The organism is Pseudooceanicola spongiae, from assembly GCF_014899185.1.
Taxonomy (GTDB): Bacteria; Pseudomonadota; Alphaproteobacteria; order Rhodobacterales; family Rhodobacteraceae; genus Pseudooceanicola; species Pseudooceanicola spongiae.
In genome coordinates, this window is record NZ_CP045201.1 from 1594111 (window position 1) to 1651781 (window position 57671).

Annotated in this window: 47 protein-coding genes and 4 tRNA genes (2 of these 51 only partly in view); 15 read left to right on the forward strand and 36 right to left on the reverse strand. The window is 63.7% G+C overall.

From position 1 onward, the window contains the following. The 10 genes from ftsZ to F3W81_RS07650 all read right to left on the reverse strand — a co-directional run. Positions 1 to 348, reverse strand: partial view of a cell division protein FtsZ gene (gene ftsZ, locus F3W81_RS07605; RefSeq protein ID WP_193083013.1) — the start only. It extends 1425 nt beyond the left edge of the window; 348 of the gene's 1773 nt are visible here — the first part of the coding sequence; it begins with the start codon at positions 346 to 348; the stop codon falls past the left edge of the window. A 173-nt stretch (positions 349 to 521) separates the two neighbouring features. Further along, complete coding sequence (gene ftsA, locus F3W81_RS07610) at positions 522 to 1829, reverse strand: cell division protein FtsA (RefSeq protein ID WP_193083705.1); 1308 nt, start codon at positions 1827 to 1829, stop codon at positions 522 to 524. Positions 1830 to 1859: 30 nt separating this feature from the next. Continuing rightward, positions 1860 to 2765: a cell division protein FtsQ/DivIB gene (locus F3W81_RS07615; protein ID WP_193083014.1), complete on the reverse strand. Its 906-nt coding sequence runs from the start codon at positions 2763 to 2765 to the stop codon at positions 1860 to 1862. After that, positions 2753 to 3673: a D-alanine--D-alanine ligase gene (locus F3W81_RS07620; protein WP_193083706.1), complete on the reverse strand. Its 921-nt coding sequence runs from the start codon at positions 3671 to 3673 to the stop codon at positions 2753 to 2755. Before F3W81_RS07620 ends, F3W81_RS07615 begins: the two co-directional genes overlap by 13 nt. A 154-nt stretch (positions 3674 to 3827) precedes the next feature. Then, positions 3828 to 4760, reverse strand: a complete 933-nt coding sequence (murB, locus tag F3W81_RS07625; RefSeq protein WP_193083015.1) for a UDP-N-acetylmuramate dehydrogenase — start codon at positions 4758 to 4760, stop codon at positions 3828 to 3830. A gap of 66 nt (positions 4761 to 4826) precedes the next feature. After that, positions 4827 to 5072 (reverse strand): DUF2484 family protein, encoded by a 246-nt coding sequence (locus F3W81_RS07630; RefSeq protein WP_193083707.1) that lies wholly within the window; start codon positions 5070 to 5072, stop codon positions 4827 to 4829. 317 nt (positions 5073 to 5389) lie between these two features. After that, a complete protein-coding gene (gene murC, locus F3W81_RS07635; RefSeq protein ID WP_193083016.1) occupies positions 5390 to 6793 on the reverse strand; it encodes a UDP-N-acetylmuramate--L-alanine ligase in 1404 nt (467 codons plus the stop codon). 1 nt (position 6794) lies between these two features. Then, on the reverse strand, positions 6795 to 7919 hold the full coding sequence (murG, locus tag F3W81_RS07640; RefSeq protein ID WP_193083017.1) for an undecaprenyldiphospho-muramoylpentapeptide beta-N-acetylglucosaminyltransferase: 1125 nt from the start codon (positions 7917 to 7919) through the stop codon (positions 6795 to 6797). A 19-nt stretch (positions 7920 to 7938) separates the two neighbouring features. Beyond that, positions 7939 to 9105 carry a putative lipid II flippase FtsW gene (gene ftsW / locus F3W81_RS07645; RefSeq protein ID WP_193083018.1) on the reverse strand — a complete coding sequence of 389 codons (1167 nt, stop codon included), beginning with the start codon at positions 9103 to 9105 and terminating at the stop codon, positions 7939 to 7941. A gap of 448 nt (positions 9106 to 9553) precedes the next feature. After that, on the reverse strand, positions 9554 to 9850 hold the full coding sequence (locus tag F3W81_RS07650; RefSeq protein ID WP_193083019.1) for a GNAT family N-acetyltransferase: 297 nt from the start codon (positions 9848 to 9850) through the stop codon (positions 9554 to 9556). 102 nt (positions 9851 to 9952) lie between these two features. Here F3W81_RS07650 and F3W81_RS07655 point away from each other — a divergent pair, with 102 nt between their 5' ends. Next, positions 9953 to 11134 (forward strand): BaiN/RdsA family NAD(P)/FAD-dependent oxidoreductase, encoded by a 1182-nt coding sequence (locus F3W81_RS07655; protein WP_193083020.1) that lies wholly within the window; start codon positions 9953 to 9955, stop codon positions 11132 to 11134. Positions 11135 to 11143: 9 nt separating this feature from the next. Here F3W81_RS07655 and murD read toward each other — a convergent pair whose 3' ends face one another. The 9 genes from murD to F3W81_RS07700 all read right to left on the reverse strand — a co-directional run bounded on the left by murD (position 11144) and on the right by F3W81_RS07700 (position 22678). Then, complete coding sequence (gene murD, locus F3W81_RS07660) at positions 11144 to 12556, reverse strand: UDP-N-acetylmuramoyl-L-alanine--D-glutamate ligase (protein ID WP_193083021.1); 1413 nt, start codon at positions 12554 to 12556, stop codon at positions 11144 to 11146. A 247-nt stretch (positions 12557 to 12803) separates the two neighbouring features. Continuing rightward, positions 12804 to 13886 (reverse strand): phospho-N-acetylmuramoyl-pentapeptide-transferase, encoded by a 1083-nt coding sequence (gene mraY, locus F3W81_RS07665; RefSeq protein ID WP_193083022.1) that lies wholly within the window; start codon positions 13884 to 13886, stop codon positions 12804 to 12806. Between the two features lie 26 nt (positions 13887 to 13912). Beyond that, on the reverse strand, positions 13913 to 15340 hold the full coding sequence (locus F3W81_RS07670) for a UDP-N-acetylmuramoyl-tripeptide--D-alanyl-D-alanine ligase (RefSeq protein ID WP_193083023.1): 1428 nt from the start codon (positions 15338 to 15340) through the stop codon (positions 13913 to 13915). After that, the gene (locus F3W81_RS07675) at positions 15337 to 16863 is read right to left on the reverse strand and encodes a UDP-N-acetylmuramoyl-L-alanyl-D-glutamate--2,6-diaminopimelate ligase (protein ID WP_226941905.1); all 1527 of its coding nucleotides are present in this window, start codon (positions 16861 to 16863) and stop codon (positions 15337 to 15339) included. The genes F3W81_RS07670 and F3W81_RS07675 overlap by 4 nt, the downstream gene beginning before the upstream one ends. 10 nt (positions 16864 to 16873) lie before the next feature. Further along, the gene (locus tag F3W81_RS07680; RefSeq protein ID WP_193083024.1) at positions 16874 to 18655 is read right to left on the reverse strand and encodes a peptidoglycan D,D-transpeptidase FtsI family protein; all 1782 of its coding nucleotides are present in this window, start codon (positions 18653 to 18655) and stop codon (positions 16874 to 16876) included. A gap of 6 nt (positions 18656 to 18661) precedes the next feature. Next, a complete protein-coding gene (gene ftsL / locus F3W81_RS21080; protein ID WP_319022302.1) occupies positions 18662 to 19198 on the reverse strand; it encodes a cell division protein FtsL in 537 nt (178 codons plus the stop codon). After that, a complete protein-coding gene (gene rsmH / locus F3W81_RS07690; RefSeq protein ID WP_193083025.1) occupies positions 19195 to 20235 on the reverse strand; it encodes a 16S rRNA (cytosine(1402)-N(4))-methyltransferase RsmH in 1041 nt (346 codons plus the stop codon). The genes ftsL and rsmH overlap by 4 nt, the downstream gene beginning before the upstream one ends. A gap of 3 nt (positions 20236 to 20238) precedes the next feature. Next, positions 20239 to 20772 carry a division/cell wall cluster transcriptional repressor MraZ gene (locus tag F3W81_RS07695; RefSeq protein WP_193083026.1) on the reverse strand — a complete coding sequence of 178 codons (534 nt, stop codon included), beginning with the start codon at positions 20770 to 20772 and terminating at the stop codon, positions 20239 to 20241. An 808-nt stretch (positions 20773 to 21580) separates the two neighbouring features. Beyond that, positions 21581 to 22678 (reverse strand): Mrp/NBP35 family ATP-binding protein, encoded by a 1098-nt coding sequence (locus F3W81_RS07700; protein ID WP_226941906.1) that lies wholly within the window; start codon positions 22676 to 22678, stop codon positions 21581 to 21583. Positions 22679 to 22980: 302 nt separating this feature from the next. Here F3W81_RS07700 and F3W81_RS07705 point away from each other — a divergent pair, with 302 nt between their 5' ends. After that, positions 22981 to 23211 carry a DUF1127 domain-containing protein gene (locus tag F3W81_RS07705; protein ID WP_193083028.1) on the forward strand — a complete coding sequence of 77 codons (231 nt, stop codon included), beginning with the start codon at positions 22981 to 22983 and terminating at the stop codon, positions 23209 to 23211. A gap of 696 nt (positions 23212 to 23907) precedes the next feature. On the opposite strand, the gene F3W81_RS07710 is transcribed toward F3W81_RS07705, so the two are convergent. Continuing rightward, entirely contained in the window at positions 23908 to 26331 is a 2424-nt protein-coding gene (locus F3W81_RS07710) for an ATP-dependent helicase (protein WP_193083029.1), read from the reverse strand. 449 nt (positions 26332 to 26780) lie between these two features. Between F3W81_RS07710 and F3W81_RS07715 the strand changes: the two genes are divergently transcribed. Both F3W81_RS07715 and F3W81_RS07720 read left to right on the forward strand, forming a co-directional pair. Next, complete coding sequence (locus tag F3W81_RS07715; RefSeq protein WP_193083030.1) at positions 26781 to 30224, forward strand: pyruvate carboxylase; 3444 nt, start codon at positions 26781 to 26783, stop codon at positions 30222 to 30224. 152 nt (positions 30225 to 30376) lie between these two features. Next, a complete protein-coding gene (locus F3W81_RS07720; RefSeq protein WP_193083031.1) occupies positions 30377 to 31753 on the forward strand; it encodes an NAD-dependent succinate-semialdehyde dehydrogenase in 1377 nt (458 codons plus the stop codon). 18 nt (positions 31754 to 31771) lie between these two features. Here the strand turns inward: F3W81_RS07720 and F3W81_RS07725 are convergent, their stop codons facing one another. Then, positions 31772 to 32257 (reverse strand): MarR family winged helix-turn-helix transcriptional regulator, encoded by a 486-nt coding sequence (locus tag F3W81_RS07725; RefSeq protein WP_193083032.1) that lies wholly within the window; start codon positions 32255 to 32257, stop codon positions 31772 to 31774. Between the two features lie 118 nt (positions 32258 to 32375). On the opposite strand from F3W81_RS07725, the gene F3W81_RS07730 reads away from it, so the two are divergent. The 3 genes from F3W81_RS07730 (at position 32376) to F3W81_RS07740 (ending at position 33179) form a co-directional block, all read left to right on the forward strand. Next, positions 32376 to 32804, forward strand: coding sequence for an organic hydroperoxide resistance protein (locus F3W81_RS07730; RefSeq protein ID WP_193083033.1), 429 nt, complete (start codon positions 32376 to 32378; stop codon positions 32802 to 32804). Positions 32805 to 32974: 170 nt separating this feature from the next. Next, positions 32975 to 33049, forward strand: a tRNA-Gly gene (locus F3W81_RS07735). A gap of 55 nt (positions 33050 to 33104) precedes the next feature. Beyond that, positions 33105 to 33179: transfer RNA gene (locus tag F3W81_RS07740), tRNA-Gly, on the forward strand. 65 nt (positions 33180 to 33244) lie between these two features. Here F3W81_RS07740 and F3W81_RS07745 read toward each other — a convergent pair. The 8 genes from F3W81_RS07745 to F3W81_RS07780 all read right to left on the reverse strand — a co-directional run bounded on the left by F3W81_RS07745 (position 33245) and on the right by F3W81_RS07780 (position 43861). Next, entirely contained in the window at positions 33245 to 33727 is a 483-nt protein-coding gene (locus tag F3W81_RS07745) for a DUF2127 domain-containing protein (RefSeq protein WP_193083034.1), read from the reverse strand. A gap of 87 nt (positions 33728 to 33814) precedes the next feature. Beyond that, positions 33815 to 34366, reverse strand: coding sequence for a Chromate resistance protein ChrB (locus F3W81_RS07750; RefSeq protein WP_193083035.1), 552 nt, complete (start codon positions 34364 to 34366; stop codon positions 33815 to 33817). 306 nt (positions 34367 to 34672) lie between these two features. Then, the gene (gene rpoD / locus F3W81_RS07755; protein ID WP_193083036.1) at positions 34673 to 36655 is read right to left on the reverse strand and encodes an RNA polymerase sigma factor RpoD; all 1983 of its coding nucleotides are present in this window, start codon (positions 36653 to 36655) and stop codon (positions 34673 to 34675) included. Between the two features lie 146 nt (positions 36656 to 36801). After that, positions 36802 to 38772 (reverse strand): DNA primase, encoded by a 1971-nt coding sequence (gene dnaG, locus F3W81_RS07760; RefSeq protein WP_193083037.1) that lies wholly within the window; start codon positions 38770 to 38772, stop codon positions 36802 to 36804. 84 nt (positions 38773 to 38856) lie between these two features. Further along, a complete protein-coding gene (locus F3W81_RS07765) occupies positions 38857 to 39408 on the reverse strand; it encodes a sarcosine oxidase subunit gamma (protein ID WP_193083038.1) in 552 nt (183 codons plus the stop codon). Next, the gene (locus F3W81_RS07770) at positions 39401 to 42334 is read right to left on the reverse strand and encodes a sarcosine oxidase subunit alpha family protein (RefSeq protein ID WP_193083039.1); all 2934 of its coding nucleotides are present in this window, start codon (positions 42332 to 42334) and stop codon (positions 39401 to 39403) included. Before F3W81_RS07770 ends, F3W81_RS07765 begins: the two co-directional genes overlap by 8 nt. Beyond that, entirely contained in the window at positions 42331 to 42585 is a 255-nt protein-coding gene (locus tag F3W81_RS07775; protein ID WP_193083040.1) for a sarcosine oxidase subunit delta, read from the reverse strand. The genes F3W81_RS07770 and F3W81_RS07775 overlap by 4 nt, the downstream gene beginning before the upstream one ends. A gap of 22 nt (positions 42586 to 42607) precedes the next feature. Further along, positions 42608 to 43861 (reverse strand): sarcosine oxidase subunit beta family protein, encoded by a 1254-nt coding sequence (locus F3W81_RS07780; protein ID WP_193083041.1) that lies wholly within the window; start codon positions 43859 to 43861, stop codon positions 42608 to 42610. A gap of 200 nt (positions 43862 to 44061) precedes the next feature. Here F3W81_RS07780 and F3W81_RS07785 point away from each other — a divergent pair, with 200 nt between their 5' ends. Continuing rightward, positions 44062 to 44553 (forward strand): flavodoxin family protein, encoded by a 492-nt coding sequence (locus F3W81_RS07785; protein ID WP_193083042.1) that lies wholly within the window; start codon positions 44062 to 44064, stop codon positions 44551 to 44553. Positions 44554 to 44559: 6 nt separating this feature from the next. On the opposite strand, the gene F3W81_RS07790 is transcribed toward F3W81_RS07785, so the two are convergent. From F3W81_RS07790 to F3W81_RS07800, 3 genes are all read right to left on the reverse strand, one after another. Further along, a complete protein-coding gene (locus F3W81_RS07790) occupies positions 44560 to 45990 on the reverse strand; it encodes a Glu/Leu/Phe/Val family dehydrogenase (RefSeq protein WP_193083043.1) in 1431 nt (476 codons plus the stop codon). Positions 45991 to 46158: 168 nt separating this feature from the next. Further along, positions 46159 to 46650: a hypothetical protein gene (locus tag F3W81_RS07795; protein WP_193083044.1), complete on the reverse strand. Its 492-nt coding sequence runs from the start codon at positions 46648 to 46650 to the stop codon at positions 46159 to 46161. Positions 46651 to 46758: 108 nt separating this feature from the next. Further along, a complete protein-coding gene (locus tag F3W81_RS07800) occupies positions 46759 to 47346 on the reverse strand; it encodes a TetR/AcrR family transcriptional regulator (RefSeq protein ID WP_193083045.1) in 588 nt (195 codons plus the stop codon). Between the two features lie 106 nt (positions 47347 to 47452). Between F3W81_RS07800 and F3W81_RS07805 the strand changes: the two genes are divergently transcribed. The 5 genes from F3W81_RS07805 (at position 47453) to F3W81_RS07825 (ending at position 51439) form a co-directional block, all read left to right on the forward strand. After that, positions 47453 to 47731 (forward strand): hypothetical protein, encoded by a 279-nt coding sequence (locus tag F3W81_RS07805; RefSeq protein ID WP_193083046.1) that lies wholly within the window; start codon positions 47453 to 47455, stop codon positions 47729 to 47731. A gap of 108 nt (positions 47732 to 47839) precedes the next feature. Further along, entirely contained in the window at positions 47840 to 49126 is a 1287-nt protein-coding gene (locus tag F3W81_RS07810) for a homoserine dehydrogenase (RefSeq protein ID WP_193083047.1), read from the forward strand. 66 nt (positions 49127 to 49192) lie between these two features. Next, positions 49193 to 50938: a single-stranded-DNA-specific exonuclease RecJ gene (gene recJ, locus F3W81_RS07815; protein ID WP_193083048.1), complete on the forward strand. Its 1746-nt coding sequence runs from the start codon at positions 49193 to 49195 to the stop codon at positions 50936 to 50938. 161 nt (positions 50939 to 51099) lie between these two features. After that, positions 51100 to 51174: transfer RNA gene (locus F3W81_RS07820), tRNA-Glu, on the forward strand. A gap of 190 nt (positions 51175 to 51364) precedes the next feature. Next, positions 51365 to 51439: transfer RNA gene (locus tag F3W81_RS07825), tRNA-Glu, on the forward strand. Between the two features lie 89 nt (positions 51440 to 51528). On the opposite strand, the gene F3W81_RS07830 is transcribed toward F3W81_RS07825, so the two are convergent. Continuing rightward, positions 51529 to 51852: an ArsR/SmtB family transcription factor gene (locus F3W81_RS07830; protein WP_193083049.1), complete on the reverse strand. Its 324-nt coding sequence runs from the start codon at positions 51850 to 51852 to the stop codon at positions 51529 to 51531. A 92-nt stretch (positions 51853 to 51944) separates the two neighbouring features. Between F3W81_RS07830 and F3W81_RS07835 the strand changes: the two genes are divergently transcribed. Continuing rightward, a complete protein-coding gene (locus tag F3W81_RS07835; protein WP_193083050.1) occupies positions 51945 to 53141 on the forward strand; it encodes an MFS transporter in 1197 nt (398 codons plus the stop codon). A gap of 13 nt (positions 53142 to 53154) precedes the next feature. On the opposite strand, the gene F3W81_RS07840 is transcribed toward F3W81_RS07835, so the two are convergent. The 3 genes from F3W81_RS07840 to F3W81_RS07850 all read right to left on the reverse strand — a co-directional run bounded on the left by F3W81_RS07840 (position 53155) and on the right by F3W81_RS07850 (position 56075). Then, positions 53155 to 53736 (reverse strand): DUF1190 domain-containing protein, encoded by a 582-nt coding sequence (locus F3W81_RS07840; protein WP_193083051.1) that lies wholly within the window; start codon positions 53734 to 53736, stop codon positions 53155 to 53157. Positions 53737 to 53756: 20 nt separating this feature from the next. Continuing rightward, complete coding sequence (locus F3W81_RS07845) at positions 53757 to 54983, reverse strand: glutathionylspermidine synthase family protein (RefSeq protein WP_193083052.1); 1227 nt, start codon at positions 54981 to 54983, stop codon at positions 53757 to 53759. A gap of 186 nt (positions 54984 to 55169) precedes the next feature. After that, positions 55170 to 56075 carry a glucokinase gene (locus F3W81_RS07850; RefSeq protein ID WP_193083053.1) on the reverse strand — a complete coding sequence of 302 codons (906 nt, stop codon included), beginning with the start codon at positions 56073 to 56075 and terminating at the stop codon, positions 55170 to 55172. A gap of 543 nt (positions 56076 to 56618) precedes the next feature. On the opposite strand from F3W81_RS07850, the gene F3W81_RS07855 reads away from it, so the two are divergent. Next, positions 56619 to 57671 carry the 5' portion of an EAL domain-containing protein gene (locus tag F3W81_RS07855; protein WP_193083054.1) on the forward strand. It continues 540 nt past the right edge of the window, so the window shows 1053 of its 1593 coding nt (coding positions 1-1053); its start codon is at positions 56619 to 56621; its stop codon lies beyond the right edge, outside the window.

The window sequence follows — 57671 nt, forward strand, 5'->3', positions numbered from 1 at the left end:
ACCTGTCCCGGTGCCGCCGCCCATGCCCGCGGTGATGAAGCACATGTGTGCGCCCGCAAGATGGTCCACGATCTGTTCGATGCTTTCCTCAGCAGCGGCAGCGCCGACCGAGGGCTTGGCGCCAGCGCCCAGACCTTCGGTGACTTTCACACCCAGCTGCACGCGGCTTTGCGCCCGGCTTTGCTGAAGCGCTTGCGCGTCCGTGTTCGCCACGACGAAATCGACGCCCTCAAGCTCTTTTTCAATCATGTTGTTCACGGCATTGCCGCCCGCGCCACCGACGCCGAAGACGGTAATACGGGGCTTCAACTCTTCTCCCTGACCGGGAACGCTGAGGTTCAATGTCATCGATTTGTCCGCCTGGTTGAGTCCCGGTTTTCCGGGGTGTTTTTCTGCCTATCAACGACAAGTTTACCGGTTTTGGCCCCGCGCGTCACCCCATAATCCGTGAAAAACCACCAAATATGGGCCAATCAGGGAAGGTGTTCGCGGTATTTCGCCTAAACCACATCATATTGCGGTTACCAGTTGTCCTTGAACCAGCGCACCGCACGTTTCAACGACCGCGCCGGGTAGCGATCCAGCGGCAAATCGAAGTCCCACCACTCGTCCTGGGGATGCGCCGCGAAGAGGCACATGCCCACAGCCGAGGCAAATCCGGGTCCTGTCGCCGCCTGTGGCAGGCCGTGCACGCGCAGCGGGCGGCCAAGGCGCACCTGCTGCCCGAGGATGCGCGACGCCAGCCCGTCGAGGCCGGGGATCTGGCTCGCGCCGCCGGTCAGCACGATCTGCTGATTGGGCAGATGTTCAAAGCCGGCGGCGTCGAGGCAATAGCGCACCTCTTCCAGCACTTCTTCGACCCGTGGGCGCATGATGCCGATCAGCTCGGCGCGGGTGACGGTGCGGCGATCTTTCTCGTAATCGCCGGTCTCGCCGCCGATCTCGATGCGCTCGCGGTCATCCATGCCGGTGGCAACGACGCCGCCGTAGAAGGTCTTCAGCCGTTCGGCATTGGCCATGGGGATCTGCAACGCCATGGAAATATCGCTGGTGACGTGATCGCCGCCCATGCGCACCGTGTCGGCATAGATCATGTGTTTCTTCATGAAGATCGACAGCGACGTCGCGCCGCCCCCCATGTCGATGCAGGCCGCACCCAGCTCCTGCTCATCCTCGACGAGGCAGGAGATGCCGGTGACATAGGCCGAGGAGGCGATCCCCGCCAGTTCAAGATCGCAGCGCTTGACGCAATGGGCCAGGTTCTGCACTGCCGCCGCGTCGACCGTCAGCATATGCAGGTCGGTCGCGAGAGAGCTGCCGATCTGGCCACGCGGGTCCGACAGACCCGAGCGGTTGTCGAGCGCGAAGTTCACCGGCTGGGCGTGCAGAACCTCGCGGCCCTCGCCGTAATCGGGCATGTCGCAGGCGGCCAGCACGCGGCTGACGTCCTGATCCGAGACCAGCTGCCCCTCGATATCGACGCGCCCGGTCAGACCGTAGCTGCGCGGACCGGCGCCTGCAAAACAGGCAATCACATGGTCAACGCGCACTTTGGCCATCTTTTGCGCGGCCTGCAGCGCCGTGCGAATGGCGCGCTCGGTCTCGGGCATCGACTCGACCTCGCCGAAGCGCACACCGCGCGAGCGGGTCGTCGCGGCCCCGATCACCCGGAACCCCGCCTGCCCTGCGAGAGAGCCAACACCATCGCCCGGCATTGCCTTGCGCCCTGCCCCGTCAAAACGCAGCACCAGACAGGCAATCTTGCTGCTGCCGACGTCGAGCACCGCCACGACACCGCGCTGCATCGCCGCCTTGCGCATGTTGCGCATCGCCCGCTGGAATTCGTACAGCTCCATGCCTTACCTTCCTGTATCCGCGACCAAGTCCCTGATCTTTCGCCAATCTTCCGCAGCCCCGTCGGACAGCCGTACCGTCGGGCGCGAGGCCAGACGCATGTCGACCACCGTCACATCCCGATCGAGCAATTCCTGCACCTGATGCAATGCCAGCACCCGCTCCAGCGCTGGCACCGGGCGTTCCTCGGGCAGCATGATCCGCTGTCCGCGATCCAGCACCAGATCCCAGCGGCGCGCGCCAATCCGCTCCAGCCCGCGAATGCGGTCGCGCACCGGCTCGGCCACCGCCAGCAGCGCCAGCGCTTCCGGCACCGCCGCCTGCGCACCGACACCAGCCAGCAACGGCAGATCCGGGCGATCCAGACGCGACGCAAGCGTGCCAGTCACAGCGCCCACCGGGTCGACCAGCTCAACCCCATCGGGGCCGTGCCAGAGCGCGACGGGAATGCGTTCCGTCACACCGACGAACAGCACCCCACCCTTGCGCACCTGCAAGGCGGCCTCGGCCACCGAGGGCAAGGTCTGCAAGGTGTCCTTGAGCGCCGGCAAATCCAGATCAAAGGAGGAGCGCGGCAAATTCAGCTGGGCGGTCTCGCGGATTTTCTGCGCCGTTTCAGGCGAGACATCCGAAATCTCCATGGCGTTCACCATGAACTGAGGGCGGTTCTGGAAGTCGTGTTTCCAGCCCTCGACCTTGGCGACGACCATCTCGCGCCGCTCGGTATTGCCGACGTAGAGCGCTGCCGCCCCGGCGCAGAGCGCCAGTGGCAGGATCACCCGGATCGTCACGCGGAAAGTCGGCGTCAGCATCAGCCGCTGCATCCGCCAGGACCAGCGCGAGGGGGCCGGATCGTGACGCGGCTCGCCCCGGCGCTTGGCCGGGCGACGGGTGGATTTCACCGCTCGCATGAGGCGTCCTCCACCAGCCAACGGCAAAAGGCGCCGAAGGAATAGCCGCAGGCCTGCGCATGTTCGGGCGACAGCGAGGTCGGCGTCATGCCCGGTTGTGTGTTGGTTTCCAGCAGGATCAGACCCGCGAGGCCCTTGTCGGCGTCCCAGCGGAAGTCGGTGCGCGACAGGCCACGGCAGCCAAGCGCGGCATGGGCGCGCAGCGCGAAATCGAGGCAGGCCGCCTCTATCTCGGACGGGATCTCGGCCGGGCAGACGTGGGTTGAGCCGCCGGGGTTATATTTCGCGGCATAGTCGTACCAGCCAGAGGTCATGATCTCGGTCACGGCCAGCGCACGATCGCCGAGCACCGAGACGGTCAACTCCCGACCGGGAATGAACTGCTCGACCATCAGCGTCTCGGGCATGTTGTCGGCAATCTGCGGCGGGCTGTTGGCCCCCTCAGGCACGATATAGACACCGACCGAGGAGCCCTCGTTATAGGGCTTCACGACATAGGGCGGGGCCATCGGGTGCGCGGCGCGGATGTCGGACTTGTGGGCCAGCAGGCTGAGGGCGACCGGCAGACCTGCCGCGACGTAGGCGGCCTTGGTCTTTTCCTTGTCCATCGCCAGAGCCGAGGCCAGAACGCCGGAGTGTGTGTAGGGAATCCGCAACCATTCGAGCAGACCCTGAACGCAGCCATCCTCGCCCCAGCGACCATGAAGCGCGTTGAAAACCACATCCGGAGAGATCTCACCAAGGCGTGCAGCGAGATCCGGACCTGCGTCCAGCTCGACCACTTCAAAGCCCTCTTCCCGTAAAGCGGCGGCGCATTCTCGCCCAGAAGACAAAGACACCTCGCGCTCAGCCGAGGGTCCGCCCTTCAGTACCACCACTTTCGGGGTTGCCCTGCTCGACAAACCCACGTTGTGCCTCAATGTCCCAGGCCTTTGCGGCCCTTGTTCGCCTCCGGATTTATACAATCCGCTTTAAATTGGCGCCTTTGTGGCGCCTTATGACTGCTTTCGGGCCTGTTGCGGCCCCGTATTTATTGATCGTTTGCGAGGGGTTATCCGGCGCCTACCGGGGCGCGGGATCGCCTATTCGCATGATTTCCCACTCTAGCTGTATTCCCTGCGATTTAAAAACCTTTTTTCGGACTTCCTCGCCCAAGGTTTCCAAATCCGCCGCCGAAGCGCCATCGGCATTGATCAGAAAGTTGGAATGTTTCTCGCTCATCTGCGCGCCACCGACGCGCGCGCCGCGCATCCCCGCCGCGTCGATGACCGCCCAAGCCTTGAGATCGTGCACATCGTCCGCGCGCCCGGTTGAGGAAAATCCAGCCGGATTGCGAAAAGTCGAGCCCGCACTGCGCTCTTTCGTAGGCTGGGTTTCATCGCGCCGGGTCAGCTGCTGCTGCATCCGCGCGGAGAGAGCCGCAGGGTCGCCTGCCGGGCCCTGCAAGACCGCCTCGACCAGCACCCAACCTTCGGGCAGATCGCTCTGGCGGTACTGAAAGTTCAGATCCTCGGCGCTGAGCGTCACGATCCGGCCATCACGGCTGACGGCCGTCGCGCTGACAAAGACGTCCGCCGTGTAAGTGCCGTAGCACCCGGCGTTCATCCGCAGAGCGCCGCCGACCGAGCCGGGAATGGTCCGCAGGAAGGTGAGATCAACACCGCCCTCAGCGGCCTTGCGCGCGACATGGGAATCCAGCGCCGCCGCGCCTGCGGTCACGCGACCGTCCGCCACCTCTATTGCGTTGAAGCCCCGGCCAAGCCGGATCACGACACCCCGCAGCCCGCCGTCGCGGACAATCAGGTTCGACCCGACCCCCATGGCAAAGACAGGAATATCATCGTCAAGATTGCTCAGAAAATGGGCGAGGTCAGCGACGTCGGCGGGCTGGAACAGCCAATCCGCAGGGCCTCCGACCCGCAGCCATGTCAGATCGGACAGGGCACGTTCGGCGGTCAGGCGACCCTTGATGGCAATTTCGTCGGGGCGTGGCATGGTCTCTCCTGTGCGGTGAGGTTCAGTACCAATGCCCGAACGGCCCCGCAAGGTGATCGCACCGCCTCAGTCGACGCGGCGGCGCAGCCAGCGGCCCAGATCAACGATGGGCCAGCGCAACGCCGCCATCCCGGCCAGCAGGACGATCAGACCAGCCCAGGGACCGTGCTGCATGGTAACAAAACCAAGGATAGGGATGCCGACAGCGATCAGGATATAGGCGGGCGTCCAGTCATTGCGCTGGCGTGGCAGCATCGCCGCGATATTCGCCGCAAGACCCCAGATCAGCACGAGAGAGATCGATTCACTGATCATCCCAGCCCCTCCGACCGAGAAATCGCGGTACAGAGCTCACGTGGTGCCCAGCACCCCGGAAGTACACAGGCATATATGCGCAAGCGATCTGTCATGTCTGCTCCATGTTTTTTATCATCTGTTGCCGTTTTACAAAAGTAGTGCCAACCCCCTACCAGAACAAGGAAGTTTACAGAAGTTTACTCAAAATAATTCCTGTTATCCGTGTGTGGTGAGGTTGCGCAATCAATCTTTAGTTGCACACCACGAAGCCGGGCGGCAGAACTTGTCTGCCGCCACACGTGCGCTCGTGAAGGTCTTGTTACGGGCCGGTTTTAGACTGTTTCGGCCAGAAGCTCCGGCAACCGGTTCGCCCAGGCCGAGATGGTCCCCGCCCCGAGGCACACCACCATATCGCCGGGATGCGCCTGTTCGCGGACCAGCCGGACCAGATCATCCTCGGAGGTGATGGCCCGCGCATGACGATGACCATGGCGGATCAGCCCCGCTACAAGATCATCACGGCTGGCACCGGGAATAGGGTCCTCGCCCGCCGAATAGACCTCGGCGATGGCGACCACATCGGCCTCGTTGAAGCAGGCGCAGAAGTCATCAAACAGAGAATGCAGGCGCGAATAGCGATGCGGTTGGTGAACGGCAATGACCCGGCCCTCGGTCGCCTGACGCGCAGCTTTCAGCACGGCGGCAATCTCGACCGGGTGATGGCCGTAGTCGTCGATGATCGAGACGCCGTTCACCACGCCAACGCGGGTAAAGCGACGGTTGACGCCTGCAAAGCCCGCCAGAGCGCCGCGGATCTCCTCAGCCTTCATGCCGAGATGGCGCGCCACGGCAACCGCCGAGAGCGCGTTCGAGACGTTGTGATCGCCGGGCATCGGCAGGGTGCAATTGTCGATCCGCAGCCCCTCGGCCTGCAGCAGGATGTCGAAATGCGCCACGCCCGCCTTGTAGGTCAGGTTGACCGCACGAATATCGGCCTGCGCATTGAAGCCATATGTGACGACGCGGCGATCAGTGATCTTGCCGACAAGGCTCTGCACTTCGGGGTGGTCGGTGCAGCAGACCGCGATCCCGTAAAAGGGAATATTCGACACGAAGTCGAGGAAACCTTTGCGCAGGGCGTCGAAATCGCCCCAGTGGTCCATATGCTCGGGGTCGATATTGGTGACGATGGCGATGGTGGCGGGAAGACGGTTGAAGGTGCCGTCGCTCTCATCTGCCTCAACGACCATCCATTCGCCCAAGCCGACGCGCGCGTTCGAGCCATAGGCATGGATGACGCCGCCATTGATGACGGTCGGGTCCAGATTGCCGGCGTCGAGCAGGGTCGCGACCATCGTTGTGGTCGTGGTCTTGCCATGGGTTCCGGCGACGGCGACGTTGGACTTCAGGCGCATCAGCTCCGCCAGCATCTCGGCACGGCGCACCACGGGAAGACCGCGCTTGCGGGCCTCGTCCAGCTCGGCGTTGCCGGTCTTGATGGCCGAGGAAATCACGACAACCTGAGCGTTTTCAAGGTTGTCGGCGCTCTGCCCCTCGAACACCAGCGCGCCGAGGCTTTCCAGCCGTTCGGTGATCTTGGAGCGCTTCAGGTCACTGCCCTGCACGGTGTAGCCATGGTTCAGCAGTACCTCGGCGATGCCGGACATGCCGATACCGCCGATGCCGACGAAATGAATGGGGCCGACGTCTCCGGGCAGTTTTGTTGCGGCGTTCACATCAATGTCCTTTCTGTGCGCGGCCCGAGCGGGCATCACGCGTCAGAGTTTCGACCATGTCGGCAAGGGTCTCGGCCGCTTCGGGCTTGCCCACCGACAGGGCGGCGCGGGCCATGGCCTCGGCGCCTTCGGGATTGTCCAGCACCAGCGAAATCTGGGCGGCCAGAGTATCCGGTGTCATCTTGGTTTCGGGGATCATGATCGCGGCCCCCACGTCGACCAAACCACGCGCGTTGGCGCTTTGATGGTCAGCTGCCGCAGCGGCGAAGGGCACCAGAATGGCCGGACGCCCGATCACCGACAGATCCGCGATCGAGGACGCCCCGGAGCGCGTAATCACCAGCTGCGCTTCCGACATGCGGCGGGGGACATCATGAAAGAAGGGTTCGACATCGGCATCGATGCCGTTTTCGGCATAAAAGGTCGCCACGCGGTCGATATCTTCGGGGCGGGCCTGATGGCTGACACGGATGTTGTGCAACCGCTCCAGCGGCAGCGCGGCCATTGCGGCGGGCACCACATCCGACAGGATACGCGCGCCCTGCGAGCCGCCCATCACCAGAACCGACATCGGGTAATCACCGGGCGAGATATAGGCCGCCCCGGCGCGTTCGCGCACCGCTGAGCGGACCGGATTGCCGGTGTGAACGCCCTCGACGCCGTTCGGGAGGGTCGTGGGCCAGGTGCCACAGGCGACGCGATTGACACGCGTCGCAAAGACCTGATTGACACGCCCCAACACGCCGTTCTGTTCATGGATCATGCGAGGTTTCTTCAGCACATAGGCTGCGGCCATCGCGGGAATCGCCGGATATCCGCCAAAGCCGACCACCACAGAGGGGCGGTCGCGCATCATTCGGAACACCGCGCCAACCACACCCGCCGCGATGCGCAGCGGCACCATGGCCTTGGCGACCAGCCCGCCGCGCGCGAAGGTGGCAGAGGAGATCTGCTCGACTTCGACCTCCTTCGGAAAGCCGCCAGCGTAGCGTGCGCCGCGCGCATCCGTCGACAGTTTCACGCGCCAGCCACGGGCCAGCATCGCCTCGGCCAGGGCCTGAGCGGGGAACATATGCCCGCCGGTCCCCCCGGCTGCGATGATCAGGAGAGGTGCATCAAAATTCATTGTCTCTGCCCGCCTGAGGTTATCGGCCACGACCGGAGAGCAGGTCTCCGATCTCGCCCTGCGGACGGGTGCGGGTGAAGGCCAGCAGCATGCCGACGGCAATGCCCCCCGCGATCAGCGACGAGCCGCCATAGGACACGAAGGGCAAGGTCATGCCCTTGGCCGGCAGTAGGCGCACAGCGACGCCCATGTTGATCATCGCCTGAACGCCAAAGATCGCGGCAAGGCCGGTGCCAGCCAGACGGATGAACGGATCGCGTTCGCGCATCAGCCGGGTAAAGCTGCGCAGCACCACGGTGGCGTAGAGCGCGATGATGATCAGCACCAGCACCAGCCCGTATTCCTCGGCGGCGACGGCGATGATGAAATCGGTATGGGCGTCCGGCAGGCTCATCTTGACCTGACCTTCGCCGATGCCGACACCGAAAAAGCCGCCCTCACGAATAGCGTTGGCGGCATAGCCAAGCTGCGTGGTCGGGTCGACGTCCTGGCTGAGAAAGCCATCGATGCGGCGCGCGAAGTGCTCGGAGTTCTGGTAGGCCACCGTGCCGCCCAGGACCACCAAACCGGCGATCCCCGACAGCAACACAAGCGGAGCACCGGCCACGAAGTACATCACACCCCAGCCAAACAACACCAGACTGGCCTGACCGAAGTCGGGCTGCAGCACCAGCATGGTCACGATCGTGCCCATGAGGACAAAGGACAGCATGCGCCCGGGGGGGCCGTTGATCTCCTGCGCGGCGGCCATCATCCAGGCCGCGACGACGATGAACACGGGCTTGAGGAATTCCGACGGCTGCACCGAGGCAAAGCCCAGCGAATACCAGCGGATGGCCCCCTTGCCGAAATCGGTGCCCAGCACCGGCAGCAACGCCAGAGAGATGAAGGTGCCGATAAAGCCGATCACCGCGAGACGACGCACCATATGGGGCGTCATCATCGAACTGGCCATCATGGCCGCCATCGCCAGAATGCCGAAAAAGGCCTGACGCTGCACGTAGTAGAAGGGGGGAAGGTTGTTCCGCTCGGCCAGAGGCGGAGAGGCAGCAAAGCCCAGCAACAGCCCTACCCCGAACAATCCGAGGATACAGCTCAGCGTCAGCTTGTCGATCGTGCGCCACCACTTGGGAATTACCGGCTCGCCATCCCTCACAGGGATGGCGCCATACACCATCTCAGTCATTGTTTTCCGCCTGATGCCTCATTGTACCCCTTTAAGGGGAGCCCCTTTTCGGGGTCTGGCAACTAGTGTAGCCCGTTTTCGGCCTCAGGGCCAGTCAGAATGCCGTTCTGAGGGCGGATAAGTCAGGAATTCCAGACCTCTGACGCGGATCGGTGGACGGTCCTTGAGGTCCGAATTTCACCGGTTTTGCGCGGGCGATCTGATATGTATCGAAATATCCTCACGGCAAGCTGCACCCGACACAGCGACACCTGCGGCGGGCATTTTTCCAAAGACCGCCACTGGGGCGTTGGATTTCGGGAGATTTTGCCAAAGAATCGCACCTCTTTCCAAGGTCCAAAGGCCGGATTTGAGCGACTCTACAACCGAGGGACATTCTGATGCCGCCCCCCTGCCCCCAGCCAGCGGTGCAGGAGGATCGCTCGGATCGGAAGCTTGCCTTCAGCGATCAGCGGTTCAGCACATCGCCCCATTCCGCATGGCGGCGAAACTGCGCGGCGGCGAACGGACAGAGCGGCAGGATCTTGTGGCCGCGTGTGCGGGCGTCAGTCACCGCTCGCGTGACCAGCGCCACACCGACGCCCTGACCGCGAAAGGCCTCCGGCACGTCGGTGTGGTCGATGATGATCAGATGTTCCCCGGCACGGGAATAGGTCATCTCGGCCACGGCACCCTCGGCACGGTAGCTGTAGCTGCCCTTGGTTTCGGTGATCTCTTCAGTGATCTGGTCGTTGATATCGGTCATGGTCGCGGCTCCTGTTGCCCCAAAAGCGTGACGGCGCGTCGGGGCGCGGTCAAGCGCATTCCCACCCTTGCGCCGCGCGCCGCCTTCGCCCAAAGCAGAGCCATGGACTATGATGTTGTGATCCTTGGAGCCGGGGCTGCCGGCCTGATGTGCGCCGCCCATTGCGGCGGGCGTACCCTGTTGATCGACCACGCGAAAAAGCCGGGCGAGAAGATCCGCATTTCCGGTGGCGGGCGATGCAATTTCACCAACACCGACACGAGTGCGGTGAACTACCTCTCCTCCAACCCTCATTTCGCCAAATCAGCGCTGGCGCGCTACACGCCTTGGGATTTCGTCTCGCTGGTGTCCGAGCATGGCATCGCCTGGCACGAAAAGACGCTGGGGCAGTTGTTTTGCGACGACTCGGCGCAGCAAATCGTCGACATGATGACCGGACTTGTGGCAGCGGCAGGGGCCGAGCTGCGGCTTCAGACCAGTGCCTCAAGCATCGAGAAGGTTGAGGGCGGCTTTGCCCTGACCCAGTCGCGGGGCGAGCGCAGCCAGCGGATCACGACCACCGCACTGGTGCTTGCGACGGGCGGCAAATCGATCCCGAAGATGGGCGCCAGCGGCTTTGCCTATGATATCGCCCGACAATTCGGCCTGCCCCTGGTCGAGACGCGCCCTGCCCTGGTGCCCCTGACCTTTCCGGCAGAGCGGTTCGCGGGCCTCCCCGGCACTGCCTTGCCGACGCGGGTGACGGCGGGCGCGACCGGGTTTGACGAGGCGATGCTGTTCACCCACCGCGGGCTGTCGGGCCCGGCGATTCTGCAGGCGTCCTCATACTGGCAGGAGGGCGAGGAAATTCGCATCAACCTGACGCCGAGGATGGATGCCTTTGCGCGGCTACGTGGCCTGCGCACGGAGGTCGGGCGGCGCAGTCTGCACCGGGCGCTGGATGCGCTGATTCCGGCGAAACTGTCGGACCATCTGGCGGCGGACTGGCAGCTGACGGGCAACCTAGGGGATCAGTCGGACAAGGCGCTGGCGGATCTGGCGGGGCGTCTGAGCGAGTGGGTCCTGACGCCTGCGGGCAGTGAAGGCTATCGTACCGCCGAGGTCACGCTGGGCGGGATTTCCACCGATGCGCTGTCGTCAAAAGACATGCAGGCCAAGGACTTGCCAGGTCTTTATGCGATTGGCGAATGCGTTGATGTCACCGGATGGCTCGGCGGCTACAACTTTCAGTGGGCCTGGGCGAGCGGGATGGCAGCGGCCCGGAGCTTGCGCGCGGGCCACTGAGAGTGCGTGTCAGGCGGGCGCTTCACCCAGCAAGTCTTTGATAATACTCACGAAATCATCGCCGCGCTGCTCAAAGCTGTTGTATTGGTCAAAGCTGGCTGCAGCGGGGGCGAGCAGGATGGTGTCGCCGGGTTGCGCTTCTTCCCGGGCGCGGGCGACGGCGCGGGACATGTCGGTGCAGATCTCGGCCTCTATGCCCTTGAGCTGCATGGCAAAATGCGCGGCCTCGCGGCCGATGACATAGGCTTTGACGACGTTGCCCGACGCCTCGAGCAGCGGCGCGAGGCCGCCTTCTTTCTCAAGCCCGCCACAAATCCAGCGGATATTCGGGAAAGCGCGCAACGCCTGTTTCGCACTATCCACGTTTGTGGCTTTGCTATCGTTGACATAGCGCACGCCGCCGGCCTCGGCGATGGTCTGGCTGCGATGGGGAAGACCCGCAAAGCTTTGAAAAGCCCCCTCAATCTGGCGCGGAGAGAAGCCGAGCGTGCGCGCCACGGCATAGGCGGCGCAGGCGTTCTGGTGGTTGTGCGCACCGGGCAGACCGGGGACGGCACGCAGGTCGATGGTGCCGATCTGGCGGCCCTTGCGATATTCCGAGAGAAACCCCTTGCGGGCGAAGACCGACCAGCCGGGACCTGTCAGCTTGCGACCGGAAGAGATTGAAATCACACGATCATCCGCCGGGCTCTGGGCCAGCTGGTTCGCCAGCATCTGGCCCTCGACCTCGTCAACGCCGATGATGCAACGGTCGGGGCCGCCTTCCGCAAACAGCCGCCGCTTGGCCGCGAAATAACCGCCCAAACCGCCGTGGCGATCCAGGTGATCGGGAGAAAGGTTTGTAAAAACAGCAACATCCGGGGTGAGGGAGCGGGCCAGCTCGGTCTGGTAGGAGGACAACTCCAGCACCACGATGCCGCCATCTTCGGGGGGCGTGATGTCGAGGACGCCGCGCCCGATATTGCCCGCCAGCTGCACGTCGCGGCCGAACTCGGTCAGCAGATGCGCGATCAGCGCCGAGGTGGTGGATTTGCCGTTCGATCCGGTGACAGCGATGACGCGGGGCAGCTGGTCGAAACGGTCCCAGTCAGGCTCGGCCAGCGAGCGGAAGAACAAGCCGATGTCGTTGTCCACTGGCACCCCGGCGAGCAGTGCGGCGGCAATCGCCGGGTGCGGCTGGGGGTAGATATGCGGGATGCCGGGAGAGGTGACGAGGCAGGCTATGTCCTCGAAAGCATTGGGTTTTGTCAGATCCCGCAGGATGATCCCCTCGGCCTCGGCGATGTCGGAGGCATGGGGGCCATCGTCCCAGGCGACGACAGTGGCGCCGCCCGCCAGCAGGGCGCGCACGGTGGCCAGACCCGAGCGGCCAAGCCCCAGAACCGCGACTGCCTGACCTTCAAAACCCTGTACCGGAATCATGCGCTCTCTCCTGTCATGTTGGGCTGACCTTGCCCCCCGGGACGGGGAAGTTGCAAGGCGATGGCGGGGTTTGGCAGGGCAAAGCGGCGGAGCAGCGCGGGCCATGGTTAACAAGGCCGGAGGGCAAAATCGCGATGTCGGTATTTGGTCGGTATCTGAACGGTATCCGAACGGTGCGACATCGGGCCAGACCGCAGAGGTTAACGCGCCGGGAGAGGCCAAAAGGCCCCTGCCCGGCGGCAAGCGGTCAGCGCAGTTTCAGTGTCGCGAGGCCGATGATCGCGAGGATCAGCGAGATGATCCAGAAGCGGATGACGATCTGCGGCTCGGCCCAGCCCTTCTTCTCGTAGTGGTGATGGATCGGGGCCATCAGGAAGACGCGCTTGCCGGTGCGCTTGAAGTAGGCGACCTGAATGATGACCGAGAGAGCCTCGACCACGAACAACCCGCCGACGATGCCGAGGACGATCTCGTGTTTCGTGACCACGGCGATGGCACCAAGGGCGCCGCCGAGGCCGAGGCTGCCGGTGTCACCCATGAAGACGGCGGCGGGGGGGGCGTTGTACCACAGGAAGCCGAGACCGCCGCCGATCAGACCGGCGACGAAGATGATGATCTCGCCCGAGCCGGGGACGTAGTGCAGCCCGAGGTATTCGGTGTAGTCGACCCGGCCCACGGTATAGGCGATGATGCCAAGCGCGGCAGAGGCGATCATCACCGGCATGATGGCGAGGCCGTCGAGGCCGTCTGTCAGGTTCACGGCATTGGCCGAGCCGACGATGACGAACATGGCGAAGGGGATGAAGCCGTAGCTGAGGTTGACCAGCACGTTCTTGAACACCGGCAGCGCCAGTTCATACTGCAGTTCGGCAGGTTGCAGCCATGTCGCCCAGAGGCTGGCGACCAGAGCCACGGCAAAGCCGATGGCAAGGCGCACCTTGCCCGAGACGCCTGCGGTGGTCTGCTTGGAGACCTTGGCATAATCGTCGGCAAAGCCGATGGCAGCGAAGGAGAGCGTGACGAACAGCACCAGCCAAACCAGTGGATTGTCGAGCCGCGCCCAGAGCAGGGTCGAAGTGACCAGCGCCCCGACGATCAGCAGCCCGCCCATGGTCGGCGTGCCAGCCTTGAGCAGGTGAGTCTGCGGGCCGTCTTCGCGAATCGGCTGGCCCTTGCCCTGACTGCGGCGCAACACGTTGATCAGCGGCGGCCCGAACAGGAAGCCGAAAATCAGCGCGGTCATGAAGGCGCCACCGGCGCGGAAGGTGATGTAGCGGAACAGGTTGAAGATGTCGCCGCCATCCGAAAGGGCCGTCAGCCAATACAACATCTTGTCAGTCCTTAGTTTGGTAACACTTAATCGTCGGCGAGATGGCTGAGTTTTCGCAAGGCGTCAACGACTAGTGACACGCGCGAGCCCTTGGAGCCCTTTATGAGCACGACATCGCCTGCGTCGACCAGTCGCAGCGGCTCTGCGGCCAGCTTGTCGACCTTTTTGAAGAATCGCCCGCGCTTGTGATCGGGCAGTGCGTCGTAAAGGCTCTGCATCCTCGGGCCGACGCAATGCACCAGATCGATGTTGTCCATCGCGGGCAGATCAGCGAGGGCGCGGTGCATCTCCATCTCGTTGGGGCCAAGCTCCAGCATCTCGCCCAGAATGGCGATGCGGCGGCCATGGGCGTGACGGCCAAGGTTGTCGCGCGGGTCCGAAGCGGCCAGCACATCCAGCGCCGCGCCCATCGAGGCGGGGTTGGCGTTGAAGGCATCGTCGATGAGTTCAAATGACAGCGCCCGGTCGAGCGGATCGAGGATGCGCTTCTGGCGCAGCCCCCGGCCCGCAGGCGGGGTCCAGCGGCCAATATCGGCCAGCGCCAGCGCGCGGTCGTGGCCCAGCACATGGGCGACGGCCAACACGGCGAGGCCGTTGAGCGCGAAGTGGTGCCCGGCGGCGGCGACCTTGTAGGTGATCGGGGTGCGCCAGGCGCGGGCGTGACAGACGAGGCAATCCTCGGCCAGCGTGACCTTGAGCAGGCGATGATGGCAGCCAGCAGATTCGCCGAAGGTCAGGATGCGCGCGCCGTGGGCCTGCGCCGCCGCGATCATCAGCGGGCTGGTCGACAGGTCGCCGTTGATGATGGCGGTGCCGCCCGGCTCAAGCCCTTCAAAGATCGTGGCTTTTTCGCGGGCGATACCCTCGATGGATTCGAACGCCTCAAGGTGGGCGGGGGCGATGGTGGTGATCAGCGCGATATGCGGGCGGGCGAGGCGCGCAAGCGGTGCGATCTCACCTGGGTGATTCATGCCGATCTCGATCACGGCGCATTGGGTGTCGCGCGGCATCCGCGCCAGCGTCAGGGGCACGCCCCAGTGGTTGTTATAGCTCGCCTCGGCGACATGGGTGCGGCGCTGGCTGGAGAGCACGTCGCGCAGCATTTCCTTGGTCGAGGTCTTGCCCGCCGAGCCGGTGACGGCGACGACACGGCCTGTCATGCGGTCACGGGCGGCGCGGCCCAGATCTTCGAGCGCCTGCAGCACGTCAGGCACAATCAGCAGCGGCGCGTCGGAGGCGACGCCTTCGGGGATATGGGTGACGAGGGCGGCGGCGGCCCCGGCCTCAAGCGCCTGCGCCACGAACTCATGCCCGTCGCGGGCGGCTTTCAGCGCGACGAACAGGTCGCCCTGCGCAATCGAGCGGGTGTCGATGGAGACGCCGGTGGCGCGCCAGTTGCCCTGCGCCTGCCCGCCGGTTGCGGTGGCGGCCTCAGCCGCGTGCCAGAGGGTCATGCGAGGCGTCCATCAAGTGCGGCAACGGCGACGGAGGATTGTTCCACGTCGTCAAAGGGATAGGTGGTCTGGCCGATGATCTGGCCGCTCTCGTGCCCCTTGCCTGCGACCAGCAGAGCGTCGCCGGGCCCGAGGGAATCAACGGCCCGCAGGATCGCCTCGGCGCGGTCGGCGACCTCGATGGCCTCGGGACAGCCGAGCATGACCGACGCACGAATGCTGGCGGGATCCTCGGAGCGCGGGTTATCATCGGTGACAAAGACCAGATCGGCGTTTTCAGCGGCGGCCTGCCCCATCAGCGGGCGCTTGGTGCGATCACGGTCGCCCCCTGCCCCGATGACGGCGACGATTCGGCCCATGACATGCGGGCGCAGCGCCTTGAGCGCGGTGGCCACGGCATCGGGCGTATGGGCGTAATCGACATAGACGGCGGCGCCATTGGCACGGGTCGCGGCCAGCTGCATGCGGCCGCGCACGCCGGTCAGCTGCGGCAGAACGTCGAAGACCTCATCCGGCGGCTCGCCCGTCAGAATTGCGAGGCCAGCGGCGACGAGGACGTTTTCCGCCTGAAATCCGCCGATCAGGTTCAGGTGGACCTGATATTCCTCGTCATTGAAGGCGACGCGCAGGATCTGGCCGTGCGGTTCAAACCGGCGCGCCATGATGCGCATTTCGGCGTCGCGGTGCATGCCGACGGTGAGCACGTCAATGCCGCGCATCTCTGCCGCTTCGGCCATGTCGGGGCCGCGCGCGCCGTCGATATTGATCACCGCATAGCCATCGGGCGGCAGGACGCGGGTGAAGAGACCGGCCTTGGCGGCGAAATATTCCTCGAACGAGGCGTGATAATCGAGGTGGTCCTGCGTCAGGTTGGTGAAGCCCGCGCCGCGCAGCATCACGCCATCAAGACGGCGTTGCGACAGACCGTGCGAGGAGGCCTCCATCGCGCAGCGGGTCACGCCGGCGGCGGCAGCCTGCGCCAGAATGCGGTGCAGGGTGATGGGTTCGGGCGTGGTGTGCGCCAGCGGATAGGTGAAATCGCCCTCGACCCCGGTGGTGCCGAGGTTGATCGCTTTGTTGCCCTGCGCCTGCCAGATTTGGCGCAGGAAGGTCGCAACGGAGGTCTTGCCGTTGGTGCCGGTGACGGCCGCGACAACGGCCGGCTGGGCACCGAACCAGAGTGCGGCGGCGCAGGCCAGCGCCTGACGTGGATCTTCGGCGATCACGAGGGCGGCGTCGGAGGCGGCCAGCTCACGCTCGGCCAGACGCGCCCCCTCGGCATCGGTCAGGATCGCGGCGGCGCCCATGCGCAGGGCGGTGGCAATAAAGGCCGCGCCATGGATCTTGGTGCCGGGCAAGGCGGCGAACAGAAACCCCGCTTCGATATCCCGGCTGTCGACCGCCAGGCCGCTGACCTGCGCCATTCGCCCGGCGCGGGCATGCAGCCCGAGTTGCGCGAGAGACTTGCTCTGCCCGCCTGAAACGCCATTCCGATCCGCCATACCCGCGCCTTTCCGGGCCATGCTGCCCGCCTCAGTTTGATGAGAGGGTTATATCAGCCACACGCTGGGGTTCAACGTATGGACGCAGGCCCAGAAGCGGGCCGATGCGGCGGATGATCTCGGCGGCGACGGGCACGGTGGTCCAGCCGGCCGTGCGGCGGTTTTCGCCGTAGATGAAGGTATAGGGCTCGTCCAGCATCACGATCAGGGTGTATTTCGGATCGCGGATCGGAAAGACCGAGGCGAAGGTAGAAATCGTCTTGTCCTCGTAATAACCGCCCGTCGGTCTCAGCTTGTTCGCCGAGCCGGTCTTGCCGCCAACGTCATAGCCGGGCACCTCGCCAAAGGACGCGGTGCCTTCGGTGACGACCTTGCGCAGCAGCTGGCGGGCAATCGCCGAGGTCGCCTCGCTCATCACGCGCTCGCCCTCTTGCGGGGCGGTCTGTTTCAGCAGCGTCGGTTTCAGCAGACGGCCGCCGTTGGCCACAGCGGCATAGGCGGTGGCCAGATGCAGCGGAGAGATCGACATGCCGTGACCATAGGACACGGTCATGGTGGTCAGGTCGGACCAGTTGGTCTGCCAGTTCGGCTTGGTCATCGCCGCCTCGGAGAGCTCAACCGGGGAGGGCACGAAGAAGCCGAGCTTGTGCAGGAACTGCTGCTGACGCTCGGCGCCGATCATCTGGGCGATGCGGGCGGTGCCGATGTTGGAGCTTTCGATCAGAATTTCGCTGACCGAGGCTTCCTTGCCGATGGGGTGGTCATCGTTGATGCGGAAACGGCCCCAGCGGATCGGGCCGCGGGTGTCGATCATCGTGTCGGGGGATACGAGGCCCAGCTCAAGCGCCTGACTGATGGTGAAAATCTTGAAGACCGAGCCGAGTTCGTAGATGCCCTGAATGGAGCGATCGAACAGCGGGCTGTCGTCGGGGTGGCCCGAGGTCGGCAGGTGCGGGCGGTCGTTGGGATCGAAATCGGGCAGCGAGGCCATGGAGATGATCTCGCCCGTGTGGACATCCATCAGGATCGCCGAGGCGCCCTTGGCGTGCATCAGCTTCATGCCGCCATCAAGCACCTGCTCCAGCGCCGCCTGCACGGTGAGGTCGAGCGAGAGCTGCAGCGGTTTGCCGCCATTCGCCGGATCGCGCAGTTCGGCGTCAAAGGAGTGTTCGATGCCGGCCGTGCCCTTGATCTCGGCGTAGCTGACGTCTTCGGTGCCGAAGGAGGTGCCGCCGAGGATATGCGCGGCGATCGGGCCATTGGGATAGAGGCGCATTTCGCGCGGGCCGAACAGCAGGCCGGGATCGCCGATGTCATGCACCGCCTGGCGCTGTTCGGGCGACATGGTGCGCCGGATCCAGTAGAATTTGCCGTTGCCGGTAAAGCGTTTTTCCAGCTTTGCCGCATCGAGTTCGGGAAAGATCTTGGCCAGTTCGCGCGCCGCATTCGCCGGATAGATCATCTGGTGCGGGTGGGCGTAGAGCGAATAGGTCTCCATGTTGGTGGCGAGGATGCGCCCGTCACGGTCAAGAATATCACCGCGTTGCGCCACGATTCCGGCGCCACGGGCCGAAGCGCGCGGCTCGGCCGGGGTCGAGGAAGCCATCGTGCCCATACGCGCGCCGACCGTGACAAAAGCACAGACGAAGGCGAGGCCGAGCACCAGAAGGCGCCCCTCGGCACGGGCGCGCGAACGGTCGCGCATCGCCTCATGGCGCAGGCGCAGGTTCTCACGTTCGATCGCGTCGGGGTTTTCGCCCTTGGCGCGGGCTTGCAGGATACGGGCCAGAGGGCGCAGCGGGATACGGGTCATGACAGATCAGCCCCCGAGAGCTTCGGCAAGAGCGCGGGCAATCGCGTCCTTGCTGACATGGGCGGCAGGGGCTTGGGCTTCGGGCTTTTTCGCCTCGGCGACGGCTTTCGGCGCGACTTTGACGGCAGCCGGTTTTGCGGCCGGTTTCGGGGCTGGTTTCGGGGCGACCGTGGCTGCGGGCACGTCGGTGACCTGATCCGCAGGGCGGTTCATCGTCGAGACGTCGACGGGTTCGTTGAACACCAGCGGCAGGTCGGGCACCGGATAGCGCACCTGCGTGACCTTGCCGAACTGCGACGGATCAATGGGTTGCAGCTTGAGGTTGGTGAAGTTCATCTCCGCCAGCTCACGCAGGCGGTCGGGACGGTTCAGATAAGCCCACTCGGCGCGCAGCATCGACAGGCGCGCCCGCGAGGCCATGATGCGGTTCTGCAACCGCTCGGCCTGATCCAGCGCGGCCTGCGTCTGGTAATTTTCCCGATACGCCCAGAAGGCAAGACCGATCACGGCCATGGCGCTGAGCACATAAAGCAATGATTTCACCGGCGTTTCCCTCTGTTTGTGTTGGTATCATCACGCCCGGGTTTCGGCGCGCCGGGCATCCCGAGCATGGCGCGGTCGACCTCTTCGGAGGGCGCGTCGGTGCGAAAGCCCACCCGCAGATGCGCCGAGCGCGAGCGGGGGTTGAGCGAGAGTTCTTCTTCGTCCGCGCTGATCCCCTTGCGGGTCTTCTGGGTGAAGGCGGGCACCTCCTCCTCCAGCGCGGGGGCGTAGCGATTGGCATTGCCGGTGGTACCGGAGCGCAGCTGGAAGAAGCGTTTCACCATGCGGTCTTCGATGGAGTGGAAGGTCACGACAGCCAGCGCGCCACCGGGTTTCAGGGCGCGCTCAGCCGCCATCAGGCCGGTAGCGAGGGCACCGTATTCGTCGTTCACCGCGATGCGCAGGCCCTGAAAGGTGCGTGTCGCCGGGTGGCTCTGACCGGGTTTGGAGCGCGGCAGGCAGCCCTCGACGATCTTCGCCAGACGGGCGGTGTTGGTGATCGGCTCGACCTCGCGCTCGCGCACGATGGTCTTGGCGATGCGGCGCGAGGCGCGCTCCTCGCCATAGAGATAAATGAGGTCGGCCAGCTCGGCCTCTTCCAGATCATTGACCAGATCGGCGGCAGAGGTGCCGGACTGGCTCATCCGCATGTCGAGCGGTCCGTCGCGCATGAAGGAAAAGCCACGCTCGGCCAGGTCCAGCTGCATCGAGCTGACGCCGAGGTCGAGGACGATGCCATCAAGGCCGCCATCGGTATGGGCTTCGGCAATCTTGTCGAGGTTTGCAAAGTTGTCCTGCAGCAGTTGCAAACGTCCGTCGTAGTCACCGATCCAGGCTTGCGCCATCTCGATCGCCAGCGGGTCCTGATCAATGCCGATGACACGTTCGGCGCCAGCCTCGATCAGACCACGGGCATAGCCCCCTGCCCCGAAGGTGCCATCGGCCCAGACGCCCTGCACCGGCGCAACCGCCTTGAGCAGCGGGCGCAGCAGCACCGGAATGTGCGGCGCATCAGATTTGGCGGGTCTTTCGGCCATAACTCAGAGACCTCCTGCAAGGGGGGCGGTCAGGCCGCGCAATTCGTCAAGGATGGCGTCGGGATCGAAGGCTGGCTCATCTTCTTCCAGCGCCGCGGTCTCGGCGGCGACGACATCGGCGTAGGCGGTCGGGTTCCAGATGCGGAAGGTCTTGCCACAGCCCGCAAACATCACGGCATCGCCCAGGGCGACGCCCAGCTTGGTGCGGAGTTTGGCGGGAAGGACGATCCGGCCCGTGTCATCAATGGAGAAATCCAGAGACTCGGTCAGAAAGTTGCGCACCATGGTCTTGGCGCGAACACCGGCACTAGGCATGCGGTCGATCAGTTCCTCGACCTCGCTCATCGTGTCGACGGAATAGCATTCAATGTGGTTGGTGAGGTGGGAGCCGTAGACAATCGTCATGCCGACGCTCTTGCCCTCGGTCCAGTCGGGATCCTGCGATTCAAGAACACGGCGGAAGTTGGCCGGGATGGACACCCTGCCCTTGGAGTCAATCTTGAGCTCCTCTTCGCCTTTGAACCTCTTGATACGCAAGGTTCGCCCCAACCTTTACTGCATCCCCCGTGACGCCTGATGCCAGAATGGCGACCCTGAAACGGAAAACGGCGGATAGGAGCTGCTGCCACTGCCCTATCCGCCGCCCTCGTCCCGTTTCCGGGTATGTCCGACTGCGCGCGGCCACCTGGGGGGATGTCTGCTCGCCCCGCACGCCGGATCTCTTTGGTTTGATGAAAGCGGGTGCCTGTACTACTCACTGCCTTGGGAAGTCGTTTTATGAGGTCTTGTGCCTCTTAATTTCCCGTCCTCATCTTGTGATCCATGGATGCCATGGGCCAGCGTGGGACGCAAATGGTTTTTTTGGGATCAGATGGGAAGATCTGGTTTTTGACGCCTCTGAAAAACAAGATGTAGAGGCTTTTTGGCATCAACTCGGGCGCCAATTAGCGTGCTATTTTCAGAAAAACACCACATGTGGTGTTTTTAGAGTCCTTCCCCCACCGAGCCCCGCGCCTGGAAACGCGCTGAAAAAAATCGCGCCTGTCACGCAGAAGCCATGGAACCGGCAAGGTTCAGCGGATGAAATGGGCCAGAAGCACCCGGTTTCGGCCATCTTCCGCCCCTCACGCGCCTGTGATTCGCCGAGAGCAGAGCTGCGACATGTCGTTCAGATGGACGCATCCCATCTGATCCCACATCACCCAGCAAAAACCGCCTGATCCTCGGGTTTGGCCGGTTTTCCAGCGGCCCGGCGCGAGGGGCCAGCGCAAATCAGCCCCCCGCATACAGAAATCGGCGGAGCATGCCCCGCCGATCCCAGACCGTCCCAATCGCGTTGCTGGTGCTAGAACAGCCCCGTTGCAATCATCCGCCGCGCCAGATCCGCATAGGCTTGGGCCTGTGCGCCCTCGCCCGCCGCAATCGGCGTGCCGCCGTCGCCGGCCAGCCGGGTGTCGAGGTCGAGCGGCAGGGTGCCAAGCAGAGGCACGCCCGTCTTCTCGGCCTCGGCCGCAACGCCGCCCTGACCGAAGGGATGCGATTCGCCGCCGCAATGGGGGCAGATGAAGGTCGACATGTTCTCGATCAGCCCAAGGATCGGCGTCTTGAGGGTATGGAACATGTCGATGGCCTTGCGCGCATCGATCAGCGCCACGTCCTGAGGGGTCGAGACGATGATGGCGCCGCTCACCTCGGCCCGCTGGCACAATGTCAGCTGCACATCACCGGTGCCGGGAGGCAGATCGACCAGCAGCACGTCAAGCTCGCCCCAGTTCACCTGGCCGATCATCTGCTGCACGGCCCCCATCAGCATCGGCCCACGCCAGACGACGGCCTTGCCCTCGTCCATCATCAGGCCAATCGACATCATGGTGACGCCGTGCAGATGCAAAGGCTCGATCACCTTGCCGTCGGCAGAGGCGGCGCGCTTGGTCGCCCCCATCATGCGCGGCTGCGAGGGGCCATAGATATCGGCGTCCAGCAGACCGACCCGCCGCCCCTGCCGGGCCAGCGCCACGGCGAGGTTGGAGGAGACGGTCGACTTGCCAACGCCGCCCTTGCCCGAACCGATGGCAATGATGTGCTTGATGCCCGCGGGCTTGAGCGGCGCGGTCTGTGGCTTGGGATGACCGCCGATCTTGAGGCTGGGCGGCTGCTCCGAGGGCGCGGGCGGCGCGGCGGGCGCTTTCTGCGACGGTCCGTGCGCGGTCAGAATTGCGCTGGCACGGGCCACGCCGGGCAGTGCGGCCACGAGGTTTTCCGCGGCGGCACGGATGGCATCCATCTTGCGCGCCGTCTCTGGATCGGGCGCCTCAATGACAAAGCGCACCGTGTCACCCTCGACCGTCAGCGCGCGGATCATGTCGCGCGAGACGAGATTGCCGCCGTCCGGCAGAGAAAGACGTTCGAGTTCGATTAAAATTTCATCACGTGTGACGGGCAAGGCAGTCTCCTTCAGTATGCCCTGCATAGGTGCGTATTTTGAACGGCGCAGCAAGGGCAGCGGGCTGTTTTCACCCATTTCCCCCGCTCACAGGACGTTTGAACGCATATGACCCGGGGTTGTCATGGTTTCGTTAACTTTAGGTCAATGCTTCTTATGCACTTTCTGCATAGCGGCGTTGAGCAACCGGCCATTGTGCAAGCGCAGCAAAACAGTAAATTGGGTTCAACAGCGACGGGCTTGAACGAAACGACACCGCAAGCCGCCGCCCCCGAAGTTACGAGACGAAAGGTTTTAGTAAGATGGCAATGGTATCAGACATTCACGGCAAATCCGCAGCTGGCCGCGCACAAGGCAACCTGGTCTCCCGTTTGATCAGCGCAGTGACCGAGCGTCAGTCCCGCTTCTGGACATACCGCAATTGCGTCAACGAACTGTCGGCCCTGAGCAACCGCGAACTGCGTGACCTCGGCCTGCACCGTTCGCAGATCCGCTCGATTGCTTACGAAGAAGCCTACCGCAAAGCGGCATAAGTTTTCCGAGATCAGCGGCCCTCTCCTCCTCCCTGGGCCACTGAAACCAGCGGCGATATCTCTCCTCCTCCCTGATATCGCCGCACCTATCCCCGAAGCAGGGTGACGCTTCGCAAGAATTCGCGGCTCTCTCCTCCTCCCTGGGCCGCGATGCCAAGACCGACCGAGCCTCTCCTCCTCCCTGGCTCGGTCGGGCACTGGCAAACAGATCGGTCGCCCCTCCTCCTCCCTGGGCGATCGTGACACACCGGTGATGCCTCTCCTCCTCCCTGGCATCACCGGCCCCATCCCCGGAGCAGGGTTACGCTCCGCAAAGAATTCGCGGCTCTATCCTCCTCCCGGAGCCGTGATGCCAAGACCGACCGAGCCTCTCCTCCTCCCTGGCTCGGTCGGACTTTCGGCAAGAGATCGATCGCCCCTCCTCCTCCCTGGGTGATCGTAAAATGAACCGCGGTGCCTCTCCTCCTCCCTGGCATCGCGGTTTTTTTATTTTCAGATCATGAATATAGGGCTCTGCCCTCTGGCGCCTGCGGCGCCATTCACCTGAAGTATTTTCGGCAAGATGACAGGCGAGCCTCGCTCTGTATCATCTTGCCAGAAATACTTTGGGGGAGGCGCGCGCAAGCGCGGCGGGGGCAAAGCCCCCCTTGCCGGCCTTTGGTATTTTTCAACGGACGGAACGGCACTGCAAACTGTTCAGAACGGAACATCTTCGCCGCTGGAGATGAACTTGGCCACGACCTTTTTCATCCCGGCTTTTTCAAAATTCACCTCGAGCTTGTCGCCCTCAATCGCAACAATATCGCCATAGCCGAACTTCTGGTGGAAGACGCGCTCTCCCACCGTGTGAGAGCTGCTGGCGCTCAAATCCAATATTGTGCTGCGGGTTTCGCGCGGCTGGGTGACCGGGCGGTGATTGGCCCGCGCCTGAAGACGTTTCCAGCCCGGCGAATTGTATCCGTCTGCTGCAGCGACCTTCGCGTCGATGGTGTTGGCGGGGGCCGCTGCCGCGCCGAATCCGCCACCATAGAGTCCGGGAGGCGTCAGAACGTCGACGTTTGCGTCCGGAAGTTCATCGATAAAGCGGGAGGGAAGCGCACTTTGCCACTGGCCAAAGACGCGGCGGTTGCCTGCGAAGGAGATCGTGCAGACCTTTTCAGCCCTTGTGATCCCGACGTAGGCGAGGCGGCGTTCTTCTTCGAGGCCTTTTTGCCCCGATTCGTCCATGCTCCGCTGGCTGGGGAACAGGCCGTCTTCCCATCCCGGCAGGAAGACGACTGGGAATTCCAGGCCTTTGGCGCCGTGGAGGGTCATGATCGAGACCTTTTCGCCCTCCTGCTCGCTCTCATTGTCCATGATCAGGCTGACGTGTTCGAGGAATCCTTGCAGGTTCTCGAAGCTTTCCAGCGCTTTCACCAGTTCCTTGAGGTTTTCGAGGCGCCCCGGCCCCTCTGGGGTCTTGTCGTTTTGCCACATCGAGGTGTAGCCGGATTCGTCCAGCATGATTTCGGCCAGCTCGACATGCCCCATGGGAGCGCGGGGGCGATCTTCGTCGAGAATGACCGCCTCTCCGTCCTCGATGAGGCTTCCGGGGGTGTGCAGGCGCGCGATCTCGTGCCAGCGGTCCATCTGTTCGACGAACCGGGCCAGCAGACCGGCCGCCTTGCCGCCAAGTCCCTTGTCCTGCAGCAATATCCGCGCGCCATCGAGCAGCGAGACGCCGTTTTCGCGCGCCGTCATCTGGATTTTCTGTTGGGCTTTGTCCCCGAGGCCGCGTTTGGGCGTGTTGACGATGCGTTCGAACGCCAGATCGTCGGCGGGCGAGACGGCGAGGCGGAAATAGGCCATGGCATCGCGAATCTCGAGCCGTTCGTAAAAGCGCGGGCCGCCGATGACGCGGTAGGGCAGACCGATCGTGAGGAATCGGTCCTCGAAGGCGCGCATCTGGTGCGAGGCGCGGACAAGAATCGCCATGTCGTCGAGGGAAAAAGGCTCCATCCCGCGGGTGCCGCGCTGCATCGCCTCGATATCGTCGCCGACCCAGCGGGCCTCTTCGTCGCCGTCCCAATGGCCGATCAGGCGGACTTTTTCGCCGTCTTTCGCCTCGGTCCACAGATCCTTGCCCAAGCGCGATTCGTTGCCGGCGATGACGGAGGACGCGGCGGCGAGGATATGCGGCGTGGAGCGGTAGTTCTGCTCCAGCCGGACCACCTTGGCGCCGGGAAAATCCTTCTCGAACCGCAGGATGTTGCCAACTTCGGCACCGCGCCAGCCATAGATCGACTGGTCATCGTCGCCAACGCAGCAAATATTCTTGTGCGCGCCTGCCAGAAGCCGCAGCCAGAGGTACTGGGCGACGTTGGTATCCTGATATTCGTCGACGAGGATGTATTTGAACCAGCGCTGGTATTGCTGAAGCACGTCCTCATGCGTCTGGAAGATCGTCACGACATGCAGCAGCAGGTCGCCGAAATCGACGGCATTCAGCTCCAGCAGGCGGCGCTGGTATTGGTCGTAGAGCTCGGTACCACGGTTGTTGAAGGCCGAGGCCTCGGAAGCGGGGACTTTCGACGGTATCCAGGCGCGGTTTTTCCAGCTGTCGATGACCCCGGCCAGCATCCGGGCAGGCCAGCGCTTGTCGTCGATATTGGTCGCAGCAAGCAGTTGTTTCATCAGGCGAATCTGGTCGTCGGTGTCGAGGATGGTGAAGTTGGACTTCAGCCCGACCAGCTCGGCGTGGCGGCGCAGCAGCTTGACGCAGATCGAGTGGAAAGTGCCGAGCCAGGGCATGCCCTCGACCCCCTCGCCCAGCATCCGGCCCATGCGCAACTTCATCTCGCGCGCGGCCTTGTTGGTGAAGGTCACCGAGAGAATCTCGTTCGGGCGGGCGCGGCCCGTCGTCAGCAAGTGCACCATGCGCGAGGTCAGCGCCTTGGTCTTGCCGGTGCCCGCGCCTGCGAGCATCAGAACGGGGCCATCCAGCGCCTCGACCGCCTCGCGCTGCGCGGGGTTGAGATCGTCCAGATAGGGGGTGGCGGGGTGAACGCGCGCCATCGCCCGCTGGGACAGCGGGACAGTGGCGGCGGCCTCGAAGGCATCATCTTCGGAATAAGAGCTCATGTGGCTAATCTACATGGCGCGCGGCGTAAGGGAAAGTCCCTCATGTTCCCGACTTGTTCACAAGTGTGCCAATCTTTGCCTGAGTGCTTGAAATGCGGCGGGTGTCGGGGGTGAATTTGGGGTTATTTGCGAGATGGCGCGCGGTATTGTCCATTTCAAATTCGCTTGCATACGTATGGTTTTGAAAGTGGTTGTCATTGTCTATTACTGTTTGATGCGATGCGGCAGAACGGCAGGCCAGATTTGAAATGATCCCCAATATTTTCGGAAAAATGTGATCTTTTACATAGAGTTATATTAATCCCCTATGGCCGCCATTGGGGCCTCCGAAGGATGCCTGTTAAACAGCAACATGGGCAGGTTGCTAGTGACCAATTGCAAATGCCCCCTTGCGCTGCGTTGCGGCATATCGTTTGATTTGACATCATCCTGACGCATATGAGGTTTTAATGTCCGACTTTCGCAAGATCCTCATCGCCAACCGTGGCGAAATCGCGATCCGCATCATGCGTGCCGCCAACGAGATGGGCAAGAAGACCGTCGCGGTCTATGCGGAGGAGGACAAGCTGAGCCTGCACCGGTTCAAATCGGACGAGGCGTATCGCATCGGCGAGGGCATGGGGCCGGTCGCGGCCTACCTCTCGATCCCCGAGATCATTCGCGTCGCCAAGATGTGCGGCGCCGATGCGATCCATCCGGGCTATGGCTTGCTGTCGGAAAATCCTGATTTCGTCGATGCTTGCGATGCGGCCGGGATCACCTTCATCGGCCCCAAGGCGATCACCATGCGCCAGCTTGGCGACAAGGCCAGTGCGCGCCGCGTCGCGGTCGAGGCCGGGGTGCCGGTGATCCCCGCGACCGAAGTACTGGGCGATGACATGGAGGCGATCAAGAAAGAGGCGGGCGAGGTCGGCTATCCGCTGATGCTCAAGGCCAGCTGGGGTGGCGGCGGGCGTGGCATGCGCCCGATCAATAACGAGAAGGAGCTGCCCGAGAAGGTGCTGGAGGGCCGCCGCGAGGCTGAGGCCGCCTTTGGCAATGGCGAGGGGTATCTGGAGAAGATGATCATGCGCGCCCGCCACGTCGAAGTGCAGATCTTGGGCGATTCTCATGGCAATATCTATCACCTGTTCGAGCGGGATTGCTCGGTCCAGCGGCGCAATCAGAAGGTGGTGGAGCGCGCCCCTGCCCCCTACCTGACCCCCGAACAGCGCGCCGAGGTCTGCGAGCTGGGGCGCAAGATCTGCCAGCATGTGAACTATGAATGCGCCGGCACGGTCGAATTCCTGATGGATATGGACAACCAGCAGTTCTACTTCATCGAAGTGAACCCGCGCGTGCAGGTCGAGCACACCGTCACCGAAGAGGTGACCGGCATCGACATCGTGCAGGCTCAGATCCTGATTGCCGAGGGCAAGACGCTGGCCGAGGCGACGGGCAAGGCGTCTCAGGGCGATATCCATCTGAATGGCCATGCTCTGCAGACCCGGATCACCACGGAAGATCCGCAGAACAACTTCATCCCCGACTATGGCCGGATCACCGCCTATCGCACCGCGACCGGCATGGGGATTCGTCTCGACGGGGGCACGGCCTATGCGGGCGGGGTGATCACGCGGTACTACGATTCGCTGTTGGTGAAGGTGACGGCCAAGGCGCAGACGCCGGAAAAGGCGATTGCGCGGATGGACCGGGCGCTGCGGGAGTTCAGGATTCGCGGTGTCTCGACCAATATCGCCTTCGTGCAGAACCTGCTGAAGCACCCGACCTTCCTGTCGAATGAATATACCACCAAGTTTATCGACACGACGCCGGACCTGTTCGATTTCGCCGTGACGCAGGACCGAGGCACCAAGGTGCTGACCTATATCGCCGATATCACCGTCAACGGCCATCCGGAGACGACGGGGCGTGCGACGCTGGCCGAGGGCTTCAAGATGCCCAAGCCGCCGACCCCGCGTGGTGACGCGCCCGCGGGCACCCGGACGCTGCTGGATGAAAAGGGCCCCAAGGCGGTTGCCGACTGGATGCTGGCGCAGAAACAGCTGCTGATCACCGATACAACGATGCGCGACGGGCACCAGAGCTTGCTGGCAACGCGGATGCGCTCGATCGACATGATCACCGCCGCGCCGTCCTACGCCGCCAACCTGCCGGAACTTTTCAGCCTTGAGTGCTGGGGTGGTGCGACGTTTGACGTGGCCTTCCGGTTCCTGCAGGAAGACCCGTGGCAGCGGCTGCGCGATATCCGCGCCGCCTGCCCCAATATCCTGACGCAGATGCTGCTGAGGGGCTCCAACGGCGTCGGCTACACCAACTATCCCGACAACGCTGTGCAGGCGTTTGTGAAACAGGCGGCAGAGACGGGGATGGACGTGTTCCGCGTGTTCGATTCGCTGAACTGGGTCGAGAACATGCGCGTCGCGATGGATGCGGTCGTCGAGACCGGCAAGATCTGTGAAGGCGCGGTGTGCTATACCGGCGATATCCTGAACCCGGATCGCGCCAAGTACGACCTGAAATACTACGTCGCCATGGCGAAGGAGCTGGAGGCGGCGGGGGCGCATATCCTCGGGCTGAAGGACATGGCCGGGCTGTTGAAGCCCGCCGCCGCGCGGGTGCTGATCAAGGCCCTGAAGGAAGAGATCGGCATTCCGATTCACTTCCACACCCATGACACCAGTGGCATTGCCGGGGCCAGCATTCTGGCGGCGGCTGAGATGGGCGTCGATGCCGCCGATTGCGCGATGGATGCGCTGTCGGGGAACACCTCGCAACCCACCATGGGCTCGATCGTCGAGGCGCTGGCCCATACCGAGCGCGACACCGGCCTCGACATCGAGGAAATCCGCCAGATGTCGGATTACTGGGAGGCCGTGCGCGGGCAGTACATCGCGTTCGAGAGCGGGATGCAGGCTCCTGCCTCCGAGGTCTATCTGCACGAGATGCCCGGTGGCCAGTTCACCAACCTCAAGGCGCAGGCGCGCTCGATGGGGCTGGAGGAACGCTGGCACGAGGTGGCGCATACCTACGCGCAGGTGAACCAGATGTTCGGCGATATCGTGAAGGTGACGCCGTCGTCCAAGGTCGTCGGGGACATGGCGCTGATGATGGTCAGCCAGGGCCTGAGCCGGGAGCAGGTCGAAGACCCGGCCCGCGACATCTCGTTCCCAGACTCGGTCATCGACATGATGCGCGGCAACCTTGGCCAGCCTCCGGGGGGCTTTCCGGCGCCGCTGGTCGCCAAGATCCTGAAGGGGGATGCCCCCAACCTAGACCGCCCCGGCAAGCATCTGCCCCCGGTCGATCTGGAGGCGATGCGCCAGGAGCTGTCGGACAAGCTGGACGGCAAGGTGATCGATGACGAGGATCTGAACTCCTACATCATGTACCCCAAGGTCTTCACCGACTATGCCGCCCGGCACGAGATCTATGGCCCCGTGCGCGCCCTGCCGACCAAGACGTTCTTTTACGGCATGGAACAGGGCGAACAGATCAGTGCCGAGATCGACCCCGGCAAGACGCTGGAGATTCGCCTGCAGGCCGTCGCGGACACCCGCGAAGATGGCAACGTGCGGGTGTTCTTTGAGCTGAACGGCCAGCCTCGGGTGATCCGGGTGCCGGATCGTTCGGCCACCGGGACCTCTGCCGCGCGACCCAAGGCCGACCCGACCAATGCCGCCCATGTCGCGGCGCCGATGCCCGGTGTCGTGGCCTCGATTGGGGTGAGCGCGGGCAAGGAGGTCAAGGAGGGCGACCTGCTGCTGACCATCGAGGCGATGAAGATGGAAACGGGGATGCACGCCGACCGCACCGGCAAGATCAAGGCAGTACACGTCAGCCCCGGCGGGCAGATCGACGCCAAGGATCTGCTGCTGGAATACGAAGACTAGTCTGGCTGTACGCCCCGCCGGTGGCTCCGGCGGGGCGGTTTTCCATGCGGCACGCCGGGGCGACGCTGACGCCGCGTCGTGGAGATGTGATGGACCCCGCCGCGGAACCGGGACGTTTGGTGCACAAGAGCAACCAGATAAGAGGTTCCGCCATGACTGCCGATATCACCACGATCAACCCTGCCAACGAAGAGCAGATCGCCACCTACACCTATATGTCCGATGCCGAGGCCGAAGCCTCCGTCGCCGCCTGCCACGAAGCCTACATGAGCTGGCGTGACCGCTCGGTCGAGGCCCGCGCCGAGGTCGTCAAGGCCATCGGCAAGGGCCTGCGCGACAACAAGGAAGAGTTCGCCCAGCTGATGACCCGCGAAGTCGGCAAGCTGATCGGCGACAGCCGTCAGGAGATCGACCTCTGCGCCGCGATCTGTGATTTCACTGCCAACAACGGCCCCAGCGAGCTGGCCGAGATCGAGCGTGACATCGACGGCGGCACCGGCGTGATCGCATATGCGCCGGTTGGCGTGATCTATGGCATCCAGCCGTGGAACTTTCCCTGCTACCAGGCCGTCCGCTATGCCATCGCCAACCTGATGGCGGGCAACGGCGTTCTGCTGAAACATGCCGCCAACTGCACCGGCAGTGGGCTGTTCCTGCGCGACGTGATGGAGCGGTCGGGCTTGCCCGAGCATCTGTTCAGCGTGCTGGTGATCGAGCACGACCAATCCGATGACATCATCTCGAACCGCCTCGTGCGCGGCGTCACCCTGACCGGCAGCGATGTCGCCGGGCGTCACGTCGCCGAAAAGGCCGCGGGTGCACTGAAGAAGTCGGTGATGGAGCTTGGCTCCAACGATGCCTACATGGTGCTGGACGACGCCGACCTTGATCTGGCGGTGAAGACCTGCGTCGCCGGGCGGCTGTATAACAACGGCCAGACCTGCGTGAACGCCAAGCGCTTCATCATCACCGAAAAGAACTACGACGCCTTTGTCGATGCCTTCACGGCGCAGATGGGCGCGGTTGAGCTGGGCGATCCGACGGCCGATGCCACCAAGCTGGGGCCGATGTCGCAGGTGAAACTGCGTGACGCCCTGCACAAGCAGGTCGAGGAGAGCGTCGCCAAGGGCGCGCGTGCCGTCGTGGGCGGCAAGGTGCCGAACCGCAAGGGCGCGTGGTATCCCGCGACCGTGCTGGTCGATGTGGCCCCCGGTCAGCCGGCCTATGATGATGAGCTGTTCGGCCCTGTCGCCTCGGTTATCAAGGCCAAGGACGACGAGGACGCCATGCGCATTGCCAACGACAGCCGCTATGGCCTCGGCGGCGGCATCTTCTCGCGCGATACCAAGCGGGCGCGGGAGCTGGCGGTGAAATACTTCGACACCGGCATGATCTCGATCAACCGCTACAACGTGGCGCTGCCGAACATGCCCTTCGGTGGGGTGAAGGATTCAGGCTATGGCCGCGAACATGGCGGCTTCGGCATGAAGGAATTCGTCAACATCAAGTCGGTCTATCTGGCCGCGTGAACCGGTGAAGGGCGGGGGTCAAACCCCGCCCTTTTGCTTTTGCGCCGCCGTGTCGATCTGGGCGCGCAGCAGGTGCAGCGTTTCAAGCGTCTGCCAATAGCTCTGCTCGCTCATGCCACTGTCACGGGCGATGCAGCCGGGCAGCTCTGCCGCCTGTTCGGCGCGGGCGCGCCCGGCCTCGGTCAGGGCGACAACGACGCGGCGCTCATCCTCTTGGGAGCGGATGCGCGTGATCAGCCCCGCCGTGGTCATGCGCTTGAGCAAGGGCGAGAGGGTGTTCGTCTCCATCCCCAGAGCGGCGCCGAGGCTGCCAACCCCCTGCCCGTCCGCGTCCTTCAGGGACAGCAACACCAGGAACTGCGGATAGGTCAGCTGCAGCCGCTCAAGATGCGGGGTGTAGAGGCGGATGAAGGCATGGCTGGCGGCGTAGAGGTTGAAGCACAGCATCGCCTCCGGGCCCGCAACAAGCGGGGCGTCAGGCAGAGCGGGCGGATTTGGGGGCATCTGTGTCATGCGATGAAAATAAATCGCGCGCGACTTAATCACAAGGCTTGTCTTTTGCGCTGCAAACGATATGTATCGTGCACGATATAAACGCATGCGATATGAAAGGGATTACCCCATGGCTATCCAACCGCTCTATACCACGACAGCTTCCGCCAGCGGCGGCCGCGAAGGCAAAGCCGGCACCGATGATGGCAACCTCTCGGTCACACTCGTGATGCCGAAGGAGCTGGGCGGCGCGGGGGGTGACGGCACCAACCCCGAGCAGCTGTTCGCCACCGGCTATGCCGCCTGCTTCCACTCAGCCGTGAAGATGGTCGCCGGCATGGCGAAGGTGAAACTGCCAGACGGCGCCAAGACCACCGCAGAAATCGGCATCGGCAAACGTGAAGACGGCAGCGGCTTTGGCCTGACCGCCGCGCTGACCGTCACCCTGCCCGGCCTCGAAGACGATGTGGCCGACGATCTGATCGCCAAGGCCCACGCCGCCTGCCCCTATAGCGCTGCGATCAAGGGCAACGTCGACGTCACTGTCACCCGCGCCTGATCCCGCCTGAAGTCCTACCGAGACTGGCCCGGCCTGCCCTGCGCAGCCGGGCCATTTTCTTGAGCAAAATCTGACCTCTAGACCCTTTATGAAAAATTCTTCGCAGCGCGGTCAAATTTCCTCTTGCGGCCAGACGGTGTTCTTTATACATCGTGCGACACCAAACGGATGCGGGCGTAGCTCAGGGGTAGAGCATTACCTTGCCAAGGTAAGGGTCGAGAGTTCGAATCTCTTCGCCCGCTCCAATTGGTCCTTCTCACGAAGGTAAGTACCCGGGATAAACAATCCCACGTCAAGGAAGCGGGCGTAGCTCAGGGGTAGAGCATTACCTTGCCAAGGTAAGGGTCGAGAGTTCGAATCTCTTCGCCCGCTCCAGACACTCTCATATGATAACTCAGTTATTGCCTTCGGGCACACCTGACGCAGGCGGCTGCGCGGGCTTAACCGGTTTGTGTGAGGCGCTGTTTCTGCCGCCATTCATGCCAGATCAGCGCACAGACCACGAGGTCGAAGACCGTCAGCAGGATCAGCATCGCCGAGTGCGTATAGCTGTAGCGATAGAGCTGATAGGCGATGAAGCCCGCCATGGCCGCCAGTGACACCGGGTAGGCGATGCGCATCTCGCGCAGCAATCCGATCACCAGCAGCACTTTGATGACCCCGTGGCTGATCAGGTAATAGGCATAGAAATGCTCGGTCGCGCCGGTCAGATTCTGGGCGGCGCTGAGCAGATGGGCGGCAACGAAGTCACGTGGATCTTCCGTCAGCTCGGTCAGGGTCAGCCGGTTCACCGCCTGCAAAATGGCCTGCGTGCTGACGACGTAGAAAAACAGACCCCCGAGAATCTCCATCGCCGCCTGCAGACCTTTCAGAATGATACTGATCTGAAAGACGCGGTGGATATCATGCTCGATGTTTTTCACGTGGCAGCCCTGTTCCCGATGGTCCACCCTCCCCTGATAGCCCGCGTGCCTGCCCACTAGTAGCGCTAGTTGGGCAGGGCTGCGCGCTCAGGACGGTTGGCGATTCTCGTCGTGGGCATTGAAGACCCGGGTGGCGTAGTCGTCCAGTCGGCTTTTGCTGGCAGCGAGCTGCTGGCTGGCCTCGCCCGCGAGATCGGCGGCGTAGAAATCGAGCCTGGCGATCTTTTCCAGCCAGCTTTCCAGCTTTCTGAACTCGGCATCCTCTTCCTCAAGCTCAGCATAGGTGAACTTTTCGATTCGGATTTCCTTGTCGATCTCGGCCTGAAAGGCAGCACATTTGCCGAGGAATTCGCGGTACTGATCATCGCGGTCGGCCTGAAACCGGGCGATCACCTTCTGCTGCTGCGCCGGATCGAGGCCATGGGTGTGCAGCAGTACGCAGTCGCCACCGATCTCCGTGATCTCATTCTCGATCATCTTGAGGCGGCGGAGATGGTCGTCTGTCTGCGGCAAGAGGCAGACGCCGTTCTGCAGATAGACCGCGCCGAGGCCCTTGAGCCGTCGCCAGATCGACACCCGTTTGGAGGTGGGTTCAGGGGGGACCTTATAGGCAATGAGCAACCAGATGATATCTTGCATGGGCATCCTTGCGTGCGAATCTGTGTAACTGTCGTTACAAATCTATGGCATAGTTGTGCTGGTACGACCAGAGGGACGTCTCTGCGGCAGGGTTTCGGGGCGGGATGTGGCTCTGGCGGGCTGGCGACAGCGCAGGTGGCAGAATGCGGCGCGGGGGCCAGCCCCCGGACCCCCGGGATATTTCCAACAGGGAAACATCGGGTGGGTGTCAAAGTGGCAGGCGGGGCGCTGCATCAGTCTGGGAGGTGCAGGCATGAAAAAAGGCGCCCGGGTGAGGGGCGCCTTTCTGGTGGTTGTGCGTGTCGTTTACTGATCGAGGAAACTGCGCAACTTTCGCGAGCGGCTGGGGTGCTTGAGCTTGCGCAGCGCCTTGGCTTCGATCTGCCGGATACGTTCGCGGGTGACGCTGAACTGCTGGCCGACTTCTTCCAGCGTGTGGTCCGTGTTCATGCCGATGCCGAAGCGCATCCGCAGCACACGTTCCTCACGCGGGGTGAGCGAGGCGAGGACGCGGGTCGTGGTTTCCTTCAGGTTTTCCTGTATGGCGGAATCCAGCGGCAGAATCGCGTTCTTGTCCTCGATGAAATCGCCGAGCTGGCTATCCTCCTCGTCCCCGATAGGGGTTTCGAGGGAGATAGGCTCCTTGGCGATTTTCATGACCTTGCGGACTTTTTCCAGCGGCATCTGCAGCTTTTCCGCCAGTTCTTCCGGGGTCGGTTCGCGGCCGATCTCGTGCAGCATCTGACGACCGGTGCGCACAAGCTTGTTGATCGTCTCGATCATGTGGACCGGGATACGGATCGTGCGGGCCTGATCGGCGATCGAGCGGGTGATCGCCTGACGGATCCACCAGGTCGCATAGGTCGAGAACTTGTAGCCGCGGCGGTATTCGAACTTGTCGACGGCCTTCATCAGGCCGATGTTGCCTTCCTGAATGAGATCAAGGAATTGCAGACCGCGGTTCGTGTACTTCTTGGCGATAGAGATGACGAGGCGCAGGTTTGCCTCGACCATTTCCTTCTTGGCCTGACGGGCTTCTTTTTCGCCCTTCTGGACCTGCTGCACAATGCGGCGGAATTCCGAGATATCCAGACCGACGTATTGGCCGACCTGTGCCATGTCCGAACGCAGTTCCTCGACCTTGTCAGTCGAGCGTTCGATGAACATCGCCCAGCCCCGGCCCGGCTTTTGCGCCATCCGGTCCATCCAGTTCGGGTCGAGTTCGTGGCCGCGGTATTCTTCGACGAATTCCTTGCGATTGATCCGGGCCTGGTCGGCAAGTTTGACCATGGCGGAATCGATCTGCATGATCCGGCGGTTGATGCCGTAGAGCTGGTCGATCAGGGCTTCGATACGGTTGTTGTGCAGGTGAAGTTCGTTCACCAGCAGCACGATTTCCGAGCGCAGCTTCTGATAGGTCGCTTCTTCGGTCGCGTTGAAAGAGCCGTCTTCGTTCAGGGTCGCGCTGATGCGCTTGTCCTGAATGGCCGACAGGGTCTCGTAATCATTCGCGATCCGGTCGAGGGTTTCCAGAACGCGCGGCTTGAGTGCCGTTTCCATGGCCGCGAGGGACATGTTGGTCTGGTCATCTTCGTCGTCATCGTCGTCGCTGGAGATCGGATTGCCATCAGCGTCGAGCTCAGGCCCGGTATTTTCCGCCTTGGGCGCAGTGCTGCTGACACCGCTGGTGTCAACGACCGGCTCCTCGCCCTCTTCGTCCTCAAGCGAGTTGCCGAAGGTGGTTTCGAGGTCGATCACGTCGCGCAGCAGAATGTCTTCGGACAGAAGTTCGTCGCGCCAGATGGTGATCGCCTGAAAGGTCAGCGGGCTTTCGCAAAGCCCGGCGATCATCGTGTTGCGGCCAGCCTCGATGCGTTTCGCGATGGCGATCTCGCCCTCGCGGCTCAGCAGTTCGACGCTGCCCATCTCGCGCAGGTACATCCGCACCGGATCATCGGTGCGGTCGAGCTTTTCATTGCCGGTCGAGCCGATGGAGACGTCGCGGTTCTGGTTCGCCTGAACCACCGCTGTCGTCTTGCCTTCTTCTTCTTCAGCTTCATCGTCTTCGATGATGTTGATGCCCATTTCGGAGAGCATCGACATCACATCCTCGATCTGCTCCGAGGAGACCTGATCGGGGGGGAGGACCTGATTAAGCTGATCGTAGGTGATGAAGCCACGTTCGCGGGCTTCCGCGATCATCTTCTTCACCTGGCTCTGGCTCATATCGAGCGATACTTCCGCATCCTGCTCTTCGATCTGGGCTTCTTCGTTGTCCTTGGCGGCCATGGCGATACTCCTTGGCAGTGGATCGGGGCAGTGGTCGATCGTCGGGTCGACACGCGGTGATTCGTTTAATCCGAATCAATAGCGTGTTTGTCCGATTCGCACACCCGTTTACCCTGAATTTCTTGAGGATACCTGTAATTTACGTCTTAGCCGCGCGGCTTGGTATAACGAATCGACTGAACCAGCGCATCAAGAGCACTTCGTTCGTCCCGATTGATTCGGGCTCCGTTCGATCCAGTGTCATATTCAGTGCGATCCTCATTCTCGCTTCGTGTGGCCGCATTGCGCGCCTGTGCAGCCTGACCCAGACGCCAGGTCATCGCCTCATCCTCCGATCCGAGGATATCTTCCTCGGCTTCAGCGACTTCGGCTCTCAGGGCCCGCGCAGCCTGAAGCTTGGCGAGCTCTTCGGCCACGGTCATGCGGGCCATTCCTTCGTCCCCCGGATGTCGCACGGGGGGACACAGGGCCACATGGTGCTGAGCAAGCAGTTCGTCAAGGGCGGTCGGCCCCAGAGCGGCGGCAATTTCGGCGTGCAACACTTCGGTTCCGCGCCCGGCATAGGCCAGGATCAGGTCGCGCAGACGGGCATGGCGGGCATCGCGGCACTCCATGCGCTCCAACCCCAGCTCGAAATCCTCGACGATGCAGGGGGTGCAGATCGCGGCGGCGAGGATGACGGATTCGCGCAAGGCTTCCATCGCGCTGGAATCATCCGAGGCGAGGATCGAGTTCCGCGTCGACTGCATCGGGATCGCAGGGGGCTTCCAGGGTTTCTGGCCCTTTTCCCAGCGTTTCGTCGGGCGCGCGCCTCCGCGCCCGGGCTGCGGGCGAGTGCGAAACAGCTCTCGTGTCTTGTCACGCAGCGCCTGATCGTAGTGATAGCGCAGGCCTTCGTCGGGGATCTGCTTGGTGGCGGTGCGCAGGGCGGCATCCAGCGCCGCGCGCCGATCGGGGCTGTCGAAGGTCTTGCCCTCCGTCTCGCGCAGCCAGAGCAGTTCGGCCAGCGGCAGCGCCGTCTCGACCACCTTTTGCATCGCGGGCGCGCCCTTGGTCTTGATCAGCTCGTCGGGGTCCTGCCCTTCCGGCAGAACCGCGAAGCGGATCGAACGGCCGACCTGCAGCTTGGGCAGCGCGAGGTCGATCACCTTGCGCGCCGCGCGCATCCCCGCCGCATCGCCGTCCAGCGAGATCACCGGCTCGGGCGAGACGCGCCAGAGCAGGTCGAGGTGATGTTCGGTGACAGCCGTGCCAAGGTTCGCGACCGCGCCGCCAAAGCCGGCCTCGGCCAGCGCGATGGCATCCATGTAGCCCTCGGCCACGATCAGGGCCGCGCCCTTGCCGACGGCCTCACGCGCGGGTCCGTAGTTGAACAGGGTGCGCCCCTTGTCGAACAGCTCGGTCTCGGGGGAGTTCAGATATTTCGCGTTGTCATTGGGGTCCATCGCCCGCCCGCCAAAGGCGATGCAGCGGCCGCGGGCATCGCGGATCGGGAACATGATCCGGTTGCGGAAGGTGTCATAGGGCTTGCCGCCCTTGGAGGAAGGTTTGGCCAGACCGCAGGCCAGAATCTCTTCGGGGCGCGCGCCCTTGCCGATCATATGGTCCCAGAGGCCCTGCCAGCTTTCCGGCGCGAACCCGAGGTTCCAGCGCGCCCGCGCCTCCGCCCCAAGGCCACGCTTTTCCAGATAGGCGGTCGCGTCGCGCCCAGCCGCGCCACGAAGGCAGAGCGCGAAGAACTTCACCGCCTCTTCCATCAGCTCGGCAAGGGTGGCGCGTTTTTCGGCCTTCTTGGCGGCTTGCGGATCGCGCGCGGGCATCTGCATCCCGGCCTCACGCGCAAGGATCTCCACCGCCTCCATGAATTCGACGTTTTCGGTCTTGCGCACGAAGGCGATGGCGTCGCCCTTTTCGTGGCACCCGAAGCAATAGAAGAAGCCCTTGCGGTCATCGACGTGGAAAGAGGCGCTCTTTTCCTGATGGAACGGGCACGGCGCCCAGAGGTCACCCTTGCCCGGTTGCGATTTCTTGTTGTCCCACAGCACTTTGCGCCCGACCACCTGAGCGAGCGAGATGCGCGATTGCAGTTCTTCCATGAACGAGGAGTCTAGCTTCATCCCCTAAATATCGGCCCTCTGAAGGGCTAAGTCCAGATGCCGCGGACAGGCACCGGCATTCGGAGCGGCAAGCCGCGCTGCAGCCTAGAGATTTTCCCGCGCCGCCCGCATCGCCAGCGCCTCTCGCAGGTCATGCAGCAGCGTGTCGGCCATGGAACGGAAGACCATCAGCCGGAAGCCATCGGCGCTGACACGGGTGATGCAGGCCATCATGTGCCGGATTTCGCTGCGCGCCGTGGCGTGCATGGGGAAGGCTGCATCACGCAGATCCAGCGGGCAGAGCCGGGCCAGTACATCGCGCGCCAGCGGGCCGTCGAGTAGAACCGTGCTCCAGGCGTCGGACTGGTCGGTCAGGGTGGCGACCTCCGTCAGGCTGTCGGCGGGGCGCACCCCGACCAAAAGATACTGGCGGTGACCGAACCAGAGGCATTCGGCAGTGTCGGAGAGGGTCCTCTGCCCCGGTTCCGGCAGGGTCAGGCCGTGATGTTTTTTCAGCGCCTGTCCCAGACCTTGCGATGCCCCCGGCATCAGGCTGGTCAGCGGCCGCATCGGCGGCACACGGATGGAGGTGCCGCAGACCTCAGCCACATCGCCTTGTGGCAGCGCGTTCTGGGCGGTGAGTGTCAGGTCAGCCACGGGTGCGCCCTCCTTCAGGATCAAAAAACACCGGCTCGCAGACCTCGCACAGCGTCGTGATCTGGCGCAGGTGATCGACCATATGCACCCGCTCGCCCACGCGGTCCGCTCCGTTCTGCAGGAAGGCGAGGCCGATGGTGTGCCCCAGCGTCGGCGAGAACCCGGCAGAGGTGACATGGCCCTGCGCGTTCGTCCGTACAGGCTCCGCATCCTGCTCGAACAGGAAGGCCCCGGCGGTGATCTGCTTCACAGGCCCGACCGGTTTCAGCGCAATCAGACGCGCGCGATCTTCAGCCACCAGACCGGGCCGCGATGCAGCGGCCTTGCCGATGAAGTCTTTCCCCGGGGCCATCATCCGCTCCAGCCCGAGGTCCTGCGCAGTGGTGCGCCCGTCGAGTTCGGCATGCGTCAGCAGCCCCTTCTCCAGCCGCAGGATGTTCAGCGCCTCCAGCCCATAGGCCCCACCGCCGAGCGCCTCGGCCCGCGCGACCAGCAGGCGGAACAGGCTTTCGCCATACCGCGCGGGCATGGCGATCTCATAGGCCAGCTCGCCCGAGAAGGAGATGCGGAACAGCCGCCCTTCGACCCCGGCGAGGGTGACAGGGCCGCAGGCCATGACGGGAAAGACGTCGTTCGACAGGTCCTGTCCCAGCAGATCCTGCAGCAATGCGCGCGACTTGGGCCCGGCGACGGCGACCTGCGCCCACTGCTCGGTCACTGAGATCAGGCGCACGTCCCAGTCTGGTTTCAGCACCTGAGCGACGAACTCCAAATGCATCATCACCAGACCCGCCGCCGCAGTCGTTGTCGTCATGACGTAGTGCTGAGGCCCGAGACGCGCGGTGGTGCCATCGTCCATCACGAAGCCATCCTCGCGCAACATCAGCCCGTAGCGCACGCGCCCCGGCTTCAGCGTCGAGAAGGTGTTGGTGTAGACGAAATCGAGGAACCGCGCCGCATCCGCGCCCTGAATGTCGATCTTGCCGAGGGTCGAGACATCGCAGATGCCGACCGCGTTGCGCACCATCGCGACCTCACGATCGCAGGACTGACGCCATGTCGCCTCTCCCTGCCGCGGGAAATAGCTGGAGCGATACCACAGGCCCGCTTCGATCATCGGGGCGTTCATCGACAGGCTGACGTCGTGGCTGGTGGTCAGGCGACGCGGCGCAAAACCCATGCCGCGCCCCCCTGCCCCGAGCGCCGCGATCGGCACCGGCACGAAAGGCGGGCGATAGGTCGTCGTGCCGGTTTGCGGCACCTCACGGCCAGTCACATCCGCCAGCACCGCCAGCGCCCCCATGTTCGAGGTCTTGCCCTGATCCGGTGCCATGCCCTGCGTCGTGTAGCGCTTCATATGCTCGACAGAGCGAAAGTTCTCCACCGCCGCGCCGCGGACGTCCTTGACGGTCACGTCGTTGTGCAGATCAAGCCAGGCGCGGCCCCGCCCCGGCACCTGCCAGAGCGGGGTGATGTCGTAGGTGCCATCCTCGGCCTGCGGTATGGTCGTGTTCGCAGCGTTCAGACCAAGCGCGAGCAGTGCCTTGCCCGCCGCCTCAGCCCCCGAAGCGAGGCAGCCTGCGGTCGAGAAGACACCCGCCGCCGCGCCCGCCGGGATCAGATTGGGCACAGCGCCCGGCGCCGGCAGGAAGGCGGCGAGGCCCGCGTCCCAGACCGGGCGTCCGTTCAAATGGCAGGTCAGATGCACCGAGGGGTTCCAACCGCCGGAAACGGCGACGCAATCGCTGTGCAACCGCTCGCGCCCTTTTGCGGTGCGGATCGAGACGGCCTCGACCCCGTTCGCGCCAAACACACGCTCGACCACCGCTCCGGGGTAAAACGGCACGGCGAGGTCCGTCTTGGCCCCCTCTCGCGCATCGACCAGAGCAGCGACATGGACCCCTGCCGCCAGCAGATCGCGCGCCGTGCGATGCGCATTGTCGTTGTTGCCAAAGACCGTCACCGCACGACCGGGGCTGACAGCATAGCGGTTCACATAGGAGCGCACCGCGCCTGCCAGCATCACGCCGGGACGGTCGTTGTTGCGAAAGGCCACGGGACGCTCAATCGCGCCCGCCGCCAGCACCGCCTGTTTCGCCACGATCCGCCAGAAGCAATCGACCGGCCTCTTGCCGCGCCCCGGCGGGAGATGGCGACAAACGCGCTCCAAAGCGCCGAAGGTGCCCTGATCATAGACGCCGGTGACGGTGGTCCGGGTCATGATCCGCACGTTCGCCATATCGCTCAGCCGCGCAAGGGTCGCCGCCGCCCAGTCGCGCGCTGACTGCCCGCCGATCTCCTCAACCTCCGCGTTGAGGCGGCCGCCCAGTGTCGCATCCTCGTCGCACAGGATCACATCCGCCCCGGCCTCGGCCGCGACAAGCGCCGCCATCAGGCCCGTGGGCCCAGCCCCGATCACCAGCAGATCGCAATGAGCAAAGGCCTTCTCGTTCAGATCCGGGTCATCCGCCCCCGAGAGCTTGCCGATGCCAGCGGCGCGCCGGATCAACGGCTCGTACACCGCCTCCCAGGCCTTTTTCGGCCACATGAAGGTCTTGTAGTAGAACCCCGCCCCGAGGAAATCGGCCAGCAGGTCGTTCACCTGCATCACGTCCCAATCGACCGAGGGCCAGCAGTTCTGCGCCCGCGCCTGCAAGCCTGCAAACAGCTCCTGCGTGGTGGCGCGCACGTTGGGCTCAGTTTGGGCACCGGTGCCGAGGGTCACGAGGGCGTTCGGCTCCTCGCTGCCGGCGCTGAAGATGCCGCGCGGCCGGTGGTATTTGAAACTGCGCGCGACAGTGCGCACGCCATTCGCCAGCAGCGCCGAGGCCAGAGTGTCGCCCTGAAATCCGGCGTAGTCATGCCCGTCGAACTGGAATCCAATGGGCTGCGTGCGGTCGATCAGACCCCCTGAAGACAATCTCATGCCGCGCCCCCTGAGGCCAGGGCCACCAACAGGATGTCATGGGTGCGGGTATCGCGTTCGACCCGCAGGAACGCCGCGCAGCCGAGGCCATGGTACCAGTATTCCTGAGACGGTCCGGCGGGGTTGTCGCGCAGGTGCACATAGGCGTCCCAAGACTCGCCCCAATCGCCTTCGGGGCGGTTCAGGGCTGCCCCCTGATAGGTGAATTCGCGCAGATCACGTGCGCCGCAGTTCGGGCAGGTCAGTCTCATGTTCGTGTCACCTTCGCAGCCCTCAGTGCAGATTATGCTGGGCACCCGTGCCCTCTTCATCCATCAGGCCGACGCCATCGCGGAACCGGTTCAGCCGCAGCTTTGCGGCACTGTCATGCGGTCGATCCGTCGCCAGCAGATGCGCCAGCGCAAAGCCCGATCCCGGCACTGCCTTGAACCCACCGTAACACCAGCCGCAATCGAGGTAGAGCCCGCCGATATCGCTGCGGTCGATGATGGGCGAGCCGTCGGGCGTCATGTCCATGATCCCGCCCCAGCTGCGCAGCACCCGCGCCTTGCCGATCATCGGCATCAGGGTCATCGCGGCCTCCATCACATGCTCCTGCGTCGGCAGGTTGCCGCGCTGCGCATACGACGGGTAGAAATCGAGGTCGCCACCGAACACCAGACCGCCCTTGTCGGACTGGCTGATATAAAAGTGCCCCATGCCGAAGCTGACCACGTTGTCGATCACAGGTTTCAGCCCTTCGGTCACGAAGGCCTGCAGGATGTGGCTCTCGATCGGCAGACGAATCCCGGCCATCGCCGCGACCTGCCCCGAGCGTCCGGCGGTGACAATCGCCACCTTGCGAGCCCGGATCGCGCCCCGGCTGGTCTGCACGCCGGTGACATGGCCGTTTTCGATATCGATGCCAGTGACTTCGCAGTTCTGGATGAGATCGACACCGCGCTCAGACGCGCCGCGGGCATAGCCCCAGGCGACGGCATCATGGCGCGCGGTCCCGCCGCGCCAGTGCAGCAACCCGCCATAGATCGGAAACCGGGCCTGGTCGAAATCGAGATAGGGCAGATGTTTGCGCACGCCCTCGCGGTCCAGCAGCTCGGCGTCATCGCCCTGATTGATCATCGCATTGCCGCGCCGCACGAAGGCATCGCGCTGGCCATCCGAATGGAACAGGTTCAGCACACCGCGTTGGGAATGCATGACATTGTAATTCAGCTCCTGCTCCAGCCCCTCCCAGAGCTTGAGGGAGTGGGAATAGAACTCCGAATTGCCCGGCAGGTAATAATTGGCGCGCACGATCGTGGTGTTGCGTCCCACATTGCCACCGCCAAGATAGCCCTTTTCCAGCACCGCGACATTGCGCAGCCCGTGTTCCTTGGCAAGGTAGAAGGCCGTCGCAAGGCCATGACCGCCTCCGCCGATGATGACGATGTCATAGGCAGGCTTGGGGGCTGGATCGCGCCAGTGCGGACCCCATCCCTTGTTGCCGGTCAGCCCCTCTTTCAGGACACGCAGCCCGGAAAACCGCATCTTTCGCTCCTTCTGCCTGCTGGGGCAGCAAAGCAACTCTGGCGCTTGGGTGCAATGCAGGGAATGCCGATGCCCAAATTTAAGTCAAACACCGCGCAAAGGCCGGGCAAATCATGCTGCTGACGCAGCGAAACTCTGACGGCTCACGACAAACACGTAACACTTTGGCATCGTTTGACGCATCTGGTTGGGGTGACAGAATGACATGTCGGATCCTGCTTTATTCAAAGGTTGGCAATACGCTGAAAGTTGGCGAGGAGCTGGCTTGGCAATTGGGCGCACAACTGCACGAAATCGAGACGCCGGAGGTTGAGGACGGTTTTCGCGCCAGATTGCGCCAAAAGCTATCCTCCGTTCTGTCGAAACAGCCACAGGTCTATGCGTCGGATCAGCCCTGGGCCAGCAGCGACCTGTTGATCCTTGGCACACCTGCCACCTCAGGACGCGCGGCAGAGCCTCTGCGCCAGTGGTTGGCGACAAAGCCGGCCCTGCCCGAACGCGTGGCCCTGCTGATCACCTCGGACGAGGCACAGTGCCCGAAATCGGTGATCGACGACATGAGCAGATTGATCGGGCGCACCCCTGTCGCCGTGCTTTATGCCAGCAAATCGGAGCTTGCGACAGGCGCATGGAAATCCCGCCTGTCGCCCTTTCTGGATCACTGCGTTATTCGCCACCGTCAGAGCGCCTGAGCGCCGTCACAGCCCCTTGGCTCGATAGCTGGATGCGACGCGGTCGATGGCCACAAGATAGGCCGCCGTGCGCAGATCGCCAACATCGTCGCGCCCGTGCCAGACCGCGCGCATCGATTGATAGGCGGTGCGCATGGTGTCATCGAGGCCCGAACGCACCAGCTCCAACTCGCCCGCGCCGCGCAGGTACTTCTGCTTGAAGCCGGGCGACAGCTGCCAGCCGACGCCGCTGTCTGCGGAAAGCCGTTCCAGCTCATCGACGATCAACTGGTGACGCGCCTCTTCCTGACGCCGCTGCATCCGGCCAAAGCGGATATGTCCAAGGTTCTTGACCCATTCGAAGTAGGACACCGTCACGCCACCGGCGTTCGCGAACAGGTCAGGGATGATCACGGCGCCCTTGCGGCGCAGGATTTCATCCGCGCCAGCCGTGATCGGACCGTTCGCCGCCTCGACGATCAGAGGCGCCTGAATGCGTTCGGCATTGTCGAGATTGAGCACCCCTTCCATTGCCGCCGGGATCAGGATGTCGCACTCCTCTTCCATGACGCTGGCGCCGTCGGCAACGTACTGACCATCGGGAAACCCCGTGACGCCGCCATGGCCGACGATCCATTCGTGCACGGCTTGCACATCCAGACCGTCGGGATTGAACAGCGCGCCGTCCCTCTCGATGATGCCGGTGATGCGCGCACCGTCTTCGGTGCTCAGGAACAGCGCGGCGTGATAGCCGACATTGCCGAGGCCCTGAACGATGATCCGCTTGCCATCGAGCGTGCCGGTCAGGCCCGCTTTCTTCTTGTCTTCGGGCTCTCGGAAGAATTCCTGCAAGGCGTATTGGACGCCGCGGCCCGTCGCCTCGACCCGGCCAGCGATGCCACCGGCGTTCAGCGGCTTGCCCGTGACGCAGGCGCGCGAGTTGATGTCCGTGGTGTTCATGCGCGCGTATTGATCGGCGATCCAGGCCATCTCACGCTCGCCCGTGCCCATGTCGGGGGCGGGCACGTTCTGCGCCGGGTTGATCATGTCGCGCTTGATCAGCTCATAGGCAAAGCGCCGGGTGATCTGTTCCAGCTCGTGATCATCCCATTCGCGCGGATCGATGCACAGGCCACCCTTGGAGCCGCCAAACGGCGCCTCGACCAGGGCACATTTGTAGGTCATCAGCGCGGCCAGCGCCTCGACCTCGTTCTGGTTGACAGACAGGGCATAGCGGATGCCGCCCTTGACCGGCTCCATATGTTCGGAATGCACCGAGCGATAGCCGGTGAAGGTCTGGATCTGCCCGCGCAGCCGCACGCCGAAACGCACGGTATAAGTGGCGTTGCAGACGCGGATCTTTTCCTCAAGCCCCGGTGGCAGGTCCATCAGCGCCACGGCGCGGTTGAACATCAGATCGACGCTTTGGCGAAAGCCGGGTTCTTTGATGGGTTGCATGGTCTCTCCTCCCATGGGCGGGCTGCGGTGGCCAATGTGGACCGGCAGTGTGACCGCCCTGTTAATATGGATGGGGCCGGAGGGATATTTTTCAAGGCAAAAGCGGGCAATCTGCCCAGACGTCACCGTCGCATTCAGGTTGTGTCTTGGGGCCTTGCAGCGCGAAACTCAGTCCTGCGCCTCGGCCGCGGCACGCTCGGCCAGGTGGATGGCGATCACATCCGCCATCTGCTTGGTCTCGGCCCCGCGCAACACGCCGCCGACTCCGATGCGCCGCCCAAGCTGCCAGTAGAGGCCTGGCAGAAAGCGACGCGGCCCGGACGTACTGAGGCGCAGAAGGAAGCCGTTCGACGGCTTGAAGGCGAAGGTGCCCCGGTCAACGGCGGAAATCTGGTGCAACGGCGCCAGCAGATGGCCGGAGCTGTCCTGCAGCCCCTCTTCGGTCAGCTCAAGCGTCAGGGTGGTGGCGCGGTACATCGACCAGCCCGCAAAGGCCACCGCGATGGCAATCGCCAGGACCAGCAGGCGCATCGCAAAGGCCACGGGCTGTGGAGAAATCCCAAGCCAGATCAGCGCAAAGGCCAGAAGCGCCAGCACTCCGATGCCGAACACCCGGCGCCCCGCGCTCGCCTCTACCCGTGCCAGAACCACCTTTTCCACCGCTCTTCCCTTCGCAAAACAAGTTAACGACAGCCCATAGCCTACCAGCGGGACAAAGGCGAGATTCGCGGCATCCCGTCGGAGTATCGACATTTCGGGCTGCCGCCTTCAGGCCGAAACCAGACGCCGCGTCATGCTCCAGTAGATATCCTCGACCTCGGACTGGCGCAGGCGGCCGTCGGCGCGAAACCATGTCGTCACCCCGGTCAGCAGGGCAATGATGGCGAGGCAGGCCAGTTTGGCATCATCAAAGCGCATGACCTCAGCCTTGCTGCCGCGCCTGAGAATATCCTCAAGCTGCGCTTCATAGGCCCGCCGCTGCGCCTCAACCCGTGCGAAGTTGTCGGGCGTCAAATTGCGCAGCTCCATGTAGGCGATGAAAACCGCATCGGGGCGGGCCGCGTGATAGCGCAGGTGAAAGCGCGTGAAGGCCTCAAGCGCGGCCAGCGGATCGTCGGGCAGCGCCTCGGCCTCAAGCGCCGCCAGCAGGGCGTCCATATGATCGGACAGCAGATCGAAAAGCAGGCTCTGCTTGTCGGCGGTATGATTATAGAGCGCGCCGACCTGCACCCCCGTTGCGGCCGCAATCTGTCGCATCGACACCGCCGCATAGCCATGGCGGGCAAACAGCGCCACCGCCGCCTGCCGCAGGCGGTGTCCGGTTTCTGAGGATGTCGAGCCTGCGGTGCGTGCCATGCCCCAAGACTAACTGAACAGCCGTTCAGAGCAAGAGCCCGCCCCAACCGACAGCGAAATCATCGCCGCCCTTGCCAAGTTTGGGCGACTGGGGCACAGCTTTGCCATGTCCGAACACCATACACCGCTTCTGCGCCACCTGATCCTGACCAGCGCCCTGCTGCTGTCGCTCGGGGCGTGCAATCGTCCGCCCGCGCTGGATGCAACGCTGAGCGCTGAAAACCGCGCCGCGGCCCGTCCGCGTCTTGTGCCTGCCAGCCAGATCCTCAGCCGCGCCACCACCGAGGCGCGGCTGGCCCCGGTCGATGATGACGCGCTGGCCGCCCGCGCTGAGGCCCTGCGCCAACGTGCCGAGACCCTGCGGCAGGCCGAAATCGGGCTATAGCCCTGCGGCGGCGGATTTGCCCAAAAGCCCTGAAAAGGCGCGTTGCGCCTTGGCCGCTAAGGCGATAGGCCCTCTCAACACAATCAGATGCCAAACTGGAGAATTCGAATGAGCGAGCCTCTGCGCCTCGGGATTGCCGGCCTTGGAACGGTCGGCGTCGGCGTGTTGAAAATCCTGCAAAAGGAGGCCGCCATGCTCACCGCCCGCACCGGGCGCGAGATCACCGTGAGCGCTGTCTCGGCCCGCAATCGCGGCAAGGATCGCGGCGTGTCGCTGGAGGGTTACGCTTGGGAAGATGATCCCGTCGCCCTTGCCGCACGCGACGACGTCGACATCTTTGTCGAACTGATGGGCGGCTCGGATGGCCCGGCCAAGGCCGCCACCGAAGCGGCCCTGAAAGCTGGCAAGGACGTGATCACCGCCAACAAGGCGATGCTGGCCGTCCACGGTCAGGCGCTGGCGGAACTGGCTGAAAACAATGGCCGCGTCATCCGTTTCGAGGCCGCTGTTGCCGGGGGCATTCCCGTCGTCAAGGCGCTGACCGAAGGGCTGGCGGGCAACCGCATCACCCGCGTCATGGGCGTGATGAACGGCACCTGCAACTATATCCTGACCCGCATGCAATCCTCCGGCCTGCCTTATGAGGACGTGTTTCAGGAGGCCTCCGATCTGGGCTATCTCGAAGCGGATCCGAACCTTGACGTCGGAGGCATTGATGCGGGGCACAAGCTGGCCTTGCTCGCCTCCATCGCCTTTGGCACCCGCGTCGCCTTTGACTCGATGGAGCTGGAGGGCATCGGCCGGATCACCATCGACGATATCAAAGCCGCCGCCGACATGGGCTTTCGCATCAAGCTGCTGGGCGTCAGCCAGATGACCGGGCGTGGCCTTGAACAACGCATGACCCCCTGTCTGGTGCCCGCGGTCAGCGCGCTTGGCCAGCTGGAGGGCGGCACCAACATGGTGGTGCTTGAAGGCGACGCGGTCGGTCAGATCGTGCTGCGCGGCGCAGGGGCCGGCGAAGGCCCGACCGCCTCGGCGGTGCTGGCGGACGTCTGCGATATCGCCCGCAACATCCGCCTGCCCGTCTTCGGCCAACCTGCCAGCACGCTCACCGAAGTGACCTCGGCCAGCTCCGCCACGCCCGCGCCCTACTACGTTCGGCTGGCGCTGCAGGACAAACCCGGCGCGCTCGCCAAGGTGGCCAGCGTTCTGGGCGAGGCCGGCGTCTCGATCCACCGGATGCGCCAGTATGATCACGAAGATGGCCGCGCCCCGGTGCTGATCGTCACCCACAAGACGCAACGCTCCGCGCTTGATCTTGCCATCACCGGCATGGCGGGCACCGGTGTTGTCGAAGGCGATCCGGTGGCGCTGCGGATCGAATCCGTCTGACCCTTTTGGCCCCGGGCGCGCGGTGATAAAAACCACGGCCCGTGGGCCGATAGAGGGATAAGACCAATGGCGTTTCTCGATGTCACCACTTCGCTGACCGGACGACGCTGGATCGGCCCCGCCCCCGAGGTCGAACGTCAGGCCGAGGCTTTGGTGCAATCCGAACACCTGCCCCCGGCGCTCTGCCGGGTGCTGGCGCGGCGCGGCGTGACCGAAGGCCAGAGCGGCGCTTTCCTTGAGCCCAAACTGCAGGACCTGCTGCCCGACCCGCGCAGTCTGCGCGACATGGAGCGCGCGGCCGAGCGGTTTCTGCAGGCCGTCAAGCAAAGCCAGCGCATTGCCATCTTTGCCGATTATGACGTCGACGGCGGCTCCTCTGCGGCGCTGCTGATCGACTGGTTGCGCCAGATGGGCCGCGAGGCGACGCTCTATGTTCCCGACCGCATCGACGAAGGCTACGGCCCCAACGTGCCCGCTATGCAGGAGCTGGGGCGCGCCCATGATCTGATCGTCTGCGTCGACTGTGGTACCCTCAGCCATGGCCCGATCGAGGCGGCGGGCTGCGATGTCGTCATCCTCGACCACCACCTCGGCGGCGAGACCCTGCCCGATTGCGTGGCCGTGGTGAACCCGAACCGTCAGGACGAAGACGGCGCGCTGGCACATCTCTGTGCGGCGGGCGTGGTATTCCTGATGCTGGTCGAGGCAAACCGCCAGATGAAGGCCGAGGGCGCCAAGGGGCCGAACCTGATGGACCTGCTCGATCTGGTGGCGCTGGCCACGGTGGCCGATGTCGCCCCCCTGATCGGCGTCAACCGTGCGCTGGTACGGCAAGGCCTGCGCATCATGGCGCGGCGCGAACGCCCCGGCCTCGCCGCGCTGGCCGATGTGGCACGGATGAACACCATGCCCTCCGCCTACCACCTCGGGTTTCTGATGGGCCCCCGCGTCAACGCAGGCGGGCGCATCGGTCAGGCCGACCTCGGCGCGCGCCTGCTCTCCACCGCCGATCCGTTCGAGGCCAAGGCGATGGCCGACAAACTCGACGAACTGAACACCGAACGCCGCGAGATCGAAGGCCAGGTGCGGGCCGCCGCCCTAGCGCAGGCCGAAGAGCGCGGACTGGAGGCGCCCCTCGTCTGGGCCGCTGGCGAAGGCTGGCACCCCGGTGTCGTCGGCATCGTTGCCTCGCGCCTGAAAGAGGCCACCAACCGCCCCGCCATCGTCATCGGCATGGACGGTGCAGAGGGCAAAGGCTCAGGCCGGTCTGTCGCCGGGGTCGACCTTGGGGCCGCGATCCAGCGACTCGCCACTGAGGGGCTGCTGATCAAGGGCGGGGGGCACAAGATGGCCGCTGGCCTGACCGTGGCCCGTGACAAGCTGGAGGCCGCCATGGAGCGCCTGAGCGAGCTGTTGGGCAAACAAGGCGCCGGCGAAGGCGGCCCGCTGGATCTGCGACTCGACGGGTTGCTGATGCCCGGCGCCGCCACCCCCGAGCTGATCGACAGCCTTGAGGCCGCCGGTCCCTACGGTGCCTCGGCCCCTGCCCCGCGATTCGCCTTCCCCTCTCAGCGGATCTCTTTCGTGAAGCGCATCGGTGAGAGCCATCTCAAGCTGGCCTTCACCGATGGAATGGGCGCGAAAGTCGAAGCGATTTGCTTCGGCGCGTTCGATGGCCCGCTTGGTCCGGCACTGGAACAACACGGCGGACGGCCCTTTCACCTGGCCGGCCATCTGGAGATCAACGACTGGGGCGGTCGCAAATCCGTGCAGCTGCGCCTGAGCGACGCCGCCCCGGCCTCGGAAAGCTGAACCGTTTCAGCGCTTTGCCTGAACTTTTACCTTCGGCGCGCGCGCGGTTCGGCTGCTTCGCCCGCGCGCGTCATTGCGCCGTTAGAAAAAAGTTCACAGAGCGGAAAAAAGCCCTTGCGACCTGCAGCTACTTCTCTTAGAACCCGCCTCACGCCAAACGTGGCCCGTTCGTCTATCGGTTAGGACGCTAGGTTTTCAACCTAGAAAGAGGGGTTCGACTCCCCTACGGGCTGCCACTTTTCCCAAAAATCGCAAGACTTACGACGACGCAATTTTCACTGTGCGTCTCGATCTGGCATGCGATTTTGGCGTATCTGTCATCATATCTGAAACAGGGGTGACCAGATGCATTTTTCTATTCATCTGCGCATTCAAGCCCTTGCGACCCGCCGCGACTTCTCATAGAACCCGCCTCACGCCAAGCGTGGCCCGTTCGTCTATCGGTTAGGACGCTAGGTTTTCAACCTAGAAAGAGGGGTTCGACTCCCCTACGGGCTGCCACTTCTCCCAAAGCCAGTATGACGTCGACAGAAGAAACCCCTAGAGTTTCTCCGCTCGGTCCAGTTGGGCCGCGCAGCCTGTCAGATGCCTCAGCGCCCGACGGGTGCCTTGAGAATCGACTCCAGCAATCCCGGGAAACGGCTCTCCACATCCTCGCGGCGCAGGCTCAGCAAACGTCCGCGCCCTTTGACTTCGTTGCGGATCACACCAGCTTCTCGCAGGACCTTCATAAGATGCGATTTCGTCGACTTCGGCATCGTCGGATCCTGAAGGCAGCATTGCGCCATCTCCAACGGCCCGGCATCCAGCTGGCGCACGATCTCCAACCGCGCAGGATCACTGAGCGCAAACAGAACCTGCGTCAGAACCAGGTCTTCGCGTGCGGGGTGCGGGAGGTCGGATGTCTCGATCATGGTTCGAATATAGTTGAACCTTCCCGACTCCGGTAGTAGATATTTCGTTCGAGTTTTTTCGAACCAACCCCTCTGACCAAAAGCAGGCCACGATGAGCGCGACTGACATTCGATCCGAAAGGGTGCATCGCACCGGTTTCTACCTGGTCCTGACGGGTGTGGCCCTGATGATGGCCGGGGCCAGTGCGCCGTCACCCTTCTATCCTATCCTGCAAAGCCAGATCGGCTTTTCGCCTGCGGTGATGACGGGGATCTTTGCGATCTACACCATCGCCCTGCTGTGTACGCTGCTGATCGCCGGATCGCTGTCGGACCATATCGGGCGGCGCCCCGTGCTGTCGGGCGCTTTTGCCGTGCTGGCGATCTCGCTGGTGATGTTCTGGCAGGCGGATACGGTAACCGCTCTGCTCTATGCCCGCGTCGTGCAGGGCGTGGCGAGCGGTCTGCTGCTCTCCACCCTCTCAGCCGCCGCTGTCGACCTTGAGCCTGCGGACAAGCCCGGCTCTGCCGCGATCTGGACCTCGGTTCTGCCGCTGGGCGGTCTGGGGATCGGCGCGCTTGCCTCAGGTGCCATTCTGGATTTCAGCTCGGCCGCCAAGCCCGAGGTCTTCGGCGGGCTGATCGTCATCTATGCGGTGCTTTCGGGGCTGGTGCTGCTGCTGCCCGAAACCGCGCCGCGTCATGAGGGTCTGCTCTCTGCCCTGCGTCCCCGCATGGGGCTGCCCAAGTCCGCACGCACGACCTTCCTGCGCAGCGCTCCGGCGGTTTTCGCAGGCTGGGCGACCGGCGGGCTCTACCTGTCGCTGGGGGCACCGATCATCGCGCAAGTCTTTGGCGTCACTGACCATCTGTTGCAGGCGCTGGTGATCACATTGCTGGCCGGCTCAGGCTCCGTCGCCTGTTTCGTCGCGCGCCACTATTCGGCGCGGCAGGTCACCCTGTTCGGCACCACCGCTCTGGCGATCGGCACGGCGATGACGGTTCTGGGGGTGATCGCGGAGGTTCTGCCGTTCTACCTCGGTGCGGTGATCGTCGCGGGTGCGGGCTTTGGCACCTGCTTTTACGGCGTCATGCGCTCGATCATCCCGCTCGCCACGGCGAACGAACGCGGAGAGCTGTTCTCCACCCTGTTCACCGTCAGCTACATGGCCTTTGGTGTGCCGGTCGTTATCGCGGGCCTCGCCCTGCCCCACATCGGGCTGAGCCTGACCATCTGCATCTATGGCGGCGTGATCATCCTGCTGTCTGCCGCCGCGGGCCTGTTGCGCAAATTTGGCACCACCGAATAGCGCACAGGCCGCATCAGCCGCCGAACATCCCGCGCGAGGAGCCGGTGCTGCCAAATCCACCGCGTGACGACAGCGTTGCCTTGGTCATCGGCGCCTTGCCGATGGTCGAGGCGGGGCGCTGAAACAGCGACGACCCCAGCTTGGCCTTGCCGGTGTTGCTGGAATAGGCCGCCGTGCCGCCCGCATTGGTGAACTTGCCATCCGAGGTGCGGTACAGCGGCTGAGAGCCGACCATCCCACCGCGACCGCCCAGCATGTTGCCGATCAGGTAGCCCGCGATCAACGGCATGAAAATGCTGCCAGATCCGGTGTTTGCGACCTGCTGCTCACTGCCGCAGTTGCCCGCGCCGTGCTCTTCTTCGCAAACCGCCTGGCTGTCATAACGCGGCGCTGCCTCGACATGCAGCTGTTGCGCTTCAGCGAAGGCCGCCTCGCATTCCCCCGCCGGAATCAGCCCCTGCGCGTTCGAGGCCGCCTTGCAGCTGGCCAGATCGGGGAAAGCCTGCGCATCCACCTGCTCCTCGCGGCAGCCCGCTAGAGCGAAAGCCGAAGCGCCGAGGATGCAGAGGGCGACAGTTCTGGAACGTGATCTCATGAGGGCAGTCCTTTCCGGAGTTAATCGCGGATGAAATGGGGTTTGAAGCGGGACAGGTCCTGCGTGATGCGCGAGCGGTCCTCGCGGATGCCGATACCGGCGCATTCCGCGCCGATGATCCACGACCCGATGATCGGGCGAAAGCCGTCGAACACAGGCAGCTTCGCATAGGCCTGAACGATGCGGGGCTGGTCGGCGTAATCGGTGTTGCCAGCCTCCTCGCTCAGCGTGCCACCCTCGATGATCGAGACCGAAGCGCCTTCGCGCGAGAAGATCGGCTTGGTGACATAGCCCTTCGCAAGGCCTTGATGCGCCTTGGAAAACGCGCGAGCGACGTCCGACGACGCAGCCCCCGTGCCCGCCAGCGCCTCGGCAACATCCGCCTCGAAGAAGGCGGGCAGCAGGTTGGGGTGGTCAGGGAACATCTGCCAGAGCACGGGCAGCAGACCCTTGTTCGACAACAGCGATTTCCACGCCGGTTCCAGCATCAGACAGCCTGCGGTTTTCAGGTGTCGCGCATAGTCGTCCAGCAGCAGGTCTTCCCAGGGGTAGAGCTTGAACAGCGTGCCGATCACGCGGTCCTCGGCGTCAAGGAACTGCCCGTCGGCGCTGATCCCGACCTTCTCCAGATCGGTGTAATGCGCGCCAAGGCCCGCCTCGCGCGCGGCCCAGCCCATGCATTCGACGGTGGCGTAATCCTCAGGGTTGCCGCCGATGGCGGCGAAATGCAGATCGGTGCCCTCGGCGAACAGCGCGCGGAAGCGTTCGACCATTGCCTCGTGGATGCCGTTGAACTGATCGTCGCTGTCCTGCAGCACGCCGAGCGCCTGCTGACCCTCAAGCCAGCTCCACTGAAACGAGGCGCTCTCGTACAGGGAGGTCGGCGTATCGGCGTTGTATTCCAGCATCTTGGCCGGGCCGGTGCCGTCATAGGCGAGGTCGAAACGTCCATAGATTTCAGGGTCTTCGCGCTGCCAGCTTTCGGCCACCAGATCCCAGTGTTCGGCCGGGATGCCCATCTTCGACATCAGCGCTTCGTCCGCCAGAATGATCGGCACGGCCTCGCGGCACATGGCATGCAGCTCGGTCGAGGGGTCCTCGATATCGTCCTCGATCTGGGCCAGAGAGAACTGATAGGCCGAGCTTTCGTCCCAATAGGGTTCGCCGTGCATATCGGCAAAGCTGAAGCCCAGCTCTTCGGCCTCGGCGCGCCAGTTCGGGCGCTCGGGGAGCGTGATTTTCTGCAAGGTCGTCCTCCTCCGGTGCAGGCTGTGCCTAATCGGCTTTGGCACGGATGGCCAGCAGCTTGCCTGTTCGCAGGATATGTAGGGTGTGCCTTGCGCTATCGGAAGGGGCGAACCTGCAACAGATCGCCCCTGTCGCCGCAAAGATGCAGCCGGGTTCAGGGAAGATTAACCCGCCCCGACAGCCGCTTAGGCGACGGCGCAGCCAGACAGCGCGGCGTGGTCGTCCAGGATCAGAGACACCGGAACCCGCGCGGCGGTGTCGAGTTCAAGCGGGCGGGCATAGGCGGTGCGGAACCGCTCGATGCCATGGGCGGCGGCGGGGCCGGTCAGGATGGCGCGCGCCACGCCACCGGCGAAATACAGACCTGCGGAGGGCATGAACCCCAGCACCAGATCCTGCGCCAAAATCGCCATCATGTCGGCATAAACGCCTGCAAATTCAATCGCTTGATCAGAGCTGATCCCGAGCGCCTGAGCGAAGCTCATGTCGCTGGAGGAGCTGAGACGCCAGAGCTTTTCACAGCCGCGCCCGGAGAACAGATGCTCCACCGTGTTATAGCCGTGATCGCTGTGGCCGACCACTTTGCTGACAGCGTCGTGAAGCCGCCAGGACAGCTGGATATGGCCCATTTCGGCGTTCGGGCAGACCACGCCCTGCGCCGTCATGATCACCGGGCTGACGTTGAAACCAGTGCCGATGCCAGCGACCAGCTTTTGATCGCCGGAGCCTTCGATATCCGGCGTCACGGCAAGGAAACTGTCGCCGCTGAGGGCCGAGACGGAATAGCCCAAGGCCTTGAGATCATTCAGAAGTGCGACTGAGACGCCGAACTGCGCCGCCAGCGCAACAGTGTCAAAGTACCACTCTCGGTTGGTCAGCCGGGCCTGGGTGCCATTGACCGGACCGGCGACCGCGATCGCCATGCGGGTCAGCGCAGGTTTTCCTTTGTCTGCAATGTATTGCGTGGCGGCCGCGTCGAAAGTGGCGAAGTCGTCGTTGCGGAAACTGGCGATTGTCTCGGGCAGAACGCGATCCCCGTCAACAAGGGCGAAACGCACGTTCGTGCCACCGACATCAGCTACTAGTTTCATCGCGTCTCATCCCTCGCATTTTCTGCCTTTGGCTATCCTGTCCTGGGTCCGGACAACAGGATTCCCGGCATGTGTTAGCGCTAATAGCAGAGCTGAAAACCGGCGTCCAAACGCTTTCACTCTTCTGGCCGAAAAGCGGCAAAATCCCCGGACCCGCCAACACTGCCCGCGCCGCAGTGTAAGGCGTTGAAAAGGCTAAACGGGGTGTCGGTATCGCGTCGGTATCCCGTCGGTAAGCGAACGGTGCGAAATTGCCCGCCGCAGTGGTTGAATTTTGGGCGCTTTGCGAAACCGCTCGGCAGATCTGTGGCGCGCAGCTGAGCGCAACATGTCCGCGACAAACCGCTATCCCAAGCCATTTCTGCAACACAGCATGGACGCCGGGGGCCCGGCTGGCGTACCGGCATGGACGAAAGCGGAGTCTCCGCTATATTATTGAAAAGAGGCAGCGTGCCAGGCTGCCCTGCCCGCCCGCACCTGCGCCCGGCAGGCAACCAGCCACGGAGGTCATGGGCCCTGAGACGACAGGACTGGCTGAGACATTTGCGCCGCAGGCGAAGCGTCGCCCTGATCGCTCTGACCGCCGTCATCATTGGGGGCTTCGGTCCCGTGGTGGTGACCACCTGGCTGGCCTTCTGGCTGACGGAACGCAGCATTCAGGACTCCCTCGAGATCTATGCGGCCATTCCTGTGGTGCGCACCGAAAAGGCGCTGATCGAGTCGAAAGAGGTTCTGACCAGCGTTGATGGGATGACCGGATGCGGCCCGGATCACATCACCGCCATGCGCAATCAGGTCATGCAGTCGCGCTATGTCGACGAGGTCGGGTATTTCGAGAATGGGGTTCTGGCCTGCACCTCCTGGGGGATCGCGCCGCCGGGTATCGAAGAGAACACCGTCAATTTCACCACGGCGACCGGTCTGGGCGTGCGCGCTGCCATGACCCCCGGCATGACCGAATCCGGGCGGGTCATGGCGGTGCATCTGGTCGCGCATAACGTGCTGATCAAGCACCTGCGCATCATTGATGTGCTGAACCTCGAAGAGGTCTCGGTCGCGCTGGCCTATATGCCGCTGGACGGCCCGCCGCTGCTGATGGCCAGCGGCAATGACGCGCTGAGCGACGTGCTGATGTCGGGCGTGTCGAAGACCAGCGGCCTGATCCCCGGCAGCCATATCAGTGCCCCGTTCCGGCGGGGTGAATTCGTCGGTGAGGCCGCGATGCCGAACAGCCTCAGCCACGGGCGACTGCTGCTGGGCTATCTGGCGCGACTGGTGCCGATCGGGTTGATCATGGCGCTCATCATCGTGTTCAACGTCATCTGGCTGTGCCTGCGCCGTCTGGATCTGAAACACGAGGTGCAGGCGGCCCTGCGCGCGGGAGAGTTGCGGCTGGTCTATCAGCCGCTGGTCGAGTTGGAGAGCGGGCGTTGTGTCGGGGCCGAGGCGCTGATCCGCTGGCAGCAGCGCGACGGCAGGTTTATCAGCCCCGATATCTTTATCCCGGTGGCCGAGGATTCGGATCTGATCGGCAAGATCTCCAGCTTTGCGATCCAGCGGGCCTGTGACGATCTGGGCGATCTTCTGCGCAGACAT

What these genes read in the sequence shown, in the direction of transcription:
- F3W81_RS07615 (WP_193083014.1), bottom strand. Translation starts at nt 2,765, where the DNA reads ATGCGAGCGGTGAAATCCACCCGTCGCCCGGCCAAGCGCCGGGGCGAG.
- F3W81_RS07805 (WP_193083046.1), top strand. Translation starts at nt 47,453, where the DNA reads ATGTCCGAACACCATACACCGCTTCTGCGCCACCTGATCCTGACCAGC.
- F3W81_RS07830 (WP_193083049.1), bottom strand. Translation starts at nt 51,852, where the DNA reads ATGATCGAGACATCCGACCTCCCGCACCCCGCACGCGAAGACCTGGTT.
- F3W81_RS07835 (WP_193083050.1), top strand. Translation starts at nt 51,945, where the DNA reads ATGAGCGCGACTGACATTCGATCCGAAAGGGTGCATCGCACCGGTTTC.
- F3W81_RS07850 (WP_193083053.1), bottom strand. Translation starts at nt 56,075, where the DNA reads ATGAAACTAGTAGCTGATGTCGGTGGCACGAACGTGCGTTTCGCCCTT.
- F3W81_RS07800 (WP_193083045.1), bottom strand. Translation starts at nt 47,346, where the DNA reads ATGGCACGCACCGCAGGCTCGACATCCTCAGAAACCGGACACCGCCTG.
- murB (WP_193083015.1), bottom strand. Translation starts at nt 4,760, where the DNA reads ATGCCACGCCCCGACGAAATTGCCATCAAGGGTCGCCTGACCGCCGAA.
- F3W81_RS07810 (WP_193083047.1), top strand. Translation starts at nt 47,840, where the DNA reads ATGAGCGAGCCTCTGCGCCTCGGGATTGCCGGCCTTGGAACGGTCGGC.
- F3W81_RS07655 (WP_193083020.1), top strand. Translation starts at nt 9,953, where the DNA reads ATGGACTATGATGTTGTGATCCTTGGAGCCGGGGCTGCCGGCCTGATG.
- ftsW (WP_193083018.1), bottom strand. Translation starts at nt 9,105, where the DNA reads ATGACTGAGATGGTGTATGGCGCCATCCCTGTGAGGGATGGCGAGCCG.
- murD (WP_193083021.1), bottom strand. Translation starts at nt 12,556, where the DNA reads ATGATTCCGGTACAGGGTTTTGAAGGTCAGGCAGTCGCGGTTCTGGGG.
- F3W81_RS07650 (WP_193083019.1), bottom strand. Translation starts at nt 9,850, where the DNA reads ATGACCGATATCAACGACCAGATCACTGAAGAGATCACCGAAACCAAG.
- F3W81_RS07770 (WP_193083039.1), bottom strand. Translation starts at nt 42,334, where the DNA reads ATGAGATTGTCTTCAGGGGGTCTGATCGACCGCACGCAGCCCATTGGA.
- F3W81_RS07790 (WP_193083043.1), bottom strand. Translation starts at nt 45,990, where the DNA reads ATGCAACCCATCAAAGAACCCGGCTTTCGCCAAAGCGTCGATCTGATG.
- dnaG (WP_193083037.1), bottom strand. Translation starts at nt 38,772, where the DNA reads ATGAAGCTAGACTCCTCGTTCATGGAAGAACTGCAATCGCGCATCTCG.
- F3W81_RS07680 (WP_193083024.1), bottom strand. Translation starts at nt 18,655, where the DNA reads ATGACCCGTATCCCGCTGCGCCCTCTGGCCCGTATCCTGCAAGCCCGC.
- F3W81_RS07840 (WP_193083051.1), bottom strand. Translation starts at nt 53,736, where the DNA reads ATGAGATCACGTTCCAGAACTGTCGCCCTCTGCATCCTCGGCGCTTCG.
- F3W81_RS07785 (WP_193083042.1), top strand. Translation starts at nt 44,062, where the DNA reads ATGACATGTCGGATCCTGCTTTATTCAAAGGTTGGCAATACGCTGAAA.
- F3W81_RS07715 (WP_193083030.1), top strand. Translation starts at nt 26,781, where the DNA reads ATGTCCGACTTTCGCAAGATCCTCATCGCCAACCGTGGCGAAATCGCG.
- F3W81_RS07730 (WP_193083033.1), top strand. Translation starts at nt 32,376, where the DNA reads ATGGCTATCCAACCGCTCTATACCACGACAGCTTCCGCCAGCGGCGGC.
- recJ (WP_193083048.1), top strand. Translation starts at nt 49,193, where the DNA reads ATGGCGTTTCTCGATGTCACCACTTCGCTGACCGGACGACGCTGGATC.
- F3W81_RS07705 (WP_193083028.1), top strand. Translation starts at nt 22,981, where the DNA reads ATGGCAATGGTATCAGACATTCACGGCAAATCCGCAGCTGGCCGCGCA.
- F3W81_RS07780 (WP_193083041.1), bottom strand. Translation starts at nt 43,861, where the DNA reads ATGCGGTTTTCCGGGCTGCGTGTCCTGAAAGAGGGGCTGACCGGCAAC.
- F3W81_RS07675 (WP_226941905.1), bottom strand. Translation starts at nt 16,863, where the DNA reads ATGGCCCGGAAAGGCGCGGGTATGGCGGATCGGAATGGCGTTTCAGGC.
- F3W81_RS07750 (WP_193083035.1), bottom strand. Translation starts at nt 34,366, where the DNA reads ATGCAAGATATCATCTGGTTGCTCATTGCCTATAAGGTCCCCCCTGAA.
- F3W81_RS07710 (WP_193083029.1), bottom strand. Translation starts at nt 26,331, where the DNA reads ATGAGCTCTTATTCCGAAGATGATGCCTTCGAGGCCGCCGCCACTGTC.
- F3W81_RS07720 (WP_193083031.1), top strand. Translation starts at nt 30,377, where the DNA reads ATGACTGCCGATATCACCACGATCAACCCTGCCAACGAAGAGCAGATC.
- F3W81_RS07670 (WP_193083023.1), bottom strand. Translation starts at nt 15,340, where the DNA reads ATGACCCTCTGGCACGCGGCTGAGGCCGCCACCGCAACCGGCGGGCAG.
- mraY (WP_193083022.1), bottom strand. Translation starts at nt 13,886, where the DNA reads ATGTTGTATTGGCTGACGGCCCTTTCGGATGGCGGCGACATCTTCAAC.
- ftsA (WP_193083705.1), bottom strand. Translation starts at nt 1,829, where the DNA reads ATGCGCAACATGCGCAAGGCGGCGATGCAGCGCGGTGTCGTGGCGGTG.
- F3W81_RS07725 (WP_193083032.1), bottom strand. Translation starts at nt 32,257, where the DNA reads ATGCCCCCAAATCCGCCCGCTCTGCCTGACGCCCCGCTTGTTGCGGGC.
- F3W81_RS07775 (WP_193083040.1), bottom strand. Translation starts at nt 42,585, where the DNA reads ATGAGACTGACCTGCCCGAACTGCGGCGCACGTGATCTGCGCGAATTC.
- rsmH (WP_193083025.1), bottom strand. Translation starts at nt 20,235, where the DNA reads ATGGCCGAAAGACCCGCCAAATCTGATGCGCCGCACATTCCGGTGCTG.
- rpoD (WP_193083036.1), bottom strand. Translation starts at nt 36,655, where the DNA reads ATGGCCGCCAAGGACAACGAAGAAGCCCAGATCGAAGAGCAGGATGCG.
- murG (WP_193083017.1), bottom strand. Translation starts at nt 7,919, where the DNA reads ATGAATTTTGATGCACCTCTCCTGATCATCGCAGCCGGGGGGACCGGC.